The organism is Streptomyces sp. MBT65, from assembly GCF_016612545.1.
Taxonomy (GTDB): domain Bacteria; phylum Actinomycetota; class Actinomycetes; order Streptomycetales; family Streptomycetaceae; genus Streptomyces.
Genome location: NZ_JAENRY010000125.1, coordinates 1 through 56119, shown reverse-complemented (window position 1 = coordinate 56119; position 56119 = coordinate 1). Strand labels below are relative to the sequence as shown.

The 56119-nt window shown below is 70.3% G+C and carries 51 protein-coding genes and 2 pseudogenes; 27 read left to right on the top strand and 26 right to left on the bottom strand.

Going from position 1 to position 56119, the window contains the following annotated elements; genetic code table 11:
- The 3 genes from JHN63_RS26925 to JHN63_RS26915 form a co-directional block, all read right to left on the bottom strand.
- Window positions 1-1176 (bottom strand): alpha-L-fucosidase (locus JHN63_RS26925; protein WP_200685279.1); only part of this gene is annotated, 1176 nt, incomplete at its 3' end.
- A gap of 141 nt (window positions 1177-1317) precedes the next feature.
- The gene (locus tag JHN63_RS26920; protein WP_234477748.1) at window positions 1318-2532 is read right to left on the bottom strand and encodes a hypothetical protein; all 1215 of its coding nucleotides are present in this window, start codon (window positions 2530-2532) and stop codon (window positions 1318-1320) included.
- Window positions 2533-2806: 274 nt separating this feature from the next.
- Window positions 2807-3238 (bottom strand): hypothetical protein, encoded by a 432-nt coding sequence (locus JHN63_RS26915; protein ID WP_200685277.1) that lies wholly within the window; start codon window positions 3236-3238, stop codon window positions 2807-2809.
- A gap of 246 nt (window positions 3239-3484) precedes the next feature.
- Here JHN63_RS26915 and JHN63_RS26910 point away from each other — a divergent pair, with 246 nt between their 5' ends.
- Both JHN63_RS26910 and JHN63_RS26905 read left to right on the top strand, forming a co-directional pair.
- Window positions 3485-4024 (top strand): PadR family transcriptional regulator, encoded by a 540-nt coding sequence (locus JHN63_RS26910; RefSeq protein WP_200685275.1) that lies wholly within the window; start codon window positions 3485-3487, stop codon window positions 4022-4024.
- An 88-nt stretch (window positions 4025-4112) separates the two neighbouring features.
- Window positions 4113-5315 carry a DUF2306 domain-containing protein gene (locus JHN63_RS26905; RefSeq protein WP_307781990.1) on the top strand — a complete coding sequence of 401 codons (1203 nt, stop codon included), beginning with the start codon at window positions 4113-4115 and terminating at the stop codon, window positions 5313-5315.
- Here JHN63_RS26905 and JHN63_RS26900 read toward each other — a convergent pair.
- The gene (locus JHN63_RS26900; protein ID WP_200685273.1) at window positions 5254-6219 is read right to left on the bottom strand and encodes a DUF1152 domain-containing protein; all 966 of its coding nucleotides are present in this window, start codon (window positions 6217-6219) and stop codon (window positions 5254-5256) included. The two genes, JHN63_RS26905 and JHN63_RS26900, sit on opposite strands and share 62 nt — an antisense overlap.
- Before the next feature lie 29 nt (window positions 6220-6248).
- Here JHN63_RS26900 and JHN63_RS26895 point away from each other — a divergent pair.
- Both JHN63_RS26895 and JHN63_RS26890 read left to right on the top strand, forming a co-directional pair.
- Window positions 6249-7196: pseudogene (locus JHN63_RS26895) on the top strand (sigma-70 family RNA polymerase sigma factor); the annotation flags it as partial.
- Window positions 7197-7252: 56 nt separating this feature from the next.
- Window positions 7253-7810, top strand: a complete 558-nt coding sequence (locus JHN63_RS26890) for a dihydrofolate reductase family protein (RefSeq protein ID WP_200685269.1) — start codon at window positions 7253-7255, stop codon at window positions 7808-7810.
- A gap of 57 nt (window positions 7811-7867) precedes the next feature.
- On the opposite strand, the gene JHN63_RS26885 is transcribed toward JHN63_RS26890, so the two are convergent.
- Window positions 7868-9232: an FAD-dependent oxidoreductase gene (locus JHN63_RS26885; protein ID WP_200685267.1), complete on the bottom strand. Its 1365-nt coding sequence runs from the start codon at window positions 9230-9232 to the stop codon at window positions 7868-7870.
- Window positions 9233-9413: 181 nt separating this feature from the next.
- Window positions 9414-10172 (bottom strand): SDR family oxidoreductase, encoded by a 759-nt coding sequence (locus JHN63_RS26880; RefSeq protein ID WP_200685265.1) that lies wholly within the window; start codon window positions 10170-10172, stop codon window positions 9414-9416.
- 217 nt (window positions 10173-10389) lie between these two features.
- On the opposite strand from JHN63_RS26880, the gene glnT reads away from it, so the two are divergent.
- The 10 genes from glnT (at window position 10390) to JHN63_RS26830 (ending at window position 23174) form a co-directional block, all read left to right on the top strand.
- Window positions 10390-11781 (top strand): type III glutamate--ammonia ligase, encoded by a 1392-nt coding sequence (gene glnT / locus JHN63_RS26875; protein ID WP_234477747.1) that lies wholly within the window; start codon window positions 10390-10392, stop codon window positions 11779-11781.
- Between the two features lie 32 nt (window positions 11782-11813).
- On the top strand, window positions 11814-12689 hold the full coding sequence (locus tag JHN63_RS26870; RefSeq protein WP_200685262.1) for a glutamine amidotransferase: 876 nt from the start codon (window positions 11814-11816) through the stop codon (window positions 12687-12689).
- Window positions 12677-13369, top strand: a complete 693-nt coding sequence (locus JHN63_RS26865) for a glutamate synthase (RefSeq protein WP_200685260.1) — start codon at window positions 12677-12679, stop codon at window positions 13367-13369. Before JHN63_RS26870 ends, JHN63_RS26865 begins: the two co-directional genes overlap by 13 nt.
- A gap of 33 nt (window positions 13370-13402) precedes the next feature.
- Window positions 13403-14731, top strand: coding sequence for an FMN-binding glutamate synthase family protein (locus JHN63_RS26860; RefSeq protein ID WP_200685258.1), 1329 nt, complete (start codon window positions 13403-13405; stop codon window positions 14729-14731).
- On the top strand, window positions 14728-15822 hold the full coding sequence (locus JHN63_RS26855; protein ID WP_200685256.1) for an FAD-dependent oxidoreductase: 1095 nt from the start codon (window positions 14728-14730) through the stop codon (window positions 15820-15822). Before JHN63_RS26860 ends, JHN63_RS26855 begins: the two co-directional genes overlap by 4 nt.
- 53 nt (window positions 15823-15875) lie before the next feature.
- Window positions 15876-16523: an XRE family transcriptional regulator gene (locus JHN63_RS26850; protein ID WP_200685254.1), complete on the top strand. Its 648-nt coding sequence runs from the start codon at window positions 15876-15878 to the stop codon at window positions 16521-16523.
- Window positions 16524-16610: 87 nt separating this feature from the next.
- Window positions 16611-17879, top strand: coding sequence for an MFS transporter (locus JHN63_RS26845; RefSeq protein ID WP_200685252.1), 1269 nt, complete (start codon window positions 16611-16613; stop codon window positions 17877-17879).
- Entirely contained in the window at window positions 17863-20583 is a 2721-nt protein-coding gene (locus JHN63_RS26840; protein WP_200685250.1) for a glucosidase, read from the top strand. Before JHN63_RS26845 ends, JHN63_RS26840 begins: the two co-directional genes overlap by 17 nt.
- Entirely contained in the window at window positions 20580-22058 is a 1479-nt protein-coding gene (locus tag JHN63_RS26835) for an alpha-amylase family glycosyl hydrolase (RefSeq protein WP_200685248.1), read from the top strand. Before JHN63_RS26840 ends, JHN63_RS26835 begins: the two co-directional genes overlap by 4 nt.
- 198 nt (window positions 22059-22256) lie before the next feature.
- Window positions 22257-23174 (top strand): hypothetical protein, encoded by a 918-nt coding sequence (locus JHN63_RS26830; RefSeq protein ID WP_200685247.1) that lies wholly within the window; start codon window positions 22257-22259, stop codon window positions 23172-23174.
- An 87-nt stretch (window positions 23175-23261) separates the two neighbouring features.
- On the opposite strand, the gene JHN63_RS26825 is transcribed toward JHN63_RS26830, so the two are convergent.
- Window positions 23262-23717, bottom strand: coding sequence for a MarR family winged helix-turn-helix transcriptional regulator (locus JHN63_RS26825; RefSeq protein WP_200685245.1), 456 nt, complete (start codon window positions 23715-23717; stop codon window positions 23262-23264).
- Window positions 23718-23894: 177 nt separating this feature from the next.
- On the opposite strand from JHN63_RS26825, the gene JHN63_RS26820 reads away from it, so the two are divergent.
- Entirely contained in the window at window positions 23895-25352 is a 1458-nt protein-coding gene (locus tag JHN63_RS26820; protein ID WP_200685243.1) for an MFS transporter, read from the top strand.
- A gap of 190 nt (window positions 25353-25542) precedes the next feature.
- On the opposite strand, the gene JHN63_RS26815 is transcribed toward JHN63_RS26820, so the two are convergent.
- Window positions 25543-26208: a TetR/AcrR family transcriptional regulator gene (locus JHN63_RS26815; RefSeq protein ID WP_200685241.1), complete on the bottom strand. Its 666-nt coding sequence runs from the start codon at window positions 26206-26208 to the stop codon at window positions 25543-25545.
- Between the two features lie 244 nt (window positions 26209-26452).
- On the opposite strand from JHN63_RS26815, the gene JHN63_RS26810 reads away from it, so the two are divergent.
- Entirely contained in the window at window positions 26453-27721 is a 1269-nt protein-coding gene (locus JHN63_RS26810) for a cytochrome P450 (protein ID WP_200685239.1), read from the top strand.
- A gap of 178 nt (window positions 27722-27899) precedes the next feature.
- Here the strand turns inward: JHN63_RS26810 and JHN63_RS53040 are convergent, their stop codons facing one another.
- Window positions 27900-28058, bottom strand: a complete 159-nt coding sequence (locus JHN63_RS53040) for a helix-turn-helix domain-containing protein (RefSeq protein WP_234477751.1) — start codon at window positions 28056-28058, stop codon at window positions 27900-27902.
- Window positions 28059-28274: 216 nt separating this feature from the next.
- Here JHN63_RS53040 and JHN63_RS26800 point away from each other — a divergent pair.
- Window positions 28275-28502 (top strand): annotated as a pseudogene (locus JHN63_RS26800) (non-oxidative hydroxyarylic acid decarboxylases subunit D).
- 3 nt (window positions 28503-28505) lie between these two features.
- Here the strand turns inward: JHN63_RS26800 and JHN63_RS26795 are convergent.
- The 5 genes from JHN63_RS26795 to JHN63_RS26775 form a co-directional block, all read right to left on the bottom strand.
- Window positions 28506-29096: a TetR/AcrR family transcriptional regulator gene (locus tag JHN63_RS26795; RefSeq protein ID WP_200685238.1), complete on the bottom strand. Its 591-nt coding sequence runs from the start codon at window positions 29094-29096 to the stop codon at window positions 28506-28508.
- A 54-nt stretch (window positions 29097-29150) separates the two neighbouring features.
- Window positions 29151-29639, bottom strand: coding sequence for a hypothetical protein (locus tag JHN63_RS26790; RefSeq protein WP_200685236.1), 489 nt, complete (start codon window positions 29637-29639; stop codon window positions 29151-29153).
- Window positions 29629-31044, bottom strand: a complete 1416-nt coding sequence (locus tag JHN63_RS26785) for an APC family permease (RefSeq protein WP_234477746.1) — start codon at window positions 31042-31044, stop codon at window positions 29629-29631. Before JHN63_RS26785 ends, JHN63_RS26790 begins: the two co-directional genes overlap by 11 nt.
- On the bottom strand, window positions 31037-32944 hold the full coding sequence (locus JHN63_RS26780) for a primary-amine oxidase (RefSeq protein WP_200685234.1): 1908 nt from the start codon (window positions 32942-32944) through the stop codon (window positions 31037-31039). The genes JHN63_RS26785 and JHN63_RS26780 overlap by 8 nt, the downstream gene beginning before the upstream one ends.
- Window positions 32945-33057: 113 nt before the next feature.
- On the bottom strand, window positions 33058-33438 hold the full coding sequence (locus JHN63_RS26775; protein WP_200685232.1) for an ATP-binding protein: 381 nt from the start codon (window positions 33436-33438) through the stop codon (window positions 33058-33060).
- A 336-nt stretch (window positions 33439-33774) separates the two neighbouring features.
- Between JHN63_RS26775 and JHN63_RS26770 the strand changes: the two genes are divergently transcribed.
- From JHN63_RS26770 to JHN63_RS26755, 4 genes are all read left to right on the top strand, one after another.
- Window positions 33775-34872 carry a PP2C family protein-serine/threonine phosphatase gene (locus JHN63_RS26770; protein ID WP_200685230.1) on the top strand — a complete coding sequence of 366 codons (1098 nt, stop codon included), beginning with the start codon at window positions 33775-33777 and terminating at the stop codon, window positions 34870-34872.
- Between the two features lie 73 nt (window positions 34873-34945).
- Window positions 34946-35401, top strand: coding sequence for a MarR family winged helix-turn-helix transcriptional regulator (locus tag JHN63_RS26765; protein ID WP_200685228.1), 456 nt, complete (start codon window positions 34946-34948; stop codon window positions 35399-35401).
- Window positions 35402-35429: 28 nt separating this feature from the next.
- Window positions 35430-36482 carry an Atu2307/SP_0267 family LLM class monooxygenase gene (locus tag JHN63_RS26760; protein WP_200685226.1) on the top strand — a complete coding sequence of 351 codons (1053 nt, stop codon included), beginning with the start codon at window positions 35430-35432 and terminating at the stop codon, window positions 36480-36482.
- 59 nt (window positions 36483-36541) lie between these two features.
- Complete coding sequence (locus JHN63_RS26755) at window positions 36542-37504, top strand: GNAT family N-acetyltransferase (RefSeq protein ID WP_200685224.1); 963 nt, start codon at window positions 36542-36544, stop codon at window positions 37502-37504.
- 6 nt (window positions 37505-37510) lie between these two features.
- On the opposite strand, the gene JHN63_RS26750 is transcribed toward JHN63_RS26755, so the two are convergent.
- From JHN63_RS26750 to JHN63_RS53035, 3 genes are all read right to left on the bottom strand, one after another.
- Entirely contained in the window at window positions 37511-38443 is a 933-nt protein-coding gene (locus JHN63_RS26750) for a chitinase (protein WP_307781989.1), read from the bottom strand.
- 260 nt (window positions 38444-38703) lie between these two features.
- Window positions 38704-39873 (bottom strand): permease, encoded by a 1170-nt coding sequence (locus tag JHN63_RS26745; protein WP_200685220.1) that lies wholly within the window; start codon window positions 39871-39873, stop codon window positions 38704-38706.
- Between the two features lie 125 nt (window positions 39874-39998).
- Window positions 39999-40580 (bottom strand): DUF2218 domain-containing protein, encoded by a 582-nt coding sequence (locus JHN63_RS53035; protein WP_234477744.1) that lies wholly within the window; start codon window positions 40578-40580, stop codon window positions 39999-40001.
- A 137-nt stretch (window positions 40581-40717) separates the two neighbouring features.
- On the opposite strand from JHN63_RS53035, the gene JHN63_RS26735 reads away from it, so the two are divergent.
- The 4 genes from JHN63_RS26735 (at window position 40718) to JHN63_RS26720 (ending at window position 44544) form a co-directional block, all read left to right on the top strand.
- Entirely contained in the window at window positions 40718-41296 is a 579-nt protein-coding gene (locus JHN63_RS26735; protein ID WP_200685218.1) for a TetR/AcrR family transcriptional regulator, read from the top strand.
- Window positions 41297-41499: 203 nt separating this feature from the next.
- On the top strand, window positions 41500-42567 hold the full coding sequence (locus JHN63_RS26730; RefSeq protein WP_234477743.1) for an extracellular solute-binding protein: 1068 nt from the start codon (window positions 41500-41502) through the stop codon (window positions 42565-42567).
- A gap of 85 nt (window positions 42568-42652) precedes the next feature.
- Entirely contained in the window at window positions 42653-43900 is a 1248-nt protein-coding gene (locus tag JHN63_RS26725) for a sensor histidine kinase (RefSeq protein ID WP_200685206.1), read from the top strand.
- Window positions 43897-44544: a response regulator transcription factor gene (locus JHN63_RS26720; RefSeq protein WP_200685204.1), complete on the top strand. Its 648-nt coding sequence runs from the start codon at window positions 43897-43899 to the stop codon at window positions 44542-44544. Before JHN63_RS26725 ends, JHN63_RS26720 begins: the two co-directional genes overlap by 4 nt.
- Here the strand turns inward: JHN63_RS26720 and JHN63_RS26715 are convergent.
- The 4 genes from JHN63_RS26715 to JHN63_RS26700 form a co-directional block, all read right to left on the bottom strand.
- Window positions 44537-46591 carry a beta-galactosidase gene (locus JHN63_RS26715; protein WP_200685202.1) on the bottom strand — a complete coding sequence of 685 codons (2055 nt, stop codon included), beginning with the start codon at window positions 46589-46591 and terminating at the stop codon, window positions 44537-44539. The two genes, JHN63_RS26720 and JHN63_RS26715, sit on opposite strands and share 8 nt — an antisense overlap.
- Window positions 46592-46752: 161 nt before the next feature.
- Window positions 46753-48093: a sugar ABC transporter substrate-binding protein gene (locus JHN63_RS26710; RefSeq protein WP_200685200.1), complete on the bottom strand. Its 1341-nt coding sequence runs from the start codon at window positions 48091-48093 to the stop codon at window positions 46753-46755.
- Between the two features lie 46 nt (window positions 48094-48139).
- Window positions 48140-49090, bottom strand: a complete 951-nt coding sequence (locus JHN63_RS26705; RefSeq protein WP_200685198.1) for a carbohydrate ABC transporter permease — start codon at window positions 49088-49090, stop codon at window positions 48140-48142.
- A 3-nt stretch (window positions 49091-49093) separates the two neighbouring features.
- The gene (locus JHN63_RS26700; protein WP_200685196.1) at window positions 49094-50020 is read right to left on the bottom strand and encodes a carbohydrate ABC transporter permease; all 927 of its coding nucleotides are present in this window, start codon (window positions 50018-50020) and stop codon (window positions 49094-49096) included.
- 287 nt (window positions 50021-50307) lie between these two features.
- Between JHN63_RS26700 and JHN63_RS26695 the strand changes: the two genes are divergently transcribed.
- Window positions 50308-51315, top strand: coding sequence for a LacI family DNA-binding transcriptional regulator (locus tag JHN63_RS26695; RefSeq protein ID WP_200685194.1), 1008 nt, complete (start codon window positions 50308-50310; stop codon window positions 51313-51315).
- 34 nt (window positions 51316-51349) lie between these two features.
- Here the strand turns inward: JHN63_RS26695 and gndA are convergent, their stop codons facing one another.
- From gndA to JHN63_RS26680, 3 genes are all read right to left on the bottom strand, one after another.
- Window positions 51350-52819, bottom strand: a complete 1470-nt coding sequence (gene gndA / locus JHN63_RS26690) for an NADP-dependent phosphogluconate dehydrogenase (RefSeq protein WP_200685192.1) — start codon at window positions 52817-52819, stop codon at window positions 51350-51352.
- 144 nt (window positions 52820-52963) lie between these two features.
- On the bottom strand, window positions 52964-53341 hold the full coding sequence (locus JHN63_RS26685) for a hypothetical protein (RefSeq protein ID WP_234477742.1): 378 nt from the start codon (window positions 53339-53341) through the stop codon (window positions 52964-52966).
- Between the two features lie 249 nt (window positions 53342-53590).
- Window positions 53591-54172, bottom strand: coding sequence for a GtrA family protein (locus JHN63_RS26680; protein ID WP_374222949.1), 582 nt, complete (start codon window positions 54170-54172; stop codon window positions 53591-53593).
- A 188-nt stretch (window positions 54173-54360) separates the two neighbouring features.
- Between JHN63_RS26680 and JHN63_RS26675 the strand changes: the two genes are divergently transcribed.
- Window positions 54361-55221, top strand: coding sequence for an endonuclease/exonuclease/phosphatase family protein (locus JHN63_RS26675; protein WP_200685186.1), 861 nt, complete (start codon window positions 54361-54363; stop codon window positions 55219-55221).
- A gap of 1 nt (window position 55222) precedes the next feature.
- Here the strand turns inward: JHN63_RS26675 and JHN63_RS26670 are convergent, their stop codons facing one another.
- On the bottom strand, window positions 55223-55681 hold the full coding sequence (locus JHN63_RS26670; RefSeq protein ID WP_200685184.1) for a hypothetical protein: 459 nt from the start codon (window positions 55679-55681) through the stop codon (window positions 55223-55225).
- Between the two features lie 202 nt (window positions 55682-55883).
- A partial coding sequence (locus tag JHN63_RS26665; protein WP_200685181.1) for a C40 family peptidase occupies window positions 55884-56119 on the bottom strand: 236 nt, incomplete at its 5' end.

Genomic DNA, 56119 nt, shown 5'->3' with positions numbered 1-56119 from the left:
CAAACGGGTCACGGTCCTCGGCACGTCGCCCAAACCGCCGATGACGTCGTGGGCGAGTTCGGCGCCGGTGCCGAGGACCGTGACCCGTTTGACGGGCGTACGGAGGCCGCGTACCGACACCGACTCGCGTGGTGGGTCGAAGCACACCAGGTACAGGGTGCGGTGGTCGGCGGAGAGGGTGCTGGGGCCGTAGTGGTGGCCGGCGGGCAGGCCGGCGACGGTGCCGTACACCGCCTCGGAGTGCCGGGCGATCCACCCGCCGAGCCCCTCAAGTCGCTCGACCTGCGCGGGCGTTATCGTCCCGTCCTCCTTCGGGCCGACGTCGAGCAGCAGATTGCCGCCCATCCCGATCGTCTCCGTGAAGTAACGCACCAGCTGCCGCTCCGACTTGTGGTGCTCGTCCCCGTGCTGGAAACCCCACGAGTCGTTGACCGTCAGGCACAACTCCCAAGGCCCGTCCGGGGCTTGCAGCGGCACCCCCTGCTCGGGCGTCGCGTAGTCGCCGTAGCTGAGCATGCGGGCGTTGAGGACGGTGTCGGGGTTGCCCGCGAGGATCAGCTCGGCCAACTCCCGCATGCCCCACTGCTCTTCGCTGCGTTCCCACTCGCCGTCGAACCACAGCAGGTCGGGCCGGAAACGGTCGACCAACTCGCCGACCTGGCCGTCGCGGTAGGCGAGATAGCGGGCCCAGGCGGCCGGGTCCTCGTGGCCGGGCCGTGCGGAGGCGTACAGGTTGGCGCGCATGTCCGTGTCGGGCGGGTCAGGGTGCACCGTGCTGGCGTAGTCGGGGTGGTTCCAGTCGGAATGGGAGTAGTACAGGCCGACCTTGAGACCCTCCTCGCGCAGCGCCTCGGTGTACGGCCCGATCAGATCCCGGCCCGCCGGGGTCCGGCGGACCACGTCCAGGTCGCCGTGGGCCGAGTTCCACAGGGCGACTCCGTCGTGGTGACGTGCGGTCAGCACCGCGTACTTGGCACCCGCCCGCGCGAACAGCCCCGCCCACGCCCGCGGGTCATAGCGCGCGGCGGTGAACCCGTCGAGCTGGCGCATGTACTGATCGTGCGGGACCTTGCCCGTGTAGAACGACCAGGACTCCGGCACACCGTCGACGGCGTAGATCCCGTAATGGACGAAGATGCCCAACTTGGCATCGCGGAACCAGGGTTGCATCGGCATGCCGCCAAGCTAGGCCGGAGAGCGGCGGGGACGCGTGGGCGGTGATCACCACTTGTGGTTCATTTTCACCCTCGCCGCTCCGGTACCCAGGCACGCGTCACCACTGATGGTCCCGAAAGTCATCCGACCCGGGTCCGGCCGCTACCGCTCCTCGGCCGACCTACCGCCGTCACGCGGAGGATCATCGCGGTCGCTCTCGGTCGGCGGCGCGGCGCGCAGCCCCTTCGTCGCGTCCCTCAGTCGACCGAACGTCCGTTGCAACGGCGACGACCCGGCGGACTGCGGAGGCAACCCGGACGCGGCACCGGCGGACTCGCGCAGCGCGGCCAGCGCCTCGTTGGCCCGGTCCGCGGACTCCCGGTACAGGTCGCGGGACTTGGTCATCGCCTCCAGCGCCTCGGCGTACATCGTCACGAGCCTGCGCTCCCGGGCCAGTTCCTCCGCCGGCGTCATCAGGCTCCACCGCTCCCGCAGCGCGGTGACCGCCTCCTCGCCGCCCTCAGGCAGTGGACGCGCGGAAGCGGCGTAGCGGCAGAGCACGTCCACGAGGTCGGTGGGCTCGGAGCCGTCGAGGAAGACGCTGCGCACGGAGAAGTCGCTCACGTCGTAGGAGGGAGCCACGGGACTGGTGGGCAGCACCACCGCACCCCCGCGCGGCACCTGGAAGTCGAACTCGCGCAGCAACGCGTAGTTGACGGAGCGTAGTTGGTCGGGCGTGGCCCGGTGCTCCACCACACAGTGCCGAAGACTCGCGGGCAGCAGCCGTGCCAGGGGCAGCCGGCCGTGCGCGTCCGGGGTCATGGCCTCGTGCACGACGACATGGATGCCCCAGCCGTCCTGCGCGCAGCTCCGGAACAGCCGCCGTAGATCCTTCTCGTCGGAAGGCAGCGGATTGACCCGCCGGAAGCGCAGCCCCGGAACCGTCGCATGGTCCCAGTCGGCGTCGGCGTTCCCGGGGTCTTCCGGGTCCTCGGGCCAGAACATGGTCGCGGGGGAGGGCCACCGGGGATCCCAGACCCGCTCGGCCTCCGCGACCAGGATCCACTCCTGCCCCTCGGGCGCGGAGGACGCCGACGAGGCGGAGGGTGAATCCGGCTCCGGGGCGGACGGCAGCGTCAACCGGGCCCGTACGGTCACCGTCCCCTCGACCCGCCACCGCGCCTCGAACACCCGCTCAGGAGCGGGTGGATCGTCGTCCGCGTCCGGCTCCAGGTGGTCGTCGACGACCTCGCGGTCCTTGAGCCGTTGCAGCTGTCGCCGTACGACCTCCCCGGCGTCGTCGGACCCGATGTGGCGGCCGCGAGCCAGCCACACCGTGTGGGGGATCGTGGGCGGAGCTGTGGAGGAGTTCGACATAGGCCAATCTGCGGGCGGGTGCGGTGCTGACCCACCAGTATCCCCGTGGGAGATCTTGGCGGGTCAAGCGGGGGGTCGAGCAGGGGTCGTACCGTCTCGTATGCCCGATTTTCCTGGGACACCGCGTGAGCTTACGCGCGGGGTGTGATCCGTTCACTCCGGGAGGACGGGTTTCACGCGTGCATTTGACATGGCCCGGTCCTCAGAATGGTGGGGCGGACGGGACCCGCCCACCATCCGCTCGGGGCGGGTCCCGTCCGTGTGCCATCGGACCTCACCGCCCCCGGCGCCTGTTCGCGTGGCTCGGCCGGGACGGGGCGCCCGGATCGGGCGCGGGCGCGCTGAACCCGGCCGGAACCGGACGCGCGCTCGTCGCGGACGGCACCTCCAGGGGTACGACCGTCTCCGTGCGCGGCGGCCGGGTGCGCGGCACCGGCTTGCCGACGACGCGGGTGTGCGTCATCAGCGAGGCGCAGGCCGCGCAGACCTCGGCGAGGGTCCACACCTGGCCGACCGCGGGATCGTGGCGCAGCACGAGCAGCACCGAGCCCGAGCAGTCGACCCGGGTCCCCTCGTGCGCCGCGCACCGCTGGCGACGGCAGCCGCAGGCCGCGTCGGGGCGTACGGTCGCCGCTCTGACGTGGGCCGCCGCATGGGCTTCGGCGAAGCGGCGCAGGGCCGCGAGGTCGCGCGACCGCGCCGGCATGCCGCACTCGGAGGAGCAGCTCACCGAGGCGGTGCGGTCGCGGTGACCGGTGATGCGAATAGTCCAGGTACGCCCGGGTCGACGGGCTGACGGGGCGTCAGGGTACGCGAGAGCCAAGACCACAGTTCCTTTGCGGTGGAGGTGTTCACGCGGAAGAGGCGCTGAGTTAAGAACTACCCGTCGTGGGGCAGTTCACATCATTTGCGGACCCCAAGTATTCGTTCGACACCGCGATACGGTCGACGCATGTCTGACGTGCGGCTGACCACCTCCTCGTTCTTCGTCCTCGGCATCATCGACAAACTGGGCGAGGCGAGCCCGTACGACGTGAAGACGGAGGCCGCGCGTACCGTCGCGCCGTTCTGGTCGATGCCGCACGCACAGGTGTACGCGCAGTGCGACCGGCTGCTGGAAGGCGGGCTGCTGTCCCAGGTACGGCGCGAAAGCGGCCGTAACCGACGGGTGTTGACCCTCACCGGCCAGGGCCTGGCCGTCCTGCGGGGCTGGCTCGACGACCCGGAGTTCGTGCCGGTCGAGGCCAGGGAGCGCGGCATTCTCAAGCTCTGGTTCGGCGGCCGGCCCGATGTCCTCGCCCCGGCCCAGCTCGGCGAGCACGAGAAGACCCTGCGCGGCTACGAGGAACTCGTCGGCGGGGTAGGTGAGTTAGGCGAGTTACTGGCCCCGGGACAGCGCGAGGCGCTGGAGTTCGGCATCCGGTACGAGCGGATGATGATCGACTTCTGGGAGTGGGCGCGGCACCGCGACGAACGCACGCAGGACCGTTGACCACGGCGGTGGCCGCCTCTACCGTCTCGATGGTCCAGACGAGACCATCGAGGGCCGGGTCGAGGCCGTGAGCCAGCAGGGGGCCGCCGTGCGTCGTCCGACGAACAGCACCTGGCGCCGCGCCGCGATGATCGCGGTGACGGTCATGTGCCTGGCCTACGCGCCGATCGCGATGACCGAACTGTGGCCCTACGCCCGCCCCGGCGCCCCCGCCCTCGGCGAGTGGGTCATGGGCCGCGTCGTCTCCCCGCACTACGTCACCGACGCCCTCTCCAACCGGATCGCGCCCTACCGCCACAGCCTCGTGCCGATGATCGTGCACTCGGTCCTCGGCGGCGCCCTCATGCTGCTCGGCCCCGCCCAACTCCTGACCGCCGCCCGCCGCCGCACCCGGTTGCACCGCACGCTGGGCGTGGTCTTCGCGGTCACGGTGTACGTCTCGATGGCCGGCGCCGGGATCTACCTCGCGCGCACGGCCCCCGAGGACGCGTTCAGCGGCCCCGCGTTCTGGATCGTGCTCGCCACCCTCCTGGTCGGCACCGTCATGAGCGTGACCTTCGGCATGCTCGCCGCGGTCCGCGGACTCCTCGACCTGCACCAGCGCTGGATGCTCCTCTGTTACGCGTTCCTCCTCACCGCACCGCTGCTGCGCCTCGAATGGGGCTTCCTGCCAAGGCTGTTGCCCGGTCTGACCATGGAGCAGATCAACCAGGTGGCGATCATGCACCTGGGCGCGGTGGTCACGCTCGGCGCGCTGATCGCCGCACGCGCACGGGACCGCCGTACGACGGTCGAGGGCGTGTCGGGGTCCTGGGCGCCGCTGCCCGTGCTCGTCGTGGCCCAACTCGCCGGTGCGGCCGCCCTGTTGTGGATCGCCTGGTCCTGTCTCGACTTCGGCGCGACCGGACGGCGACTGCTGTGGGCCTATCTCCTTCCCTACGCGGCGAGTTGGGCCGTGATGGCGATCGGCGCCCGCCGCGCCGGGCATCAGGGGCGGCCCTGGGCGCGGGAAGAGTGGCGGCTGCATCTGACCGCCCTGTGCCTGGCCCCGGTGCTGTCGGTCGGCGCGGCTCCGGTCTTCCGACACACCCTGGACCTCGACCGGTTGACGGCCCTGTCCGCCGGTGTCGCCGTCGGCTGCGGCATGCTCGCGTTCGCCGCGACGACCGTCGTGAGCCTGCGTGTCATGAACGGCCGCCGCGAACCCACGACAGCGGTGAGCCCGTCGGTCAGTGGGGATACGCGCGCGGTGGCCGCTGCCGGGGCAGTTCGTCGCGGAACTCCTCGATGAGCGAGCTGACTTGGCGGATGAGCGCGGTCTTCTCCAGCCGGTCGAGGTAGAGGTTGCGGCGGGCGAGCCCCGGCGCGTCCACGCAGAAGTACAGCGCCATCAGGGGGTTGACGAACAGCTCGCTGCCACGCGTGCGTTCGGTGAAACGGACATCGCCGAAGTCCCCGCGTACGGCCGCCGCCACCGAACCGTTGACGATGCTCGGATGCTCCGGCGTGGACTCCTGGGCGTGGGCCACAGCTTCGAGATACAGCTGCCCCTCGCGGCTCTCGCGCGGCAGGGAGAACGCGCCGAGATAGGCACCCTCGCGTTCAAGCGCGGCCAGATTCTCCAGCACCAGCGCGTGGTTGACCCCGTGATACGCGTCGATGCCGAAGCCGAGGCACGCCACCAGCCGCACCGGCACCTCGTCGAGCCCGTTCACCGCCGCGAGGCTGACCATGTCCTCCTCCGGCGTACCCAGCCCGTGCTCGTCACCCCGCATCAGGATGTCGGTGCCGCCGTCCACCAGCACGACGGCGTCGACCCCGCCGAGATGCCCGATCAGCGTGCGGTACGCGTCCCGCAGTGGCCGCACACCGGTCAGCGGGAACGCGTACACCGTGGACGGCATGTCGTGCAGGTCGAGCCACCGGGCGAGGGACCGCTCGGGGAAGTAGTCGCCCCGCGCCCGTGTGCCGGGGCCGATGGCGGCGACATCCGGGTCCACCCACACGTCCTGGTCCAGGCCGTACAGGTCGGCGAAGGACAGGTTGGCGAGGTGCACCTCCTTGCCGGCCGAGCGCAGCGCGAGGGCCAGCGGCAGCCCGGCGTAGACGTCGAAGCCGCCGCCCGCACCGGCGACGAGGATCCGGCGCGCGTCGCGCAGCCGGGAGAGGAACGGGGGTTCGAGAAGGGAGAACACCGGAGGACGTTAACAGCCCCGTACGCCATGATGGACGGGTGGACTTCGAGCCGTACCGGGGCGAGTTGGTGGCGTACTGCTACCGCATGCTGGGCTCGTTCCACGAGGCCGAGGACCTGGTGCAGGAGACGATGCTGCGCGCGTGGAAGGCCCGCGAGCGCTACGACCCCAGCCGTGCGTCCGTCCGGACGTGGCTGTACCGCATCGCCACCAACGTCTGCCTCACCGCTCTCGAAGGGCGGGCCCGCCGCCCCCTCCCGTCCGGCCTCGGCGCGCCGGGCGAGGACCCCGGGACCCCGCTCACCCCGGCCACCGACATCCCCTGGCTCCAGCCTTTCCCCGACGCGCGCCACGACATGGAGGCGCGGACGGACATGCGGCTCGCCCTGGTCGTGGCCCTGCAACGGCTTCCGGCGCGACAGCGGGCCGTGCTCGTGCTCCGCGAGGTGCTCCAGTTCAGCGCCGCCGAGGTCGCCGACCAGCTCGACACCACCGTCCCGGCCGTCAACAGCACGCTTCAGCGGGCCCGCGCCGCCCTCACGGACATCGGCGACGACCACACGGTCGCCGAACCGGACGACCGGGAGGCGCGCGAGGTGATCGACCGCTACCTGCGGGCCTTCGAGGCGGCCGATGTCCCCGCTCTCGTACGGCTGTTGGCCGACGCGGTCGTCCTGGAGATGCCGCCGGTCCCGCTCTGGTTCCGGGGCACCGAGCACTACGGCGCGTTCATGCGCAGGGTCTTCGAACTGCGGGGCACGGACTGGGCGTTGAGGCCGATCGCGGCCAACTCGCAGCCCGCGCTCGCCGCGTACGCGACGGACCCCGACGGAGGCCGGTGGCTGCACAGCGTCCAGGTGTTCACGGTCACCGGCGGCCGTGTCACCCGCAATGTCGTGTTCACCGAGCCGCAGGTCCTGGCGTCCTTCGGCCTGCCGTCGCGGATTTCTCCGGATCGACCGCTCCCGCCGCGATGAGTTCGGCCGCTGCCGCCGGTACGTACCGGTGAGCATCGACCGAAAGGACATGGATCATGAGCGTCACCGTCATTCAGTTCATCACCCTGGACGGGGTCGTCTCCGACCCCGACGGGTCCGACGGCACCCCGTACGGCGGCTGGCTCTTCCGCTACGGCCGCGAGGAGATCGAGGGCGACAGGTTCCGGCTGGCCGACACCCTGGGCGACGGGGTGCTGCTGCTCGGCCGTGGCACGTGGGAGGCGTTCGCGCGGCTGTGGCCGGGCCGCGACGACCCGTTCTCCGCCCGCATGAACGCCGCTTCGAAACTGGTCGCCTCCCGCACCCTGACCGATGCCTCGGCGTGGGCGAACTCGACCGTCCTCGACGGCGATCTCGTCGACACCGTGAAACGCGAGGAGCGCGAGGTGATCGTCATGGGCAGCCTGAGCGTCGTCCACACGCTGATGGCGGAGGACCTGGTCGACGAGTACCGGCTCATCACCTTCCCGACCGTCGTCGGCACCGGCGAGCGGCTCTTCGCCGCGGACGGTCCGCCCGCGCACCTGGAGTGCCTGGAGGTGGAGAAGCCGGGGTACACCGTGTTCGCCCGGTACGGGAGGGCCGTGCGCTGATGTACGAAGGGCCCGGCGGTACGCCCGCCGGGCCCTTCGACGCCAACCGGCCGACGCCTACGCGCCGCTCTCCCGGAGCATGTCCTCACGCTCGACGATCTTCACGCGTGCGCGGCCCTGCGGCTCGCCCAGCGCCTTCTCGGCGGCGTCCAGCTTGTACCAGCCGTCCCAGGTGGTGAAGCGGACGTCCCGCTCGGCGAAGAACGCCTCCACGGCCTCCGGGTCGGGCGAAGCGGGCGTGTGCAGACGGCCGTTGGCGTGGTCGTCGAGCAGGTTCGCGACCGTCTCGTTGGCATCGCCCTTGGTGTGGCCGATCAGGCCGACCGGGCCGCGCCGGATCCAGCCGGTCACGTACGTCGACTGCAGGTGCTCGCCGGTCTCCTGGATGACCCGGCCGCCCTCGTCCGGGACCGTGCCCGAGTCGATGTCCCAGGGGAGCTTGGGGAGCTTGTCGGAGAGGTAGCCGACCGCACGGTAGATCCCGGTGACGTCCCAGTCCCTGAACTCGCCGGTGCCCTTGACGTTGCCGGTGCCGTCGAGCGCGGTGCGCTCGGTGCGCAGGCCGACGACCTTGCCGTCCTCGCCGAGGATCTCCGACGGGGACTCGAAGAAGTGCAGGAACAGCTTGTGCGGGCGGTCGCCGACATCGCGGATCGCCCAGTTCTCCAGGGTCTTGGCGACCATGTCGGCCTGCTTGTTGCTCCGACGGGTGGTGATCGAGCCCTCGTCGTAGTCGATGTCCTCGGGGTCGACGATGACCTCGATGTTCGGGGAGTGGTCCAGCTCCCGCAGCTCCATCGGGGAGAACTTCGCCTGCGCCGGGCCGCGGCGGCCGAAGACGTGGACCTCCAGCGCCTTGTTGGCCTTCAGGCCCTCGTGGACGTTCGCCGGGATCTCGGTCGGCAGCAGCTCGTCGCCGGTCTTGGCGAGGATGCGGGCCACGTCGAGAGCCACGTTTCCGACACCGAGAACGGCGACCTTCTCCGCCTCCAGCGGCCAGGTGCGCGGGACGTCGGGGTGGCCGTCGTACCAGGAGACGAAGTCGGCGGCGCCGTAGGAACCGTCGAGCTCGATGCCGGGTATGGACATGTCGCGGTCGGCCGTGGCGCCGGTGGAGAAGACCACCGCGTCGTAGAAGCTGCGCAGGTCGTCCAGGCTGATGTCGGTCGGGTAGTCGACGTTGCCGAAGAGACGGATCTGCGGCTTGTCCAGGACCTGGTGCAGGGCGGTGATGATGCCCTTGATGCGCGGGTGGTCGGGGGCGACGCCGTACCGGATCAGGCCGAAGGGCGCGGGCATCCGCTCGAAGAGGTCGATGGACACACCGGGTTCGGCGGCCACCTCGGACTTGAGCAGGGCGTCGGCGGCGTAGATCCCGGCGGGGCCGGCTCCGACGATGGCTACCCGCAGGGGGCGCGGCATGATCAGGTTCCCTTCGAGCGATGACAAGCGACTCGACGGGAAGCCTAAGCTAAGGCAAGCCTAAGTCGGTATGCGGGTCCGGTCTATGACCTCATAAGGCCGGCTTATGGGGTGCCCAAGGCGGGTGTATGGCCCGTGCGTGGCCGGTGTAAGGACTGTCTGGGGTTCCCGTGGGTGTTCCTCAGCCCGCCGGGCGGATGTGCACCACGTCCTGGACGACCTCGGGCGGTGTGCCGAGCAACTGGACCATCACCCGGGCGACGGTCGCGGAAGGCAGCGGTTTCATCGCTCCCACCCTGGTCAGATAGCCGTCGGCCTCCCACACCGGCGCGGCGCGCTGCCGGTCCTCGCCGGGGAAGTTCTCGACGAAGGCGCTGTCCGAGATCGAGCCCAGGATCACCAGGGCGACCCGGATCCCGTCGCCGCGCAGTTCCTTGTGCATCGCGGCGGTGAAGCCGTTCAACCCGTGTTTGCTCGCCGCGTACATCGCCATCAACGGCATGTGGTCCAGGGTGATCTCGGAGGAGATGTTGAGAATGTCACCACCTCCAGCCGCCCGCAGCAGCGGCACCGCCGAGCGGATCGTGTGGATCGGGCCCAGGAGATTGGTGCCGACGCAGGCGTGGATGTCCTCGTCGGTCGTCTCCTCGATAGTGCGGATCCGGGCGACGCCGGCGCTGTTCACCAGAATGTCGACCTGCCCGAACCGCTCCTCGACCTGAGCGAACGCCGCACGGACGCTCTCCCCGCTGCTGACATCGGTCGGGATCGTCAGCACCGACCCCGTCATCTCCCGCGCCGCCGTCTCCAGCCGGTCGGCACGGCGGGCGAGCAGCACCACCCGCGCTCCGTTCTCCGCGAGCAGCGACCCGACGGCACGCCCCACACCGGTCGAACCTCCGCTGATCACGGCGACCTTGCCCTGCATCGTGCCTGCCATGACGGCCTCCCCGGCGAGACGGAACGAGCTGTGGCGATCGAATGAGAGGCTACCTCTCGATAATTGAGAACGCCATATTCATCACCGGAGATCGCTCCTGCGTCCCGGGCGTCCCCGCCCGGCAGTTGGCAACAGGCTGCTTCCGCGCGGGAAACGGCTCGGTAATGCCCGCACGGTTTCCTCGGGAGAAATCGAGATTCACTCCAGGAAACCCCGGATGCTGGGAGCCCCCATGGTGATGGACACCGCAGCGGAACGGCCCACGACCACCGACCCGGCATCGACGAGCGAGCCCACTCCCGACCTGGCCGCCCAAGTCCGCGCGGACGGCATCGAGTTCGTCCTGGCCGTCTTCGTCGACCTCGCGGGCAAGCCCTGCGCCAAACTCGTCCCCGTCGAGGCGGTCGAGGAACTCCAGTCCAACGGCGTCGGATTCGCGGGCTACGCCGCCGGCGCGCTCGGCCAGCAGCCCAGCGACCCCGACGTCATCGCGCTCCCGGACGCCGCCTCCTACACCCCGTTGCCCTTCGTACGCCCCGGACTCGCCCTCGTGCACTGCGACCCGCACGTCGAGGGCAAGCCCTGGCCGTACGCGCCCCGCGTCATCCTGCGCGCCGTACTGGCCCGCGCCGCCGAACGCGGACTGTCCCTCGCGGTCGGCGCCGAGATCGAGTACTTCCTCGTGAACCGCGACGAACACGGCACACTCACCGTCGCCGACAGCCGCGACACCGCCGCCCAACCCTGTTACGACGCCCGGGGGTTGACCCGGATGTACGACCACCTCACCGCCGTCTCCAAGGCGATGAACTCCCTCGGCTGGGGCAACTACGCCAACGACCACGAGGACGGCAACGGCCAGTTCGAGCAGAACTTCGCCTACGCCGACGCCCTCACCACCGCCGACCGGGTCATCACCATGCGGTACCTGGTGTCGGTGCTGGCCGAACAGCGGGGCATGACGGCCACGTTCATGCCGAAGCCGTTCACCGACCGCACCGGTTCCGGGATGCACATGCACCTGTCGCTGTGGCGGGGGAGCGAACCCGCCTTCCCCGACGCCTCCGACCCCCGGGGCCTCGGACTGTCCCCGCTCGCCTACTCCTTCGTCGGCGGCATCCTCGACCACGCCCGTGCCCTCCAGGCCGTCATCGCGCCCACCGTCAACTCGTACAAGCGGACCGGCGCGGTCTCGACCCGCTCGGGCGCCACCTGGTCACCCCGCAGGGCGGGTTACGGCGGCAACGACCGCACCCACTTCGTCCGCGTCCCCGACGGCGACCGCGTCGAACTGCGCGGCGGCGACGGCTCCGCCAACCCCTACCTCGCGGCGGCCGCGGCCCTGGCCGCCGGACTCGACGGCATCGAGCGCGCCCTCGACCCAGGCGAACCGGGCGACGCGGCGGCCACCGCGGCCCGCCCCGAACTGCCCCCGACCCTGCTGCACGCCGTGGAGGCACTGGCCGCCGACCCGGTGATCGGCGGCGCCCTCGACGCGGCCGGACCCGGCGTCAGCGCGTACTTCGGCGAGGTCAAGCGCCAGGAGTTCTTCGACTGGCACGGCACGGTCGGCGCCTGGGAGTTGGACCGCTACCTCACCGCCTTCTGACCCGTCCCCGCCCCTCACGAGAGGAGAGCCGCATGTGCGGAATCGTCGGGCTCCATCTGCGGGAGCCCGCCTTCGAACCCCGGCTCGGCGAACTGCTCACCGCCATGCTGGGCCAGGCCGTGGAACGCGGCCCGGACTCGGCGGGCGTCGCGGTCTACGGCGACCCGCGTCTGTCACCACCCGGGCGTGCCGTCGTCTCCTTGCTGGGAGTCACCCCGCAGGAGGCGTCAACCGCCTTGCCGAGCGCGGTGGTTGTCGCGGCCGACGCGACGACCGTGGTCCACGCGGACACCTCCGTCGCCGAGTTGCTCGCCACTGTGGCGACCGCGCTGCCGCAGGCCACCGTCATCGGCTCGGGGGAGCGGTTCGCCGTCCTCAAGGGCACCGGACATCCGGTCGAGTTGGCCGACTCGTTCGGGCTCGCGGGCGTGACCGGCCACCAGGGCGTCGGCCACACCCGGATGGCGACGGAGTCGGCCGTCACCCCCGAAGGCGCGCACCCCTTCTCCGTCGGCCCCGGTCAATGTCTGGTCCACAACGGGTCGTTCGCCAACCACGCGACCATCCGGCGCGAACTCCGCGCCCAGGGAGTGCAGTTCGACAGTGAGAACGACTCCGAGGTCGGCGCCCGCTTCGTCGCCCACCAACTCGCCCAGGGCGCCGACCTGGAGAAGGCGCTGCGGCTGCTGTGCGAGCGCTTCGACGGCTTCTACACGCTGCTGGTCTCCACGGCCGACACCTTCGCGGTCGTCCGCGACGCCATCGCCTGCAAGCCCGCCCTGGTCGCCGAGACCGACGCCTGGGTGGCGATGGCCTCCGAGTACCGCGCCCTGGACGTCCTGCCGGGCATCGAGCACGCCCGTATCTTCGAACCCGAGCCGGAAGAGGTGTACGTATGGCGACGCTGACCGAGGCCACGGTGGTGGACCTCGCGGCCTCCACCGTGCGCGATCTCAACCAGGCGCTGCACGCCCCGCAACCGGCGCCGTCCTGGCGGGTGTTGAACCCCAGGGGCGCGCACAGCGTCGCCTGCGGTCTCAAGGACGAGGTGACCGTCGACATCGAGGGCCACGTCGGCTACTACTGCGCCGGAATGAACCAGCACGCCACGGTCACCGTGCACGGCAACGTCGGAGTCGGGGTCGCCGAGAACATGATGTCCGGCACGGTCCGGGTGCGCGGCGACGCCTCCCAGTCCGCCGGGGCCACCGCACACGGCGGCCTGCTGGTGATCGAGGGCAACGCGGCCGCCCGGTGCGGGATCTCGATGAAGGGCGTGGACCTCGTCGTCGGCGGGAACGTCGGCCACATGAGCGCGTTCATGGGACAGGCGGGACGGCTGGTCGTCTGCGGCGACGCGGGTGACGCCCTCGGCGACTCCCTCTACGAGGCCCGCCTCTACGTCAAGGGGACGGTCAAGTCCCTCGGCGCGGACTGCGTGGAGAAGGAGCTGCGGGACGAACACCTCGTAGAACTCGCCGAGTTGCTGAAGGCGGCGGACTTCGACGAGGACCCCGCCGACTTCCGCCGCTACGGCTCGGCCCGGCGGCTGTACCACTTCAAGTTCGACAACTCGACGGCGTACTGAAGGAGTTGGTCCCCTATGGAGATGGATATGGGTATGGATTTCGCATCCCGCGGCCTGCGCGAGTCGGCCACCTTCGACCGTGCCACCATCCACGCCATCCAACGGGCCGCCGCGACCGGCGTCTACGACATCCGCGGCTGGGGCGCCAAACGCCCGCTCCCGCACTTCGACGACCTGCTCTTCCTCGGCGCCAGCATGTCCCGCTACCCCCTGGAGGGCTACCGCGAGCGCTGCGACACCGACGTCGTCCTCGGCACCCGCAACGCCAAGTACCCGCTGCACCTGGACATCCCGGTCACCATCGCCGGTATGAGCTTCGGCGCCCTGTCCGCCAACGCCAAGGAAGCGCTCGGGCGCGGAGCGACCGCGGCCGGCACCTCCACCACCACCGGCGACGGCGGCATGACCTCGGAGGAGCGCGGCCAGTCCAAGCACCTCGTGTACCAGTACCTGCCGTCCCGCTACGGCATGAACCCCGACGACCTCCGCAAGGCCGACGCCATCGAAGTGGTCCTCGGCCAGGGCGCCAAGCCCGGCGGCGGAGGCATGCTGCTCGGCCAGAAGATCACCGACCGCGTGGCCGGGATGCGCACCCTGCCCGTCGGCGTCGACCAGCGCAGCGCCTGCCGTCACCCCGACTGGACCGGCCCCGACGACCTCACCATCAAGATCGGCGAACTCCGCGAGATCACCGACTGGGAGAAGCCGATCTACGTCAAGGTCGGCGCCACACGCACCTATTACGACGTGAAACTCGCCGTCCACGCAGGCGCCGACGTCGTGGTCGTCGACGGCATGCAGGGCGGTACCGCCGCCACGCAGGAGGTGTTCATCGAGCACGTCGGCATCCCCACTCTGGCCGCGATTCCCCAGGCGGTACAGGCACTTCGGGAACTCGGCGTCCACCGCGAGGTTCAACTCATCGTCTCCGGTGGCATCCGCACCGGCGCAGACGTAGCCAAGGCGATCGCGCTCGGCGCGGACGCGGTCGCCATCGGCACCGCCGCGCTGATCGCCCTCGGCGACAACCATCCGCGCCATGACGCCGAGTACCGCCGACTCGGCTCGGCGGCAGGCTACTTCGACGACTTCCAGGACGGCCGCGACCCGGCCGGCATCTCCACCCAGGACGAGGAACTCGCCACCCGCCTCGACCCGGTCGAAGGCGGACGCAGGCTCGCCAACTACCTGCGCGTCCTCACCATGGAGGCCCAGACCCTCGCCCGAGCCTGCGGCAAGGCCCACCTCCACCATCTGGAACCCGAAGACCTGGTCGCCCTCACCATCGAGTCCGCCGCCATGGCCCGCGTCCCCCTCGCCGGCACCGACTGGATCCCCGGAACCCCCGGAGCCGTACGGTGATCGCCGTCATCGGCGCGGGCCTGATGGGCGCGGCCACGGCCTGGCAACTCGCCCGGCAGGGCCACGAGGTCACCCTCGTGGAGGCGTACGACATCGGCCACAAGTACGGCAGCTCCCACGGCAGTTCACGCATCTACCGCCGCGCCTACGCAGACCCCCTCTACGTCCGCCTGACCGGCGAGGCCCGCGAACTCTGGCAGGAACTGGAACACGACACAGGCGCCCAACTGCTGCGCATATCCGGGGGGTTGGACTTCGGCGCGAACCGTGACCCGGAAGGCATCGCCGACATCCTGGCGGCAGCCGCCGTACCGCACGACCTGCTGACCGCCGCCGAAGCGACCGACCGCTGGCCGCAGTTCCGCTTCGACGGCCCCGTGCTCCACCAACCGGACGCGGGCACGGTCGACGCCGACGCGACCGTGGCCGCCGCCGTACGACGGGCCGCCGAGCTGGGCGCCCGTGTTCTCACCGGCATCCGCGTCACCGGCGCGGACATCCGCGACGACGGCAGGGTGGAACTGCGCACGGACGGCCCAACTGTCGTAGCCGACACCGTCGTTGTCGCGTCCGGCGCCTGGCTGCCCCAACTCGCCGCCCCGCTCGGCATCCTGGATCCCCTCCCACCCCTCCAGGTCACCCAGCAGCAGGTCTTCCACTTCCGCCGCCGCGACCCCGAGGCGAGCGCCTGGCCGGTCTTCGTCCACCAGGACCGGCTCAGCCTCTACGGCCTCCCCTCCGGCAGTGATGGCGGGCCGTTCCCGGCGTACAAGGTCGCCCAGCACGACGAGGGCACCCCCACCACCGCGGACACCCGCACCGGAATCGTCGATCCCGCCTCCCGCGACAAGGTCACCGCGTGGGTGGAACGCACCGTGCCCGGCCTCGACCCCACCCCCGTGGCCGAGGCGAGCTGCCTCTACACCACCACCCCCGACGAGGACTTCGTCCTGGACCGCACCGGCCCCTTCGTCGTCGTCTCCCCGTGCTCGGGCCACGGCGCCAAGTTCACCCCGCTCATCGGCGCGATGGCCGCCGACCTCGCTCTGGGCCGCGCCGAACCCCACCCACGATTCGCGCTGGGCCGATGACCCCCGACCCTCAACTCCCGGTGGACGCACGCCCCGCAGGCAGAATGACCGCCATGGGCACCGACCACGACCATGCAGCCGCTCTGCCCGACCGGGAGATCACCCCTGATCAGGCCGACGGACCCGTGGACCTGGAAACCGCGATCGCCCGCCAGGTGCGCCGCTACCGGATCGCTGCCGGACTGTCGGTCGCGGAGATGGCGGCCCGGGTCGGCATCTCGAAAGCCATGCTCTCCAAAATCGAGAACGCCCACACCTCGTGCAGCCTCACCACTCTCGGCCGCCTCGCCACCGGCCTGAACGTCCCGGTGACGGCCCTCTTCCGCGGTGTGGACACCGAACGCGAGGCCGTCTACGTCCCCGCGGGCCACGGCGCCCAGATCATCCGCCGAGGCAGCCGCGTCGGCCACCTCTACGAACTCCTCGGCGCCCTGCGCGGCCCCCACAAACGCATGGAAGCCGTCCTGGTCACCCTCACCGAGTCCAGCGAGGTCTTCCCCCTCTTCCAGCACCCCGGCACCGAACTCCTCTACATGCTCGAAGGCGTCATGCTCTACGGCCACGGGGAGGCGGCCTACACCATGCGCCCCGGCGACGCCCTCCAGCTCGACGGCGAGGGCACGCACGGCCCCCAGGAACTGATCGAACTCCCTGTTCGCTTCCTGTCCGTCACGGCCTACGGGGACCACGGAGCGGAGTGAGCGGCTAGGCTGCGCGGCAGAATCGGGATCGTCAACGCGCCGGTGGCTGGGTAGCGCGTCTCTCCAAGCTGCTCATGGGAGACGCCGATGGCGTACCGATCCCTTCTCCGCGTTCCCGGCGCGGCCTTCTTCCCGCTGGGGTTCCTCGCCCGCCTTCCCTACGCCACCTCGTCCCTCGCGACGCTCGTCCTCGTCCGGGCCGCGTCCGGCAGTTACGCCTTCGCCGGACTCGCGGCGGCGGCCCAGGGCATCGCCAACGCGCTCGGCGGTCCGCTCTCCGGCTCGCTGGCCGACCGGCACGGCCACCGCCTCGTCGGCACGGTCACCGCGCTCGCCAACTCCACCGCCCTGACCTGTCTCATCGCGGCGAGCCACACCGGCCGCGCGAGCATGATCGTCGCGGCGGCCCTGGCCGGACTCACCCAACCCCCGGTCGGCCCCCTGGTACGGGTCCACTGGTCACGCCTGCTGCACGCCCGCGACCGGTCCGACCTCGTGCCCACCGCCCTCTCCTACGAGGCGACCGTCGAGGAGATCAGCTTCGTCGCCGGACCCGCGCTCGTCGGACTGCTCACCGCCCTCGGCCCGACAGCGCCGACCGTGGCCGCCATCGCCCTCCTCGTCCTGGCCACGCTGCCCTTCGCACTGTCCCTGACCCCGGGGATCGTCGAGCACCGACAGAGCCCGCGCGCCCCGCGAACTCCCCTGCCACGGCTGCCACTTGCGGCCATGTTCCTGGCCATGGCCGCGATGGGGGCGGTGTTCGGCGCAGCGCAGACCGGCGTCACCGCCTACGCCGACGACAGCGGACACCCGGACAGCGCCGGACTCCTCTACGCCCTCTTCGGCATCGGCAGCGCCCTGGCCGGCGCCGCCTGCGCCTGGCTCCCCGCACGCTTCACCCTCCGCCACCGGTACCTGACCTTCGCGGCGACCCTGCTGCTGGGCGCGCTCACCCTGGCCGTGGGTGACAGACTGCACGCCCTCCCTACGGCGATGGCCGTGGCCGGGGTGACGGTCGCCCCGTACCTGATCAGCCTCTACGCCCTCACCGAACGGCTCGCGCCCGCCGACCGGGCGACCGTCGCCCTGACGATCCTGTGCGCGGGCGGACCGCTGGGCACCGCGACCGGGCAGGTGCTGGCCGGGTACCTCGCCGACCGCCACGGCAGCGCCGGAGCGTTCCTCGTGCCGCCGATCGCGGCAACGGCCGCCCTGCTGCTCGCCGTTGCGGTGTTCCTGGCGGGCCCCGGCGTGCTCCGCCCGGCTGTTCGTGTTGCCGTCGGGTCCGGGACACCCGAGTCTGGGGGAATGGGTCGGGCCAAGGGGAGGACACACGATGGCGACGAGCGCTGACACACCGGATGCCGAGCGGCGACGGCTGGCCGAGGCCGACGACTCCGGGGTGCCCTGGCGCCGTTGGGGTCCCTATCTGAGCGAGCGCCAGTGGGGCACCGTACGGGAGGACTACAGCCAGAGCGGCGACGCCTGGTCGTACTTCACCCACGACCAGGCACGCTCCCGCGCCTACCGCTGGGGCGAGGACGGCATCGCCGGCGTCAGCGACGACAAACAACGCCTGTGCTTCGCGCTCGCGCTGTGGAACGGCCGCGACCCGATCCTCAAGGAGCGGATGTTCGGCCTCACCAACTCCGAGGGAAACCACGGCGAGGACGTCAAGGAGTACTACTTCTACCTCGACAGCACGCCCACCCACTCGTACATGAAGTACCTCTATAAATACCCGCAGTCGGAGTTCCCGTACGAGGACCTCAAGGCCACCAACAGGGCCCGGGGCCGCGGCGACTTCGAGTACGAACTCCTCGACACCGGCATCTTCGACGAGGACCGCTACTTCGACGTGTTCGTCGAGTACGCCAAGGCCGGCCCCGAGGACCTGCTGATCGAGATCACCGCGCACAACCGTGGCCCCGACGAAGCCCCCTTGCACCTGCTCCCGACCCTCTGGTTCCGGCACACCTGGTCCTGGGCGGGCGGCACCGACGTCCCCTCCATCCACCAGGAGGCCGCCGGCCAAGTCCGCGCCGACCACGCCGAGTTGGGCCCGCGCCGGCTGTACTGCGACGCGGACGCGCAGACCCTGTTCACCGAGAACGACACCAACAACGAGAAGATCTTCGGCAGTTCGAACACCTCCCCGTACGTCAAGGACGGCATCGACCGCTACGTGGTCCAGGGCGAGACCGGAGCCGTCAACCCCGACCGGACCGGCACCAAGGCCGCCGTCCACCACGTGCTCACCATCCCGGGCGGCCAGAGCGCGACGGTCCGGCTGCGCCTCACCGCCACTGAACTGCCTGCTTGGACAAGCGACTTCGACGCGGTCATGACCCAACGCCGCTCCGAGGCCGACGAGTTCTACGACGGCCTCACCTCCGCCGACACGTCCGTCGACGAACGACGCCTGGTCCGGCAGGCGTTGGCCGGGATGCTGTGGAGCAAGCAGTACTACTACCTCGACGTCGAACGCTGGCTGTCCGAGCACGGCGTCGACCCGCTCGCCTCCGACCCCCGGGTACGGAACAGCAACTGGTACCACATGGTCAACGACGAGATCATGTCGATGCCGGACACCTGGGAGTACCCGTGGTTCGCGGCCTGGGACCTCGCCTTCCACACCGTCGCCCTGTCGATGGTCGATCTCACCTTCGCCAAGGGCCAGTTGGACCTCCTGCTGCGCCGTCTCTACCTCCACCCCAACGGCCAGATCCCGGCGTACGAGTGGAACTTCGGCGACGTCAACCCGCCCGTGCACGCCTGGGCCACCCTGTTCCTCTACGAGTTGGAGAAGCACCGCACCGGCAAGGCCGACCGCGCCTTCCTGGAGAACGCCTTCCAGAAGCTGATGAAGAACTTCAGCTGGTGGCTCAACCGCAAGGACACCGACGGCAACAACGTCTTCCAGGGCGGCTTCCTCGGCCTCGACAACATCGGCGTCTTCGACCGCAGCGCCCCGCTCCCCACCGGCGGCCACCTGGACCAGGCGGACGGCACGGCCTGGATGGCGCTCTACTGCCAGAACCTCCTGGAGATCGCCCTGGAGTTGGCCGTCGACAACCCCGTCTACATCGAGCAGGCACAGTCCCTCTTCGAGCACTTCGCGTGGATCGCCGTCGCCATGAACCGCATCGGCGCCGACAACGCGAGCCTCTGGGACGAGGAGGACGGCTTCTTCTACGACGTGCTGCGACTGCCCGACGGCACGGCGACCCGGCTCAAGGTCCGCTCGCTCGTCGGTCTGATCCCGCTCGCGGCCACCAGCCTGGTCGGCGGCTGGGCGGACCAGCGCTTCCCCGAACTGGTCGCGGGCGCACAGGAGTTCATCGAACGCCATCCGGCCGTGGAGGCCACCATCTCCTCCCACGAGGCGCTCGGCCCGAACGCCGACGGCCGCTATCTGTTCGCCCTGTTCGGCGAGGACCGGCTGCGGCGCATCCTGTCCCGGATGCTCGACGAGGGCGAGTTCCTCGGCCCGCACGGCATCCGCTCCCTCTCCCGCCACCACGCCGAGCACCCCTACACCTTCGGGGTGCACGGAGAGACGTACGGCGTCGGCTATCTGCCCGCCGAGTCCGACTCCGGGATGTTCGGCGGCAACTCCAACTGGCGCGGCCCGGTGTGGTTCCCGGTCAACCTGCTGCTGATCCGCGCACTGCTCAACCTGCACGCCTTCCACGGCGACGAGTTCACCGTCGAGTGCCCGACCGGCTCCGGCCGACAGCTCACCCTCTACGCGGTCGCCCGCGAGATCTCCGACCGGCTCACCGCCACCTTCCTCAGCGACGCCGACGGACACCGCCCGGTGCACGGCGCCCAGGCCAAGTTCGCCAAGGACCCGCACTGGAAGGACCTGATCCTCTTCTACGAGTACTTCCACGGCGACAACGGCGCCGGCCTCGGCGCCTCCCACCAGACCGGCTGGACCGGCCTGTCGGCCGTCACCGCCACCCTCTTCCACACCCTGGGCGACGGCGAGTGGTCGGCACGCAGCCGCGAGAGCCTGCGCCCCACCGGCGACCGAGAGGAGCCGCTGTCATGACCGCCTGGCCCGAGCACCCGGTGATCTACGAGATCAACACCCTGATCTGGCTCGGGGAGTTGAGCACCCGCTACGGCCGCCCCGTCACCCTCGGCGAGGTGCCCGCGCCCGCCTGGGACGAGGTCGCCCTCCCGGGCGTCGACGCCGTCTGGCTGATGGGTGTGTGGGAACGCAGCCCGGCCGGACTGGAGATCGCGCTGAGTGACCCCTCGCTCCAGGCGTCGTTCCGCTCGGCACTGCCCGACCTCCGCCCCGAGGACGTGGCCGGCTCGCCGTACTGCGTCCGGAACTACGTCTTGGACGCCTCCCTCGGCGGCCCGGAGGGACTGGCGGAGGCTCGCGCCCAACTGGCCGCCCGTGGCGTCCGGTTGATCCTCGACCACGTCCCCAACCACGTGGCCCCCGACCACCCCTGGCTCACCGAACGCCCCGGCTGCCTGGTCCAGGGCACCCCGGACGACCTCGCCCGTGATCCCGCCGCTTTCCTGGAGGCCGGCGGCAAGGTCTTCGCCCGTGGCCGCGACCCCTACTTCGCGCCCTGGCCCGACGTCGTCCAACTCAACGCCTTCAGTGAGGAGTTGCGGACGGCGGCCGTCGACACCCTGGCCTCGATCGGCGACCAGGCGGACGGCGTGCGCTGCGACATGGCCATGCTGCTGATGACCGACGTGTTCGCGAAGACCTGGGGCGCACGCGCGGGCACGGCACCGGCCGAGGACTTCTGGCCGTACGTCATCCCGCGGGTCCGCGAACGCCACCCCGACCTCCTCTTCGTCGCCGAGGCCTACTGGGACCTCGAATGGGCCCTCCAGCAGCAGGGGTTCGACCACTGCTACGACAAACGGCTCTACGACCGGCTGCTGCACGAGAACGCGGAATCCGTGCACGGCCATCTCCAGGCCGACCTCGGCTACCAGCGCGGCCTGGTCCGCTTCCTGGAGAACCACGACGAACCCCGGGCCGCGGCCACGCTGTCACCCGAGCGGGAACGGGCGGCGGCCGTCACCATCGCGACGCTGCCCGGCGCGACCCTCTGGCACGAGGGCCAGTTCGAGGGGCGCCGGGTACGCCCACCCGTCTTCCTCGCCCGCCGGCCGGAGGAGCCCGTCGACAAGGAACTCCTCGCGTTCCACCACCAGTTGCTCGCCGCGGTCGCCGCCTCCGGTATGCGCACGGGAGGGGAGTGGCAGCTGCTCGACTGCACCGGCTGGCCGGACAACCCCACCCACGAGAACCTGGTCGCCTGGTCCTGGACCACGGATGCCGGCCGGCACCTCGTCGTCGTCAACCTCTCCGAACAGCCCGCCCAGGGCCGGGTCCGCCTCCCGTGGGCGGATCTGCGCGGCGGCCCCCGCCAACTCCGCGAACTGCTCGGTGACGTGACCTACGACCGGGACGGCGACGAGCTGCTGGACCCCGGCCTCTACGTCGAGTTGGAGGGACTGCGCTGGCACCTCGTCGCGATCGTTCCCTGATCTTGACCTGTGGCCAACTGGTGAAGGATTGACGGGAGTTGTGAAAGGTGACAAGAATTCGGCTTACTTCGCTGTGCCTTTGCTGAGCGAAGCACCTGCGAGCGGTCCGGTCGCGCACGCCCTCGATCGTCTCCCTTCGTGCGCCCGCCGCTCGCGCTCTGCCACCTCCCACACCTTTCACCATCGTCGAGGCTCACTTTGTCACGTTCGCACCACCTCCGATCCCTGTCCGCCCTCGCGGCCACCGCCTTCGTCGCCGCCGCCGGGCCCGTGCTCGCGGCCGGCCAGGCGAGCGCCACCGACTCCGCCGCCTGCCAGTCCGCCACCGTGCAGTACCGCATCGTCGGTGCCGATGGAAACGTTCTCGGCGCCGACTGGACCTCGCAGGGCGGCTTCCACCAGTGGGACACCGTCCCCGGCACCGTCGAGGTCCGGCTGGCCCCCGACCAGAGCGTCGGGGAGAGCTGCAAGTACCCCGTCTCGCTCGCCGAATACACCACCGAGGGCTCCAACTGGTACACCTCGGGCCACCAGACCATGGTCGACAAGGCCACGGTCTACCTCACCGCCAAGGACGTCGCAGGCTCGCAGGAGACCTGGCAGCAGCTGAAGGTCAAGTCGCCCGACTGCTACGGCCAGATCGACCTGTACGGCGACGACGTCACGTACGACGGCGGCACGGGCGAGGGTCATGGCCCGCTTCCGTACGAGCCCGACAACATCACGACTCCCTACCACCTCATCGCGGCCTGGAACGGCGGTGACAAGGAGTGCACTCCCAGCACGCCGGACTCGCCCACCCCGACGCCGACCCAGCCGGCCTCGGCCCCGCCCGCGACGCCGTCCACCCCGGCCGACAGCACGCCTCCCGCCGAGGAGTCGACCCCGCCGGCCAGCCCCAAGCCGTCGACGACGCCGCCCACCTCCGCGCACGTCCCGCCGCTGAAGTCGACGCCCTCCCCCTCTCCGAAGGCGACGCCGAACGGTGGCAACCAGCCGCTCGCGGAGACCGGTTCCAGCGCGCCGGTCGGCCTCATAGCGGGCGGCGCCGCCCTGGTGATCGCCCTGGGCGCCGGTGGCGTCTACGCGGCCGGCCGCGCCCGCCGCTCCTCCTGACGCAAGGCACGCCCGGCGCTTCTCCTGATACGGACGCGCCCGGCGTGAACTGACCGCCCCGTCCCGTGAGTTGTCACGGGGCGGGGCTCACGGCCGTGGCCAGGGACGCCCGCCGATCCGCTCGATGTCGGTGTTGAAGCGTCGTAGAAAAGCCGCGAAGGTGTCGATGTCCTCGTCCGACCAGTCGTCCATGATCTGGTCCAGGGACCGGACGAGACCCTCGCGTTCCTCGTCGAGCAGCCGCTCGCCCTGGTCCGTGATGCGGAACTTGCGGGCCATGCCGCCCTGCGGATCGGGGATGCGCTCCACCAGCCCGGACCGCATGGCCGCCGCCGTCTGCCGGTTGAGCGTGGACGTGTCGAGACCGAAGGCGTCGCTCAACTCGCCGATGGACATGGGCCCTTGGATGCGGATCCGGCTCAACAGGATGTAGGCGCTGCGCTCCAGCACGCCGTCCTTGCGGCGCCCGCCCTTCTGCGCGAGCAGCCCGTGCCGGCTGAGGAGCATCTGCTCGTACTCGACCTCGCGCGTGCGCCTGTCCATCGGTCCGCTGCCTCCTGCTTCCTGCCGATGCCGCCACCGGGTCCTGCGGTTCGGGACGGCCGGGCCCATCCTCGCACGACGTTATGCATCATCCCCATCACATGGCTGATACATACGATGTGTACGATGCACATTCCTTCATATCCCGACTGAACAGACATGCCGAGGAGTCCCGTCATGGACGCCCCCCAGCCCACAGCCCCCGCAGGCGGCGTGGTCGCCACGCTGGCCTTCGCGGGCACCACCGCCGCGATCATGCAGACGCTGGTCACCCCGCTCATCGCCGATCTGCCGGAGATGCTGCACACCTCGTCCTCGAACGCCGCGTGGGTGATCACGGCCACCCTGCTGGTGGCGGCGGTCTGCGTGCCGGTGGTCGGCCGCCTCGGCGACCTGCTGGGCAAGCGCCGCATGCTGCTCGCCTGCTCCGTCCCGCTGATCGTGGGTTCGGTGGTCTGCGCGCTCTCCTCCTCCGTCGTCCCGATGATCGTCGGACGCGGTCTTCAAGGCATGGGCATGGGCATGGTCCCGCTGGGCATCGCCCTGCTGCGGGACGTCGTACCGCAGGAGCGGCTCAGCCCCTCCATCGCACTCGTCAGCGCCTCCATGGGCATCGGCGGCGGCCTAGGCCTCCCGATCGCCGCGGGTATCGCCCAGTACGCCAACTGGCGTGCCCTGTTCTGGGGTTCGGCCGCGCTCGCCGTCGTCGTCGCCGCGCTGATCTGGTTCCTGATCCCGGATGTACCCGCCGCCGCCAAGGGCCAGCGCTTCGACGTCCCAGGCGCCCTCGGCCTCGCCGTCGGCCTGGTCTGCCTGCTGCTCGGCATCTCCAAGGGCGCGGACTGGGGCTGGGGTTCGGGCACGATCCTCGGCCTGTTCGCCGTCGCGATCGTGGCCTTCCTGGGCTGGGGCGTGTGGGAGCTGCGCACCGGTGACCCGCTGATCGACCTGCGCACCACGGCCCGCCCCCGGGTCCTGATCACCAACATCGCCTCGGTCTTCGTCGGTGTCGGCATGTACTCGAGCATGCTGGTGGTGCCGCAGCTGCTCCAGTTCCCCGCGGCCACCGGCTACGGCCTGGGCCAGTCGATGCTCGCCGCCGGCCTGTGGATGGCCCCCGGCGGCATCATGATGATGATCGTCTCCCCGCTCGGCGGAAAGCTCACCAACGCCCGCGGCCCGAAGTTCACCCTGATCAGCGGCGTCCTCGTCATCACCGCCGGCTACGCCCTGTCGATGGGTCTGATGGGCTCCGCCTGGGGCCTCATGGTGGTCATCATCGTCATCAACAGTGGCGTCGGCCTCGCCTACGGCGCGATGCCCGCCCTCATCATGAGCTCGGTCCCGATCGCCGAGACCGCGGCCGCCAACGGCTTCAACACCCTCATGCGCTCCCTCGGCACCTCGATCGGCGCCGCGGTGATCGGCGTCGTCCTCGCGCAGATGACCACCACGGCGGGCGGCTACACCTTCACCTCTGAGGGCGGCTTCCGCACGGGCCTCCTCATCGGCGGCGGCGTCGCCCTCCTCGCGGCCCTGGTCGCGGCGGCGATCCCGGCGGTACGCCAGGCGACGCCGAGCGAGGAACAGCCCGAGCGCACCGGCAAGTTGGAGGAGGCGGGGGTCGAGTCCTGACCTGGGGGAGCTGAACGCACGGGGGTGTGCTGCCCGGCGTCGAAGGAGCGGACGATTGCTCTCCGACGCCGGGCAGTGCGCTGTCTGCTCACCAACTCCCCGGTGGGCCCGGGCTCTTGTGGTGGGTCCGGTCCGCCGGTCGCTGTGGTCGGCGACGGACCTGGAGCGGGCACGGGCCGTGCCTTTCCGCTCAGTTCTGCGGTCCGAGGCCCTGCAACGTGTCGTTGAGCTGTGCCGCGGTGAGGACGGGGGAGGGGAGCGGGCCGGTGGCGGGTGTGGCGCGCAGGCCGTCGAGAAGGAGGGTCAGGGGGCGGCGCCAGGCGTCGGGGCCGGCGGCCGAGGTGAGGGCGGGGACGGTACGACCCAGCGCGGCGAGGGCGAACAGGACGTCCTCCGGGGTGACATCCGCACGGACCGTGCCCTGGTCGCGGCCCCGGCCCAACAGCAGTTCCACGGTGCGGCGGTTGTGGGCGTGCACGGCCTGGAGCGATTCGACGCCGTCGAGGTGGGTGGTCATGAGGTCGTTCGTGCCGCGATCGGCGGCCAGCCCGGCGAAGACGGTCTCCAGATAACCGGTCAGCCCCGCCCAGGCGTCGTCGACGGCGCGCGCCTCCTCTCCCGCTGTCATCGTGCCGGTGAGCAGGTCGTGGAAGACCGCGTCCACCAGCGCGGCGCGGGTGGGGAAGTGTCGGTACAGGGTCGCGTTGCCGATGCCGGCGCGGCGGGCGATCACATCGATCGGCGCGTGCAGCCCCTGCTCGGTGAAGACGGCGCGGGCGGCCTCGATCAGCAGTTCCCGATTGCGCCGCGCATCGCGGCGGCGAGCAGGCGTCGGCACGTCGTTCGGGCCCGTCATCTGCGTCCTCTTCATCTTCCGGGCTGGTGGGGAGTGCTCCCCGGTAGTGATGCTATCGTCGATTCATCAAGTGGGGAGTAGTCCCCATTTTATTTGGAACGGGGTGCGTCATGCGTGGCACGGCACTGGTCCCGGGAGGGGCGGTGGGCCTGTGGGCGGCGCTGGGATCGATGGCCATGACCCGACCGTCACCGCCCGGCGACCGACCGCCCCCGACCACCCGGTGACCATCGAAAGGAGTGCCGTGCCGGCACCGACCCTGCAAGATCTGGCTCCCGACGGTCATGACCTGGCCGCCGATCCCCACCTCGTCTACGCGGCCCTGCGCGAGCGGGGCCCCGTGCACCGTGTCCTGGTGCCGGGCAGCGGCGAGAGCTGGCTGGTCGTCAGTCGGGACGCGGCACGCGCCGCGCTGGCCGACACCCGTCTGCGCAACGACATCCGCCACTCCTCCACCTGGCAGGACGACGGCGGACACGCCCTCGGCCGCAACATGCTGCAGACCGACCCGCCGGACCACACGCGGCTACGGCGGCTGGTCACGGGCCACTTCACACCCGCGCGGACCACCGCCCTCTGCCCGCGCATCGTGGAGATCGCCGGCGATCTGCTCGCCGAACTGCCGGCGCACGGGACGGTGGATCTGGTGAGCCGGTACGCCCTGCCGCTGCCCGTCACGGTGATCTGCGACCTGTTCGGGGTGCCCGCCGTCGACCGTACGGTGTTCCACGCCTGGTCGGACGAACTCGTCATGCCCGCCTCGCCCGAAGCGGGTGCCTCGGCCGCCGCCGCGCTGGGCGGCTACCTGGCCGAGTTGATCCACCGCAAGCGCGGCACCGGAGAGACCGACCTGCTCGGCGACCTGGTCGCCGCGGCCCGCGAACCCGGCACCGAGTCGCCCCTCACCTCCGAGGAACTCCTCGGAATGGCCTTCCTCCTTCTCGTCGCGGGCCACGAGACGACCGTCAATCTGATCTCCGCGACCGTCCATGCCCTGCTGACCCACCCCGACCAGCTCGAACTGCTGCGCGCCGAGCCGGACTTGGCCGGTGCCGCCGTGGAGGAGTCGCTGCGTTACCACTCGCCCGTCCACGCCACCGCGTTCCGCTTCGCGGCCGAGTCCCTGGACCTCGCCGGTACCCTCATACCGGCCGGAGACGCGGTGCAGATCTCCCTGGCCGCGGCCTCCCGTGATCCCCTGCACTTCCCCGAACCCGACCGTTTCCACCTGTCGCGCCGGGGCCCCGGACATCTCGCCTTCGGCCACGGCCTCCATCACTGCCTGGGCGCACCCCTGGCCCGCACCGAGGCCGCCATCGCCGTACGCCTCCTCCTGCACCACTGCCCCGACCTCGCACTCGCCACCGACCCAGCGACACTGACGTGGCGAACGAGCACGCTGCTGCGGGGCTTGAGTGAACTGCCGGTGCGCCTCGGGCCGTTGGGAGACACGGGCGGCACCGACCAGCCCAAGGTCAGCGCGTCGGCGGACAGTTGGGGGTCCGGCCGGTGAGGCTCGGGGTGCCAGTTCCTCCAGTTGCAGTCGGCGGCCGGCTTCGGCAGGGCGCGCACCCGAGGGCAAGTGCTTCCGGGGTGTCCTTGACGACCCGGAGCGCATGACCACTCCACACCCTGCGGCGAAAGACGTCACGTCGTACGGCGGTCCCGCCCGGCTGGAGTTCCTTCACCGCTCATGTCTGCCCGCGTTCCACCGCCCGGAACTCCAGCGGCGTACGCCCGTCCCGCTTGCGGAAGAACTGCGCGAAGTCGGTCGGCTCGGCGAAACCGAGGGCGCGGGAGACGTCCGCCGTCGTCGTGTCGGTGTGGACGAGGAGGCGCTCGGCCTCCAGGAGGATGCGGGCGTCAAGTCCGCTGCCTGGGCGTGGGATTGTGCCGGGAGCAGCGGTGACTGGTCGTACGGGGGATCGGCCAGGACGAAACCGGGCTGCCGATGACGATCGTGCCCCGGGCCGTCGTCAGGTCGTCGAGGACGTACCGGTGCACCTGCGAACCCTCATCGCCGCCCGCTGACCCGATCCCCGAACTACCGTCAGGAGCAACCCGCCATGACCTGCCCCCGCTGCGCCCACGACACGGTCGACACCGTGATCACCTCACCGGTCCCCGGCGTGTGGGACGTACTCCAATGCGTCCGCTGCCTCCACATGTGACGCACCACCGAACCCGACCGCCGCACCCGGCGCGAGGCGTACCCCGTCGAGTTCCGGATGACACCGGCCGACATCGAGACCGCGCCGGAGGTGCCGGTCGTACCGCCGCTGCTCGTGAACTGAGTCCTACGGTCGCAACGAGCCCAACAGGCCGTCGAGAACCGCCTCTTGACGTCGGGGCGTGGTGGCGTGGGGCAGCAGGACCGCGTTGATCTGGAAACCCATGAGGGCCGCGAGGAGCGTGTCGACGACCTCGTCGTCGGGAGACCGTGTGCCGATGTCGCCCTGTCCACGGGCCTGTTGGAGGTAGCCGCACATCTGCTCGCGCCAGGCCGCCATGGCGTTCTCGTGGACCCCGGCCATGCGGTCGTCGTGGACGGCGCGGTCCCAGAAGGCGATGACGACCCGGGCCTCCATGAGGCGTACGTCGTCGAGCGGCATGATCTCCAGGCAGAGGAGACGCAGTGCCGCCAGGCCGGTCGCGTCGGCGATGGACTCGCGGGCGCGGACGTTGGTGCTCTCGAAGGCGTGCTGGAACGCGGCGAGCAGGATCTCGTCCTTGTTGCGGAAGTAGCCGGTCAGCGCACCGTTGGCGTATCCGGCCTCCGCGGCGAGGTCCCGCATGGTGACGGCGTCGAGCCCGCGTCTTGCGATCAGGGCCCATACGGCTTCGATGATCTCGCGGCGCCGCGCGTCATGATCGACGATTTTGGGCATGCCCCGACCTTAATCCAGCCGCTGTTCTCCGCTCCGACACCGGTCCGGCCCCGGTCAGCTCAGCATGCCGGCCATCCCCAGGGCCATCATCGCCCCGCCGATCCCGCCGATCCCGCCGATCCCGCCGATCCCGCCGATCCCGCCGGTCGGGTCGGCGCGCGGCGCACCGGGACGCAGCGCCCGATGCATGACGACGCCCGCCCGGGCCAGCAGCCACAGCACCACCGCCAGCGCGAACAGCCCGTGGCCGTCGGTGTGTTGGTCGTGCGGTCCCTGTGGAAGGCGGGCCATGGCCGCCGTGACCACGGCCATCACCGCGAGATCGACGGCGACCGACCCGCGGGTGAAGAGACACATGCCCGCCGTCACGCCCGCGCTCACGAGCAGCGCGTACGGCCCCGGGCTCCCCACCACCATCACCAGCGTCACCGCGAGCACGACGGCGTGCGGAGCCCAGCGTCGTACGGGCCCCGGCACATGCCCCGCGAGGCAGAGACCGGAGCCCGTCAGTGCGACGGCGGCCGGGAGGACGTCATGCATCACGGCGGCGCCGGATCGCGGCCGAGACCGCCCCGGCCGCGAAGAACAGCACGACGATCCCCTCGAAGAGCCGCGCGAGGGAGGCCGAACCACCGATCAGGGTCGTGAAGTTGGCCAGCACCATGTACGTGATCCAGCACAGCCCCAGCGCGCCGAGCGCCGGCGCGAACCGGGTGTGCCACAGCCGGGTGTCCGTCCCGGTGCGGGCGAAGAAGGTGATGATCGCGACCCCGACGAGGATCATCAGCACCAGCACCCCGAGCGTGGCCAGCCCGCTCATCCAGGTGAACAGCTCCAGGACCGGATCGGATCCGGCGAGGACGAACGCCCCCACGACCACGGCGGCCGAGACGCTCTGCACCAGCGAACCGGCGTGCGGCGAACCGTGCTTGGCGTGACTGCGGCCCAGGATCGCGGGCGCGTCGCCCTGGCGGCCGAGGGAGAACAGATAGCGGGAGATCGCGTTGTGGAAGGCGAGCAGCGCCGCGAACAGGCTGGTCAGCAGCAGGACTTCCATCGTGTCGGAGGCGGCCGAACCGACGTACTGCCCGGCCACGGCGAACACCAGCCCGCTCGTGTTCTTCGCCGCCGCACCCCGCACCTCGTCCGTGCCGACCGCGAGCACGACCGCCCAACTGGACAGCGCGTAGAAGCCGCCGATGGCGACGACCGCGAGGTAAGTCGCCCTGGGCACACTGCGCTTGGGGTCCCTCGCCTCCTCGCTGTAGATCGCGGTCGCCTCGAAGCCGACGAAGGACGCGACCGCGAACATCACCCCGATGCCCGCCGACCCCGTACTGAAGGCACCCGGCGTGAAGGAGTCGAAGTCGATGCCGTGCGCGCCTCCTTGGGCGAGGATCGCCACCGTCATCACCGTGACGATGCCGACCTCCAGGACCAGCAGCACCGACAGCACCTTCGTGCCGACCTCGATGTTGCGGAAGCCCAGCACCGAGACCAGTCCCCACAGCACACCGGCCCACAGCCACCAACTCAGGTCCGGGCCGCCGTACTTCACGACCAGCCCTTCCAGGGTGACGCCGGAGAGGCCGTAGATCCCGGCCTGGATCGTGCTGTACGTCAGCAGCGCCAGGCCGGCGGCGCCGGTGCCGGTGATGCGGCCGAGCCCGGCGGTGACGTACGAGTAGAAGGCGCCGGTGTCGACGACATGTCGGCTCATCGCGGCGTAGCCGACGCTGAACAGCAACAGGACGACGGCGACCAGCAGATACGCGGCCGGTACGCCGGGGCCGTTGCCGATGGCCAGCATCACCGGCAGGGCGCCGCCGATGGCGGTGAGCGGGGCGGCTGCCGCGACGACCATGAACACGATGCCGCCGACTCCGATGGAACCACGGAGTTTTGAGGGAGCGTCAACTGTGCTGCCGCTGATGGTCTGTTCAGACATGACAGCCTCCCGTGCCTGTTGTCCCGCAGTGGCCGGAGGTGGTCGGCGGCACGTCGAGGGTGGGGTTGCGGTCGAAGAAGCCGACCGGCTTGAGCGTGAAGCCCGTGGTGTCGACCGGCATGATCGGCCAGTCCTCGGGACGCGGGGCGTGGGTCAGTCCGAAGGTGTGCCAGACGACGAGGTCCTGTCCGTCGAGGTCCCGGTCGGCGGCGGCGTACGCGGGCAGGCCAGCCCCGCCGGGATGCTGGTTGACGAAGTCGCCCGCCGGGTAGCGCTCGGCAGGGTCGTAGGCGGTGACCCAGAGGTGCTTCGTGGCGAAGGCCGCGCGGGCCGCCACCGAGGACTCGGGATCGGCGAGCAGGGCGGGCTTGCCCTCCGGGTGCAGGGCGTAGGCGACCGGTCGCCCCAGCCGGTTCAGGGACTCGGGGTTGGAGATGTGCCACACGCGGTCCACACCCGCGTCGGCCATCCGCTGGGCCTCGCTCTCCCGCGTCAGTGGGGTGCGCTTGAGGGCGAAGGCGTTGCCGCGCAGGTTGTCCGGCCCCATCGGTACCCGGACCGTCTCGACCTCCTCGACGCGGTTCACCGGCCCGTCCACCGCCATGTCCAGCCGCGCGCTGAACAGGTGCTGGTGGTAGGGGGCGCCGAGGCCGGGGGCGAGTTCGGTGGCGTACGGATAGTCGCCGCCGGGGTGGGCGGAGGTGAAGACGACGCCGGTGGCCTTGGCCTCGAACTCGATCGTGCCGTCGAGGTACAGGTACCAGTAGAAGCCGTAGTCGTAGTTCCCGACCGTGGTGAAGAAGGAGAGCACCATGCGGCGTTGGCGCCGGGTCTCGACGGAGCCCGCCCAGAGGTCGGTGTGCTTCCAGAGGATGCCGTAGTCCTCCTCGTGCAGACAGACGGCGTTGGTGAGGGTCTGCGGTGTGCCGGTCTCGTCGGCGATCACCGCGTCGAGGTAGGTGATGTCGCCGAGACAGTCGCAGCCGAGCTGGAGCGCGTTGGCGTAGCGGCCGATGAGGTACTCGCCGGTGTCGAAGTAGTTCTGCCAGGACCGCACTGGGGAGGGGTCGGCGTACGGCACGACCATCTCGGCGATCGACGCGCGATGGATCACCGGGCGCCCCGCGAAGGCGAGTTGATGGAGTATCAGGCCCTCGCGGGCGTCGAAGCCGATGCGGAGAGTCCAGTTCTCCCACGTCAGCGCATTGCCGTCGAGGTCGAAACTGGGGCCTTGCGGCTGGGTGATCTCGATGGGCTTGAGGGTCGTGCGCGGCGGGCCGGTGACGGCCGGGTCGTCGAAGTTCCCCGACTCCGCGGGCACCGGTACCGGACCGAGGTCGATGACCTGGTCCACGGTCCGGTTCAGGACGTCCACGTAGGCGACGAGTCCGTCGACGGGATGCGCCCACGCGTGGTCCTTCGCGTGTTCCTGCACGAAGGCCAGCCCGCGCAGGATGCGGCGGCCCCGCTCCTGCGGGTACTCGGCGTCGTACACACCCGCCGACAGCGGGGCGACGCGCACCGAGTCGAGGTCCAGGCCGCGCGCGACCAGGGCGTCCAGCCAGCGCGGGTCCTTGGCGAGGATCTGCTCGACGAGCGCGAACTCCTCGTCCAGGACCGGGAGTTGTCCTTCGCTCGCGGCATCGATCGACCGGTGCGACACGACCCGCGCGTCCGTCAGGGAGACCGTCGCGTCGCGGGAGGGACCGCCGGCGGTGTCGAGCAGCAGGACCCGCAGCCGCCGATCCCCTTGCTCCGGGGCGGACTTGGGCGGGTCGAGGAGTCCGAGGTAGGCGAAGCGGGTGGCCTCCGTGACCAGCCCGGCCGCCACAAGAAGCTCGCGGGAAGCGGTGATCTCGTCCGGGGTGAGCGGGTCGAGGGCATGAGGAGCGGCAGCCATACGGGCCTCCGGGGGATTTTTTCTCTACGTCCGTAGAGCAAAAAATCGCGCGGCCACGTTTCGCTCGGCAGTACGCCCGCGTTGCCTTGCTGTTAAGTCACTGGGAAGTCCGGTCAGATGGCCAGGATCGCGCGCACCCGCTTGCCGCCTCCGGTGAGCGGGGTGACGTCGAGGCGGTGGGCCAGACAGCGGACCATGGCCAGACCTCGTCCGCTCTCGCCCTCGGCCGTCAGCGGCCGTACACGCGGCGGGGCCGGATTGTCGTCGTAGACCTCTACCGTGACGCGCTCGTCGGACAGTTGGAGGCGTAGTCGGCACTCGCCGCGACCGTGCTCGGTCGCGTTGGCGACGAGTTCGGACACGATGAGCGTCGCGTCGTCGATCTGCTCCGCGTCCACCCGGGTCATCCGGGGGCGGGAGCGCGCGAGGAACTCCGAGGTCAGCCTCCGTGCCTGACCGGCCGACGCGGCCTCGTCCGGCAGCAGGTACTCCACGCGTACAGAACGCCTATGGGTACGCCGATGCGTACGCATGGCGAATCACTTCCCCTCCTAGGACAACCCGGTATCCCCGCGGCGGCGCCGCACCGGGGCCTCCGCACGTCGTGCGCGGCCGGTCCTCCACAGTTCATGTGCCCGGAGTCCGTGATCGGCAACCAGGCGGCGGCAGTTGGTTGTCGTCGATCAGGAAATGTCCGCTCTCGGCCTCAATTGGGTAAAGGGCCGGGCGCGCCGAGGGGATAGCCTGGCAACCTTGCGATGTCCAAAGGCGGGGGAGGGGCCCCTGCGGAAGGCGGGCTCCCAGAAGCCGCGACGCCCTTGGAGTGGACCATGGCCGCAGCGAAGCCACAGCGCAGTCTCTCCGTGCTGACCTGGCTGCCCGCCGCGGTGATGGCGGTGGTCGCCGTCGGCGACCTCGTCACCGGCCCCGGCCTCGGATTCCTGCCACTGGCCTCCCTCGGTCCGGCCTTCGCCGGACTGGTCGGCGGCTGGCGCCGTACCGCCTGGTTCGGCGCGGCGGCACTCGCTCTGTGCGTCGGACTCGGCCTCTACGACGGCCTGTTCCAGGAACGCAGAGGGTTCCTGGCGATGGTGTCGGTGGTGGGCGTGACCGGCGCGGGCATCGCCGCCGCTGTGATGCGCGGCCGGCGTGAGGCCGAACTCGCCAGCGTGCGCTCCATCGCGGAGGTCGCGCAACGCGTGCTGCTGCGGCCGGTGCCGCTGACCGCGGGCCCGCTCCAGGCGGCGGTGTCGTACACCTCGGCGGTCGCGGAGGCCCGGATCGGCGGCGATCTCTACGAGGTGGTCGCCTCCCCGCACGGCGTGCGGGTGATCGTCGGCGATGTGCAGGGCAAGGGGCTCGCCGCGGTCGAGACGGCCGCCGTGGTCCTCGGCGCGTTCCGCGAGGCCGCGCACGACGAAGCCGACCTGGTCGGACTCGGCGAACGCCTGGAGCGCAGCGTCTCCCGCGTGCTGTCCGACGAGAAGTTCGTGACCGCCGTCCTCGCCGAGATCGGCACGGACCACGAGGTGCTCTTCCTCAACTACGGCCACCCGCCCCCGATGGTCGTACGCCGCAACGGCACCGCCGACTTCCCCACACCTCCCGCCTACGCCCCGCCGCTCGGCCTGGGCGGCACCGAGGGCGGCGAGACCCCGAAACCGTTCCCCGTGCGCTTCGCCCCGGGCGAGCAGCTGCTGCTGTACACCGACGGCGTCACCGAGGCCCGCGACGACCACGGCACCTTCTATCCGCTGGGCGAACGCGCCCACCTGCTGAAGGAGCACGACGCGCAGAGCGCGTTGGACTCCCTCCGCGAGGACCTGGTCCGCCACACGGCGGGGCCGCTCCACGACGACGCCGCGATGCTCCTGCTGCGCTACCACGGCCACGCGACCACGACCGGCGAGGCCTCGACCGACAACTGAGCCCCGGAGGCCCGTACCGGCGTACCCGTTGATCGCCCACTTGCTTGTTTCGTCAATCAAGTAAACTGGTGGCATGACCACGCCCGAACAGCCACTGCGACCCATGAGCGCGCACGAGGAAGAGCTGGTGCGCGAGCTCGCCCGGGTGATGCTCGTGCTGCCCCGGGCCGTCGACGCCGACATGATGCGGGAGCAGCGCCTGCCGCTGTCCGAGTACACGACCCTCATGCATCTGTCCGAGGCCACGGACCGACGGATGCGGATGAGCGAGCTGGCCTCCGTCTGCAACCTCTCGCTCAGCGGCATGACCCGGATCGTGACCCGCCTGGAGACGCAGGGCCTGGTCGGACGGGAGCGCTGCGCCGAGGACGCCCGCGGCTGGAACGCCGTCCTCACCGACCAGGGCCTCGCCCGCCTCCAGGAGGCCTGGCCCGCCCATCTCTCCAGTGTCCGGCGCCACGTCCTGGACCACGTCGACGCCGCCGACCTGCCCCGGCTCCTCGGCGTGATCCGCCGGATAGCCACCTGACCCACCGAGCAGACCCCAGGAGTACGAGATGACCACCCCGACCACCCCCTTCGGCATCACGCTCGGACTGGACACCTTCGGTGACGTCACGAACGACGCCGAGGGCGCGCCGCTCACCCACGGCCAGGCGATCCGCCGCTTGGTGGAGGAGGGCGTTCTCGCCGACCAGGTCGGCGTCGACCACTTCGGCGTCGGCGAGCACCACACCGAGGCGATGCCGCTGTCGGCCGCCGACGTCGTCCTGGCGGCCATCGCCGCGCGCACCGCGAACATCCACCTCAGCTCGGCCGTCACCGTGATCAGCTCCGACGACCCCGTCCGCGTCTACCAGCGCTACGCCACCCTCGACGCCGTCTCCGCGGGTCGCGCCGAGGTCATCCTCGGCAGGGGATCGAGCACCGAGTCCTTCCCGCTCTTCGGCTACGACCTCGGCGATTACGAGGAGCTGTTCGAGGAGAAGGTCGCCCTCTTCGCCGAGCTCCTCAAGGAGAAGCCCGTCACCTGGCACGGCAACACCCGCCCCGCCCTCGACGGCCTCTCCGTCTACCCGCACAGCGAGACGGGCGCGATCCCCACCTGGATCGGCGTCGGCGGCAGCCCTCAGTCGGTCGTCCGCACCGCCCAGTACGGGTTCTCCCTGATGCTGGCGATCATCGGCGGGGACATCGCCCGCTTCGCCCCGTTCTCCGAGCTGTACCGGCGGGCGCTCGCGGAGTTCGGCCACCCCGCGCGGCCGATCGGCGTGCACGCGCCCGGCCATGTCGCCGCCACCGACGAACAGGCGGTGGAGGAATTCGTGCCGGCCTTCCAGGAACTGATCCGCAGCGTCGCGCGCGACCGCGGCTTCCGCACCCCGACCCGCGAGAGCCTCATGCGGGACGTCGGCCCCGGCGGCGCCCTGCACGTCGGATCGCCCGAGACGGTGGCCCGCAAGATCGCCGCCACCCTCAAGACCCTCGACGCGACCCGCTTCAACCTGAAGTACGGCATCACCGGAATGCCCCACGACACCCTCATGACCAACATCGAGCTCTACGGCACGAAGGTGGCGCCCCTGGTGCGCGAGCTGATGGCGGCCTGACCGTACCGGCACCCGGAAACTCTGTTGCGGGCCGGGAGCGGTCACCCGACAGTGGGTCCATGACCGCTCCCACCTCGGCGCCGCCCGGCCTGAGCGTCCGTCCGGCGACCCCGGACGACGCGTCGGCGGTGTGTGCGCTGCTCAACGAGATCGACGTCCTGGAGATCGGCCGCCCGGACACCGAACTGGCCGAGATCCAGGCGGACTTGAAGCACCCCGAGGTGGACCTGGAGCGCGACTCCTGGCTGCTCTTCGAGGGCGCCCGGCTGATCGGCTACGGCCTCCTGTGGGACGACTCGGGCGGCGAGCGGATCGACATCGACCACTACATCGTGCCCGGCCGACTGCCGGGCGCCCTGCACCTGTTCGACCTGATGGAGACCCGGGCCGCGGAGCGCGCCACCGCCAACGGAGCATCCCGAGCGGTGGTCCACCTGCACCTCACCCTGAAGCCCACCATGGACGTGGACGCGCTGCGCGGACGGGGCTGGCGACCGGTCCGCCGCTACAACGTGATGACCCGTCAACTGTCACCCGCGGCAGACCCGTTGCCACCCTCCCCGCCCGGTGTGACCCTGCGCCCCTGCCTGGAGGAGGCGGACCGCCGACGCGCCCACGCCCTGCTCCAGGAGTCCATGACCGAGCACTTCGACTTCCAGTACCGCACCTACGCGCAGTGGCTGGACGACATCCACGCCGAGCGCGTCGACTGGTCACTGATCTGGCTCGCCCATGTCGACGGCCTCGGGGACGCCGGACTGCTGCGCACCCACAACGACCGCGCCACCATGGCCTGGATCGCCAACCTCGCCGTCCTGCGCCAGGCCCGCGGCCGGGGCCTGGGCAGCCACCTCCTGCGCCACGCCTTCGGCCACTACGCGGCGCTGGGCCGCGACCGCATCGGCCTGGGCGTGGACACCGACAACACCAGCAACGCGCTCGCACTGTACGAACGGCACGGCATGACCCTCGACTACGGCGTCGACACCTGGGAGTCGATCCTCCCCGTCACCTCCGGATGATCCCCGTCACCGCCGGGTGAACGACTTGAAGGTGTGGCTGAAGTACCAGGTGTCCTGGGCGATCCCGGAGCAGTTGTTGGCACCGCCGGTGCCCACGCAGCCGCCGTTGTCGCGCTGAAGCGCCCAGAACGAGAGCGTGTTGATGCCCCGGGCGACGGCCCACTTCTTCACGGTGACCGCGTTCTGCGTGGTGAAGGTCTCCGCCGGGCCGAAGTCGTCGATGCCGGGCATCTCGGTGACGCCGATCCGCTTCCACAGCTTCGCCGGGTTCGTCTTCGGATAGAGCGCGGCGAGTTGGGAGTGCAGGCCGGTCGCGGCGGTCTTGGTGTCCTCCGCCATGTCGTGGGTGGCGTTGTCGTAGTAGTCGAACGTCATGATGTTCACGACGTCGACGCGCGCGCCGTTGTCGACCGCGTTCTGGAGCAGGGCCACGCCGTTGGGCGCGAGACCGGTGGTGGTGGTCGGCAGCGTGTAGGAGAACTCCACGCTGCGGCCGGTGCGTTGGGCCCAGCGCTGCACCTTGGCGATCGCCTTGTTGCGGCGGTCGATGCCGGCGGTGTTGTTGATGGAGTCGGCCTCGATGTCGAGGTCGATCCGGCTCACGCCGTAGGTCGTGACCAGGCTCTCGTAGACCTTGGCGATGGCGTCGACATCCGTGCAGCTGTCGGCCAGTTCGGTGTTGGTGGTGTCCGCGCTGTAGCCGCCGAAGGACGGGATGACATTGCCGCCGCGCGCCTGGATCGTGGCGATGTCCTTGCCGAACGTGGACTTGGAGATCGGCTGGGCGGGCAGGCCGTTCCAGTACGCGGTACACGAACCGGCCGCCTCGGTCTGCAGAAAGGCCATCGTGAGGTACTTGTTGCCGGACGCCGCGGCGAGCGCGGCCGGGCTCTCACCGGTCCACGCCTCGAAGTACGGCGCCGCCACATGGTCCGGCATGGGCCGCGCGCGATGGTCAGCGCTCGCGGCACCCCCACCGAGAGCGACAAGCCCCGTGGACAAGGCGGTTACGGCCGCGCAGGACATCGACGCGCGAAGAAGCCCAGGTCGTCTCATTGACACTCCCGTGTTCAAAGGAGAGAAGCCGTCCCTGACCGGGACGAACAGCGACCATATTTGGACTAGACCAATCGTCTGTCAAGGTTCTTTACAGTGAACTGAACACACCGGTGCCGGAATTCGGTGCGAGGCGTCCCGGGCTAGTGGTGGTGCTCGTGCGCGTGGTCGTCCTCGCCGTGCTCCGGCGAACCGCCCATCATCCGCAGCATCGCCGGGCCGCCACTGCGCAGGAACCTTACGACCAGACTCGCGGCCAGCAGCAGGAAGGCGATGTTCAGCCAGGTCGTGTAGTTCCAGGTGATCCCGTCGTCGGGGATCGTGGCGTCGGCCTGGTCTGGGACCAACCCCAGCCCGCCGAAGGCGAATTCGACGACGTAGCCGGCGACGGCCATCGCCGCGAAGAAGGTCACCAGCAGGAAGCCGGCCATCCGGGCGCCGTAGTACTTCCGGTAGATGTTCAGGATCGGCAGGATCAGCAGATCGGCGTAGATGAAGGCGATCACCCCGCCGAAACTGATGCCGCCCTTCCAGAGCACCACCGCCAGCGGCACGTTCCCGATCGAGCAGACGAAGGTCGCGACGGCCACCAGCGGGCCGACGAGCGGTCCGACCAGCTTCGCGGCGAGGGGGTGGTCCGCGAGGAAGAACGTGTGCCAGAAGCTGTCCGGCACCCAGGCGGCGATCGCGCCCGCGATCAGCAGCCCGGCCACCAGGTCGCGCAGGATCGCGGCCCACTCCATCACGAAGATGTGCGCGACGGACGTGAACCCCTCCCGCGAGAACAGTCGCCGGACGAAGCTCCCTTCGCCCCCGATCGACATGTCCATCGCCGCGTGCCCCTCCATGGACCCGGCCAGCCCTCGATCCGCTTGCTCCTCCGCCTGGCGCAGCAGACGCTGGCGCAGGAAGAGCCGGAACAGCACGGCGAGGACGACGATCATGATCGGCCCGCCGACGAACTCCGCGGCCGTGAACTGCCAGCCCATCAACAGGGCCAGGATCACGCCGAGTTCGACGACCAGGTTGGTGGAGGCGATCTCGAAGGCCATGGCCGCCGTGAAGTTCGCACCCTTGCGGAACAGGGAACGGGCGAGCGCGACCGCCGCGTACGAACAGGACGACGAAGCCGCGCCGAGCCCGGCGGCCAGCGCGAGCGTGCGCGGCCGGTCGTCGCCGAGCAGCCGTACGACCGTCGACCGACGCACCACCGCCTGCACGACGGCGGACAGTGTGAACCCGAGGATCAGCGCCCAGGTGACCTCCCATGTCATCGACCCGGCAATGGACAACGCGTGCCCGATCGCTCCCATGAACCCGCCCCTCTCCGGTGTACGCCTGGCAGGACTATACCCCTAGGGGGTATGGATTGGGCGTGCTGAGGCGTGTCCGGCGCGGCCTGTCGGGTCCGGCCCGTCCGATGGGCCTATGTGGCCGCCTATCCGATACGGCTCCTGTGGCGGTGCAGGGCGAGACCACCCACCAGGGCCGCCTTCACCGCGACGACCGTCACCAGAAACCCCACGACCCGGCCGGTCCACGGCGAGTGGGCCAGGACGGTTCCGCCGAGTGCGAGATGCAGGGCTACGACGGCGGCTGCCACGCCGACGACGACGAACCTGGTCCGTCCGCCGGGCCGTTGATGCGGTGGAGTTGCCGCTTTGCCGGGGGAGTCGCCGGACGGCTGCCACTCCACCCGCAACGGATCGCGCCTGCTGAACCTGGCGATGTGCGAGCTGACGAGTTCCCGCAGTCGCTCCAGGTTCTCGTGGTCGTCGGCCTCGACGCGCACCCGCAGTGCGCCGGGAACGGCCTGCAAGGTGCACCACCCCCACGGCAGTCGCAGCGTCCCGTCGCTGTCCGTCCACTCGACCTGGATCTGGTCGGGCCGAAGGTCCGGGAGCGTGTGGGTGCGCGGCCGATGGCTCAGATGGCGGCCCTTGTTGGCGAAGTGCTTGCAGAGTTGCACGAGGTAGCGGCTGGGGCGGTCGGTGGCGATGTGCGCTTCGGCGGTGAGCATGGGTTCGGTTCCTCGGTTCCTCGGTTTCTTGGTTCCTCGGTTCGGTCGGGCCGGGGGTGGCGCTGAAAGCTTTATCGATACACTCTGTCGCTGTCAATGCACCTTGTATCGATGGCGGCGAGACGTATGCTGAGGTCGTGCCGAAGCTCTGGAACGAGACCATCGAGGAGCACCGTCGCGCCGTACGCGACACGGTGTTGGAGACCACGGCGGTGCTGGTCACCGAGCGTGGGCTGCGCTCGGTGACGATGTCGAAGATCGCCGAGGAGAGCGGGATCGGCCGGGCCACGCTGTACAAGTACTTCCCGGACGTCGAGTCGATCATGACGGCCTGGCACGAGCAGCAGATCGCCGGGCACCTCCGCGAACTCGGCGAACTCCGGGACGGCTCGGGCAGCGCGGGTGAGCGACTCGGAGCGGTACTGGAGGCGTACGCCTTCATTCAGCAGCGGCGGCACGGCCATGGACCCGAACTCGGCGCGCTGCTGCACCAGGGCGCACACGTCGTCGGCGCCGAGCAGCACCTCCACCGCTTCCTCCGCGAACTCCTGGCCGAGGGCGCGCAGGCCGGCGGCATCCGCGACGACGTCTCCCCGGACGAACTCGCGACCTACTGCCTCCACGCCCTCGCCGCGGCAGGCGTCCTGCCCTCCAAGGCGGCCGTACGACGACTCGTCACGGTCACGGTCGCGGGGCTGCGCCCGGCGCGGGACTGACGGGAACGGCATCCTCCCGTTCAACCGATCGGTTGAACGCGACTTCAACCTCGCGCGTGCGCCTCGCTCCGTACGGGCGACGCGAAAGGCCCCTGAGCGGCTGAAGAATCGGCCTCACACCCCCCTCAGAGAGGCCCCGCAGAGTGTCCAGTTTTCTCAGCAGACGACGTGTACTCGCCGGTGGAGCCGGTGCCGCCCTCGCCATGAGCGCACTCGGTGCCACGGCCGGTCCCGCCGGCGCTGCCCCGCTCCGGTCCTCCCGCGAGGAGACCAGGACGCTCGACGAGCTGTACCGGGCCGCTCTGGCGGACGGCGGCAAGCTGGTGATCTACGCCGGCGGTGACACGCCGACCCAGCAGGACGCCACCAAGGCGGCCTTCCGGAAGCGGTTCCCCGGGATCGACCTCACCCTGATCGTCGACTACAGCAAGTACCACGACGTGCGCGTGGACAACCAGTTCGCGACCGACACCCTGGTGCCCGACGTCGTACAGCTCCAGACCCTCCAGGACTTCACGCGCTGGAAGGAGCAGGGCCGCCTGCTGCCGTACCGGCCGGCCGGGTTCTCGAAGGTCTACGACAAGTTCAAGGACCCGCAGGGCACTTGGGTCGCCATCGGCGCGATCGGCTTCAGCTTCCTGTACGACGTCGCCGCGGTCGGTTCCGACGCTCCCAGGACGCCGCTCGACCTGATCGACCCCAAGTGGAAGGGGAAGATCGCCTCCTCCTACCCGCACGACGACGACGCGGCCCTCTACCTCTACACGCTGTACGCGCAGCGGTACGGCTGGGAGTGGGTCGCCGCGCTCGCCGGGCAGGACGTGCGGTTCGCCCGGGGCAGCAACTCCCCGGGCGACGCGGTCTTCGGCGGGCAGAAGGCGATCGGCGTCGGCACGGCCGGCGCGCCTGCTTCTACGTCCCCCGTGAAGTGGGTCGTTCCCGACGGCCATCCCTTCATGGCCTGGGGTCAGCGCGCCGCGATCCTCAAGCAGGCCAAGAACCCGACGGCGGCCAAGCTCTACCTCAACTGGCAACTGTCCACCGCCCAGCAGCAGGCGTCCTTCAACGGCTGGTCGGTACGCACCGACATCACGCCCCCGGCGGGGCTGAAGCCGATCTGGGAGTACCCGAACGCGAACATCGACGGCTTCCCCCGCTTCATGGCCGACCGCGCGCAGGTCGAACGCTGGAAGCAGACCTTCGCCCTCTACTTCGGCGAGGTCAAGGGCGACCCCTCGCCGGGCTGGCTGGGGCTGCACCCGGGCGCGTGACGGACCCCACTGTTCACACTGTTCATACAGGTGGTCGATAGACTCGGACGCCCTGTCCTGATCATGTGGCCCAAGGGGATCTGCCGTGTCCGCTCGCACTCCGTTGACCGTTCGCGGCAGTCGGCACACCCTGGAGCACGTCTCCCATCTCGCGCTGTTCCTCGTCGTCGGGGCGGGCTTCGTCCGGCTCGCCCTGATCGACATCCCGTTGTGCTGGTACATCGTGAGCCTCAGCGGAGCGCTGGCCCTCGTGTACGCGGCCGGGCTGACGTGGTGGGACCGGCTCGGGCCGCTCGGCAGGCGTACGTGGGTCCCCGTACTACTCCTGCTGTGGATCGCGCTGACGTTCCTGACCCCAACGCCGCTCACAACTGCCTATGTGTGGTGCGCCGTTCCGCTCGCCTGCGTCGCCCTGCGGGTGCTCGGCCGGCGCGCCGCCGTGGTGACCGTGGCCGCGATCACCGTCGTGCTCGTCGGGTCGCTCGTCCGGTCCACGGGCCGGTTCGATCCCGAGGTCGCGCTGGTCCCCGTCGCGGCGGTGTGGGCGACCGTCGCCCTGTACCGGACCCAGCAGCGGGACGCGGCCGTCCGGCAGCGGCTCGTGGAGGAACTGCGGGACACCCGCGACACCCTCGCCGAGCAGCAGCGTCGGGCCGGAGTGCTCGCGGAGCGCACCCGGATCGCCCGCGACCTGCACGACACCCTGGCCCAGGAACTCGCGGGCAGCGTCATGATGTTGCAGGTCGCCGAGCGCGACTGGGACGAGCGGCCTGACGTGGCACGCACCAGGGTCCGAGCCGTGGCCGACGGACTGGGCGCCAACCTCGCGGAGACCCGGAGGATCATCCGCGACCTCACTCCCACCGCCGTCGCCGAGGCGGGCCTGGAGGACGCGCTGCGTCTGCTGTGCGCCCGCTCGCGGACGGAAGGCGCCGGAGCCAGGGTCCGGTTCCGCACGGTGGGCGCGGATCAACCGATACTGGACGACCACACGGCCACCACCCTCTTCCGCGTGGCGCAGAGCACGCTGGCGAACGTACGCGAACACGCCCGCGCGGGAAGCGTGTTGGTCACCTACCGGCGGCACCGGGACCGGGTGGAACTCGAAGTGAGCGACGACGGGCTGGGCTTCGACCCGGCCGCGGCCTTCGCGGCCGGTGCCCGCGCGGACCGCGGCTTCGGACTGCCCGCGGCCCGGGCGCGGTTGCGCGAGTGCGGCGGCGACCTCGACGTGAGCAGCATGCCGGGCCGGGGGACCAGAGTCCGCGCCACGGTGGCCGCCCCGCCCCGCAGCCGACCGGTCGCACCGCTCACCGCGGCGAGCACCGCATGACCGGCGGACCGCTCCGCCTCCTGGTCGCGGACGACCACACCGTCGTACGGGCCGGACTGCGCGCCCTGCTCGACGGCGAACCGGACCTCGATGTGATCGCGGAGGCCGGCAGTGGCGAGGAAGCCGTACGCCTGGCAGCGCAGTTGACGCCCGACGTCGCGCTGATGGATCTGCGGTTCGCCGGGCCGGGGAGCGGGATCGACGGCGTCGAGGCCGTCCGCCGGCTCGCCGCGCGGGCGCCGGGCGTGGCGGTGGTCATGCTGACCAGCTATGCCGGACGGGCCGATGTCGTACGGGCGTTGGAGGCGGGCGCCCGTGGCTATGTGCTCAAGGCGGGGCCGCCGGAGGAACTGTTCCAGGCGGTCCGTACGGCCGCCGCCGGGTCGGTCGGGCTCGCGGCGGACGTCGTCGGCGAACTCGTCGGCCAAGTGGTCAACCCCGCCCAGGAGTTGACCCATCGTGAGGTCGAGGTCGTCCGGCTGATGGCCGAGGGCAACAGCAACCGGGCCATCGCCGAGGCGTTGTTCCTCAGCGAGGCCACGGTCAAGACCCATCTCGTGCGGATCTACCGCAAGTTCAAGGTCGACAACCGGGCGGCGGCCGTGTCGGAGGCCGTCCGCCGGGGGCTGCTCGAACTCAGCTGACGGGCTGCCGCACCACGGCGACCTCTCGGGGGGAGAGCACGGGGAAGCCGTCGTCGCCCGCCTCGCCGACCAGGAGGTCACCGGACAGTCCGGTCAACGGCACTGTTTTGTCAGTCCGGTTGACCAGGAACAGGTAGCGGCTGTCGGCGTTCCGGCGCACGGTCAGTTCGACATCTCCCCTTACGGCGTCCGGGAGTTCCCTGCCGACACCGGCGGGCGCGAGCAACTCGGGGAGCAGCGATGCGAGTCCGTCGCGGCCCAGTCGCGTGGAGACGTACGCGGCCGAACCCCCGCCCACCGTGCGGCGGGTGACGGCGGGGCGCCCGGTGTACGTGCCGCTGCGGTAGTGGGCCAGTACCTCCACCTCGGAGTCCGTCACCGCGATCCGGTCGGTCCACAGGGAGCCCGTGGTGGCGTCGGCGAGGTCCAGCTCGACCGTGTCGCCGTCGAGCAGCGGGCCGAACTCCTCGATGCGGATGCCCAACAGGTCGCGCAGGGCGCCCGGGTAGCCGCCGAGCCAGATGTGGTCGTTCTCGTCGACGACACCGGAGAAGTACGTGGAGACGAGGTGGCCGCCCTGCTCGACGTAGCGCGTCAGTTCCTTGGACAGGGCCGCCGGGATCATGTGCAGCACCGGCGTGATCACCACGTCGTAGCGGTCGAGGGCGGTCTGCGCGGTGACGACGTCGGCCCGGACACCGAGGTCGAGGAGGGCGGAGTACCAGTCCAGCGCCTCCTGCCGGTAGTCGAGCCGGTCGGTGGGGTGCGAGTCCTGCTCGCTGGCCCACCAGGACTCCCAGTCGAAGACGATGCCGACCCGGGCCGTCTCCCGGTCCGACCCCGCGATCGGGGCCAACGTCCGCAGGGTGCGGCCGAGTTCGGCCACCGCGCGGAACACCTCGCTGTCGGCACCGGCGTGCGGCACCATCGCGGAGTGGTACTTCTCGGCGCCCGCCGCTGACTGCCGCCACTGGAAGTAGCAGACGGCGTCGGCGCCGTGCGCGACGTGCAGCAGCGAGTCGCGGGCCAGGTCGCCGGGCCGCTTGGCCACGTTGACCGGCTGCCAGTTGACGGCGCTGGTGGAGTGCTCCATCAGGAACCACGGCTTGCCGGCGGAGATGCCGCTGACGAGGTTCGCGGAGAAGGACAGCTCGTCGCGGTCCTGCGAACCGGGCAGGACGTAGTGGTCGTTGGAGACGAAGTCGATCTCGGCGGCCCAGTCCGCGTAGTTCATGCCCTTGGTGTTGCCCATCACCATGAAGTTGGTGGTGACCGGGACACTGGGCGTGATCTCGCGCAACAGGTCGCGCTCCGCGCGCAGATGGTCCTTGAGCGCGTCCGAGGAGAAGCGCTTGAAGTCGAGTTGCTGGGTGGGGTTCGGGAAGGACGCGGCCAGCCGGGGCGGGAGTATCTGCTCCCAGTCGCTGTACCGCTGGGACCAGAACGCCGTGCCCCAGGCCTGGTTGAGCGTGTCGATCGTGGTGTAGCGGGCGCGCAGCCAGTCGCGGAAGGCGCGGGCCGCGTCGTCGGAGTAGTCGTAGACGTTGTGGCAGCCCAGCTCGTTCGAGACGTGCCAGGCGACCAGCGCGGGGTGGTCGGCGTAGCGTTCGGCCAACTTCCGTACCAGGCGCAGCGCGTGCTCGCGGAAGACGGGCGAGGTGGGACGCCAGTGCTGGCGGCCGCCCGGCCAGAGCGTCTCGCCGGCGGCGGTCACCGGGAGGATCTCCGGGTGCTCCGTGCTCAGCCACGGCGGCGGGGACGCGGTCGCGGTGGCGAGGTCGACGCCGATGCCGCCCGCGTGCAGCAGGTCCATGATCTCGTCGAGCCAGCCGAAGTCCCAGGCGTCGCGCGCCGGTTGGATACGGGCCCAGGAGAAGATCCCCACGGAGACGACGTTGACGCCGGCCTCGCGCATCAGCCGGATGTCCTCGTCCCACACCTCGCGCGGCCACTGCTCCGGGTTGTAGTCGGCGCCGTAGGCGAGACGGGGGGTGGAGGCGTCACCGTCCGGCCCGTGCCGCAACTGGGACAGGAGGGTGGAGATCATGGTGGTCCTTCCGGTTACCGCAGAGGCGGTGGGCGATGCGTGATGCGGGGTGGGTTCCGGGCGGCCGCCGCCGAGCGAACTGCTGCTCGGCGGCGGCTCCCGAGGAGGTGCCGTTACTTCTTCGTGCCGGTCACTTCCGCGAGCCGGTCACTTCGAGCGGGTCACTTGTTGACCGTGAAGCCCTGCTCGTTGCCGTACTTGACGGAGGCGTCCTGCCAGCTCTTCAGACCCTGAGCCAGCGTGGTGCCCGAGATGTAGGCCTTGCCGACGGTGTCGTTGAAGATCGAGTTGGCGTACTGCTGGAAGGGCAGGTACGACCAGTCGGAAGCGACCTCGGCCGCGGACTCGGCGAAGATCTTGTTGGCCTGCTGGCCGCCGAAGTACGGGAACGCCTTGTTCTGGAACGCCGCGGACTGCTGCTCGGCCTTGGTCGCCGGGAAGGCGCCCTGGTCGACACGGGTCTGGACACCGGCGCCGGCGTTGGCGTACTCGACGAACGCGTAGGCGAGTTCCTTGTTCTTGCCGAGGGTCGGCAGGGCGAGGGACGAACCGCCGTTCTCCGCGCTGGCCTTGTCACCCGCGGTCCACTGCGGCATCGGGGCCGCACGCCAGTCGCCGGAGGCACCGGCGACACCGCTGACGAAGTTGGCGGGCATCCAGGCGCCGGTGGTCAGGGTGGCGATGGTGCCGTCACCGAGGCCCTTGTACCAGTCGTCGGTCCAGCCGTTGATCGGCGAGAGGAGCTTCTGGTCGATCAGCTTCTGCCAGGTCTCCGTGTACTTCTTGGCGCCCGCGTCCTCGAAGTTGACCGTCACCTTGGTGCCGTCGACCTTGTAGGGGCGCGAACCGGCCTGCCACAGCATGCTGGTGGTGAAGCCCGCGTCACCGGCGTCGTTGGCGATGTACGCCTTCGGGTCGGCCTTGTGCAGCTTGGCGGCCGCTGTGACGTACTCGTCCCACGTGGTCGGGACGGCGATCTTGTACTTGTCGAAGACCTTCTTGTTGTAGAACATCGCCATCGGGCCCGAGTCCATCGGCAGGCCGTAGACCTTGTCGCCGTCGCTCACCGCGTTCCACGGACCGGCCGTGTACTTGGAGGCCAGCTTGTCGGCGCCGTAGGGCGTCAGGTTGGTGAGGCCCTTGGTGAGGGAGTACTGGCTGAGCGCGAAGTACTCGACCTGGGCGACGTCCGGGACGCCCTTGCCGGCCGCGATCGCGTTCGACAGCGCGGTGTAGTGCTTGTCACCGGAGCGGTCGCTGACCAGGTTGATCTTGACCTTCGGGTACTTCTTCTCGAAGTCGGCGGCGACCGTCTTCAGCGTGGGCTCCCAGGCCCAGACGGTGACCGAGCCACCCTTCTTCAGGGCTGCCTGGATGTCCGAGGCGGAGACCGCCTTGGTGCTGGAGCTGTCGTCGTCCGAGCTGCCGCACGCCGTCGCCCCCAGGGAGAGGACGGAGAGGAGGGCGAAGCCGCGCAGCAGGCGGCTGGTGGTTCTGCGCATGGAGGTGCTTCCACTTCTTCGTGGGTGGGACTTCTTGAGGGTTGGGTTATTCCTTGACGCTTCCGGCGGCGAGTCCGGACTGCCAGTACTTCTGCAGCAGCAGGAACGCGGCGATCAGCGGCACGATGGTGAGCAGCGAACCCGTGATCACCAGGTTGAAGATGACGTCACCACCGATCGTCTGGGCCTGGGAGTTCCAGGCGTCCAGTCCCAGGGTCAGGGGGTACCAGTCCGGGTTCTTGATCATGATCAGCGGAAGGAAGTAGTTGTTCCAGGTCGCGACCGTGGTGAACAGCAGCACGGTCACGACACCGGGAGCGAGCAGCGGCAGGGAGACCTGGAAGAAGGTGCGGATCTCGCCCGCCCCGTCGATCCGGGCGGCCTCCAGTAGTTCGACCGGGATGGCCTCGGTGGCGAACACCCACATCAGGTACAGGCCGAACGGCGAGACCAGCGAGGGGATGATCACCGCCCACGGGGTGTCCGTCAGGCCCATCTTGCTGAACATCAGGAAGGTCGGCACCGCGAGGGCTGTACCCGGCACGGCGACCGCGCCGATGACCACGGCGAAGATGCCGCGCTTGCCGGGGAAGTCGAACTTCGCCAGCGCGTAGCCGCCGAGGATCGACAGGAAGGTGGCACCGCCGGCGCCGAGCACGACGTACAGCAGGGTGTTCAGCAGCCAGCGGACGAAGATGCCGTCGTGGTAGGTGAACGTGTCGTGGATGTTCGACCAGAGGGCGAAGTGCTTGGCGAACCACAGGCCGTTGGAGTCGGCGAGTCCCGCCTGGGTCTTGGTCGCGTTGATGACCAGCCACAGCAGGGGTACGACCGTGTAGACCAGGATCAGACCGGTGAGCACGGTCAGCAGGATGCTGCGCTTGGGGCGCCCGGGGGAGTGCTTCTTGCGCGGGGTGCGCAGGCGGGGCGCGCCCTTGTGGCCTCCGCCGGACGGCGTGGACGCGGAAGGGGAGGCTGTGGTGACGGGGGTGCTCATGGCTCAGGCTCCCTTGCGCATGCCGCGGAGCTGCACGACGTAGGCGATGATCATGGTGATCAGCCCCATGATGATGGCGACCGCCGCGGAGTAGTTGTGCTGCTGTCCGTTGAAGGACAGCGAGTACGTGTAGAAGTTCGGCGTGTAGTCCGTCGTGATGGCGTTGCGCGCCAGCGGCCGCAGGATGCTCGGCTCGTTGAAGAGCTGGAAGCTGCCGATGATCGAGAAGATCGTGGCGATGACCAGGGCGCCCCGGATCGCGGGGAGCTTGATGGCCGTGATGACGCGGAACTGACCGGCACCGTCGATCTCCGCCGCCTCGTACAGCGAGGTCGGGATGACCCGCAGCGCGGAGTAGAAGATCAGCATGTTGTAGCCGACGAACTCCCAGGTCACGATGTTGCCGATCGAGGCCAGCACCAGGTGCGCGGAGAGCGGGTCGGGCAGCGTCACGTCGAACGCGCTGTTGATGTCACCCACCAGACCGAACTGGGTGCCGTACATGAAGCCCCACATCAGGGTGGCCACCACGGCGGGCACGGCGTACGGCAGGAAGATCGAGATCCGGAAGAAGTCCCGGCCGAAGAGCCGGCCGCTGTCCAGGGCGAGCGCCACGAACAGGGCGATGCCGAGCATGATCGGCACCTGGATCACCAGGAACAGGGAGACCCGCTCCAGGGAGGACCAGAACTGGTCGTCCTGGAAGGCCTGCTTGTAGTTGTCCAGGCCGACGAAGTGGTTTCCGCCGATGAGCTGGTCGCGGAAGAGGCTGAGATAGATCGAGTACGCGATCGGAGCCAGGAAGACGAAGGCGAAGACCACCGCGAAGGGTCCGATGAAACCCCACCCTGTCCAGGAGCGCCGGTCCCGTTTCGCCGACGGCCTGTTGGGGGGCCGAGTCGCGGCCGCAGGGGGTTGAAGCGTCGTCATGTAGTTCCTCGCTCGTCCATCTCGGAACCGGCGTCACACGCCGTCGCGATGTTGCGTAAACAGGACGGTCCACAACGGCCCCGGGCTGTTATGTTTACGTAAACATCTGATGGCGGCATGTCTACACTGCCCCAATGTCGGTGGTCAAGGGTCGTTTGGTGAAACACGGCCGAGGCGATCGGATCGATATGTGAGGGATACAGGTGGACACAGTGGACGGTGCCTCGGGCGGTACGGACAAGCCACGCAGACGCAAACGAACGTCCAGACGTGCCCCCAGCGCGTCCATGGCGGATGTCGCACGCGTCGCCGGCGTGTCGTCGCAGACCGTCTCCCGGGTGTCGAACGGCTACGCGGGCGTCAACGAGGAGACCAGACAGCAAGTCCTCGCCGCCATGAAGGAGTTGGGCTACCGGCCCAACAGCGCAGCCCGCGCGCTCAAACGCGGTGAGTTCCGCACCATCGGCGTGATCACCTTCAACCTGTCCACCACCGGCAACATGCGCACCCTGGAGGCGATCGCCACCTCCGCCGCGCACGAGGGCTACGCCGTGACGCTCCTGCCGGTCGCCGTGCCCACCCAGGACGAGGTGCGCGGAGCCTTCTCCCGCCTCGGCGAACTCGCCGTCGACGCGGTCATCGCGATCATGGAGGTCCACCTCCTCGACGCGGCCACCATCTCGCTGCCGCCCCATGTCCAGGTCGTCGTCGCCGACTCCGACGCGGGCGACCGCTACAGCGTGGTCGACACCGACCAGAACGGCGGCGCGCGGGCCGCCGTACGCCATCTCCTCGACCTCGGCCATCGCACGGTCTGGCACCTGGCAGGACCCCAGGAGTCCTTCGCGGCCCAGCGCCGCGCCGACGCCTGGAGCGCCGAACTCACCGACGCGGGACGGCCCGTGCCACCCGTCGTACGCGGCGACTGGTCGGCGGAGTCCGGCTACCGCACGGGACTGGAACTGGCCCAACAGGCCGACTGTACGGCCGTGTTCGCGGCCAACGACCAGATGGCACTGGGCCTGCTGCGGGCCCTGCACGAGCGCGGCCGGCGCATCCCCGAGGACGTCAGCGTGATCGGCTTCGACGACATCCCCGAGGCCGGCTCCTTCCTGCCGCCCCTGACCACCGTCCACCAGGACTTCGCCGAGGTGGGCCGCCTGTGCGTGGAGGGCGTCCTGCGGCGGATGCGGCAGCGCGGCGACGAGCACGGCACCACGCTGGTACCCACGCAGCTCGTCATACGCGACAGCACGGCACCGCCCACCGCACACACACCCGGCCCCCCTGCCTGAGCAGGAGGGCCGGGATACCTCAGGTCCGTACGGCTCAGGCCGTCGTCTCCGGGCGGCCGGGCCGCGACCAGTGCGTGTGGAACGCGCCGGTGCGGTCCGTACGGCCGTAGGTGTGGGCGCCGAAGAAGTCGCGCTGGCCCTGGAGCAGGGCCGCCGGCAGCCGGTCGGCGCGCAGCGTGTCGTAGTGCGACAGCGCGGCGGAGAACGCCGGGACGGGGATGCCGCGGCGGGCCGCCGAGGCGACCACCTCGCGCCAGGGGACCTGCGCGTCGCCGATCTCCCGCGCGAAGGTCTCCTCGCCGAGCAGGCTCACCAGACCCGGGTCCGTCGTGTACGCGGCCCGGATGCGGTCGAGGAAGGAGGCGCGGATGATGCAGCCGCCGCGCCAGATCCCGGCGACCGCGGCGAGGTCGATCGACCAGTCGAACTCGGTCGCCGCGTCCTGGATCATCTTCCAGCCCTGGTCGTAGGCGATGACCTTCGAGGCGTACAGCGCCTGTTCCACCTGGGCGGTGAACCGGTCGGCCTCGGTGCGGCTCAGCGGGGGAGTGGTGCCGCCGGGCAGTCCGCGGTAGGCGGCGCGCAGGTCGCCCTGGCTGGAGGAGGCGCGGGCGAAGGTGGCCTGCGCGATCGCGGTGACCGGCGAACCCAGCTCCAGCGCGGTCTGCACGGTCCAGCGGCCGGTGCCCTTCTGCCCGGCCGCGTCGGTGACGATGTCGACGAACGCCTTACCGGTCTCCGCGTCGGTGTGGGCGAGGACCTCGGCGGTGATCTCGATCAGGTAGGAGCCGAGTCGGCCCTCGTTCCAGCGGCGGAAGACGTCCGCGATCTCGGCGGGGGTGTAGCCGCCGACCTGGCGCAGCAGGTCGTACGCCTCGGCGATGAGCTGCATGTCGGCGTACTCGATGCCGTTGTGCACCATCTTCACGAAGTGCCCGGCGCCGTCGGTCCCGATGTGCGTGGAGCAGGGCTCCCCGTCGACCTTCGCGCTGACGGACTCGAACATCGGACCCAGCACGGCGTACGACTCCGCCGAACCGCCGGGCATGATCGACGGGCCGTTCAGCGCGCCCTCCTCGCCGCCGGAGACCCCGGCGCCGACGAAGTGGAGGCCCTTCTCGCGCAGGGCCGCCTCGCGGCGGCGGGTGTCGGCGAAGTGCGCGTTGCCACCGTCGATGATCATGTCGCCGGGCTCCATCAGCGCGGCGAACTCGTCGATCACGGCGTCGGTGGCCGGACCGGCCTGCACCATGATCATCAGGCGACGGGGCTTCTCGAGCGCGGCGACGAACTCCTGTGCCGTCTCGGCCGGGACGAAGGCGCCCTCGTCGCCGTACTCCTTCATCAACTCATGGGTGCGGTGCGGCGATCGGTTGTGGACGGCGACCGTGTAGCCGTTGCGGGCGAAGTTGCGGGCCAGATTGCGGCCCATCACACCCAGGCCGGTGACGCCGATCTGCGCGGTGGCGTCGGCGGCTGGGCTGTTCGGTGCGGATGCGTTCATGGGGTGCCTGTTCTCCGAGTCGGTGACGTGGCTGGTCGGCGCTGGGCGCCCATGTCCGCAGGTACGTGTGTGATCACGAATTGACTCGAAGTACGGGAGCCCGATTCGTAATTCGTTCCGGCGGCGCGTCGTCGGCCCGCGCTCTCAGCAGCCCGTACCGGTCGGGGTGAACTCCACGCGCGCGTGCTCGTCCGCCGTGCGTGCCTCGTCGTAGGCGGCGCGGGTGACCTGGTACCAGACGTCGTCCTTGGCGGTGTTGCCGCCCACGTCGTCCAGGCTCACGCACCACCGCTCCCTGCGGACGATCCTGGTGTACGTCTCGGTTCCCCTGCGTACCTTCGCGCACTTCCGGTGCGTCTCCGTGGTGTACCAGGTGCGGGTCTTCTTCTTGCTGCCCGATCCCGAACCGGACGTGTGCCGGACCTTCTCGGTGGCGGACGTGCACTTCGTGACGGTGTGCGGCCGAGTGCCCTTCGCCGTCCGCTTGGCGAGATGGCGGACGGAGTCGCGGAGTCCGGTCACGGTGTCGGGGGTCGGCTGAGCCTGCTGCGCGGTGCTCGTGCTGCTCCGACCGGGATCGGAGGCGGATCGCGTGCCGGCGTTGTCCCCACCCCCGCCCCCGCATGCGCTGAGCGCTCCGATCAGAAGTGCCGCCAGTCCGCCCGTTGTCAGTCGCTTTCCGAACATGCCCCCGCCGCCTCCGATGTCGAAACGGTCAGCGTAGCCGGTCATCGCGGGAGGCCGACCGGAGCCGGGGACGTACGTCCGCCGCTACGAGGCGCCTACGGGGGCAAGGTCGCGGCGCCGGAGTTCCCACGCCCCGTACACCGCTGTGGACGTCCTCGCGGGGAGCGGAATGCTCGTCCGTACCGGGACCGCCACCGGCCGGGACACCGTCCCGCTCGCCCGCTGCTCCGGCACGGTCGTCCGGTCGCGGCCGGTGGCGAAGACGTACAGGCGCAGCAGCAGGAAGCGGGCGAGGCCGGCCAGCCCCGAGGCGCCGAGGTAGACGAACTGCTCGGTCAGCATCCCGGGCGACGACTGCACCAGGTGCAGAACGAGCATCGCGGCGCAGGTCACGACGTAGGCCGCCGCGGCCGAGCCCGCCGACTGCCAGTGCTCGCGCCATCCGGCGGACCGGCCCGATCCGAAGGTGAAGCGGGCGTGCAGTTCCGTGCACAGGAGGGTGGAGACGACGGTGATCAGCGCGTTCGCCAGCGCCCAGGGCAGCCGGTCGGCCAGCAGGGCCACGGCCCCACTGGAGAGGATCCCGATGCCGCCGCCCAGCGCCACGAACCGGGCGAAGGAGGCGAGCGGACCGGGGGCGGCCGGGGTCCGGGGCGCGTCGTCCATGGCGGTCTCCATCCGCTCCGTACGCTGCGCCTCTGTGATGCGGCCGCGTAAGTTTGCTTGACTTACTCAACTATAGCGGATTGCTTGAGTTACGCAAGTACATTTTCGGGACGGGGAGCCCCACTGTCCGAACGGGGAGCCCCACGAAGCCCCTCCCACAGGCGGGCTACGTACAATGCGCGCTGATCATGGGTGACTTACTGGTGAGATGCGCGACGTTCAACGTGCTGCACGGTCGGGAGATCCAGCCGGACGGCCGCCCGAGGCCCGCTGCCCCCGGCGACCCCTCGGCGCCCCTCGCCGAAGCCGTCGCGTCCCTGGACGCCGATGTGGTGGCGCTCCAGGAGATCGACTGTCTCCAGGAACGGTCGGGCGGAGTGGATCAGGCCGCGGTCGCCGCCGGTGCGATGGGCGCCCGCGACTGGCGCTACGCGACGGCGCTGCACTGCCGTTCCGTACCGGGCCGGGGCTGGGTCCTGGACCCGGCCGAACCCGGGATGCGCGTCTACGGCCCCGGGGCCGGGCGGCCCGAAGTCCCTTCGCACGGGCTGGCGTTGCTGTCCCGGCTCCCGGTCCACGAGTGGCGGGCGCTACGGCTCCCGGCGGCGCCCTTCGGCATGCCGTTGCGGGTCGCCGGGCGGGCCGCTCCGGTGCTGGCCCGGGATCAGGCCCGGGCCGCCCTGGCGGCCGTACTGGAAGGTCCGCAGGGCCCGTTCACCGTCGTGGCCGTGCATCTGTCGTTCGTGCCGGGCTGGAACGTCGGCCAACTCCGCACCGTGCGCCGCTGGATCGCCGATCTGCCCCAACCCCGGGTGCTGATGGGCGACTTCAACCTCTTCGGCGTGCTGCCCCGGCTCACCCTGAACGCCACCGCGCCGCGCGGCTGGCGGAGTTCGGCCCGGCGGCCGACCTTCCCGTCGCACCGGCCGCTCGTCCAGCTCGACCACATCATGACGACGGGGCTCGGCGAGGACGCCGTGGGGACGCTGGCCGCGCCGCGGACGGGGATCTCCGATCACCGGCCGCTGGTGGTGGAGTTGACGCTCTGAGTCAGTTCCACAGGGGGTAGGTCACGGTGTGCTGGAACCTGTCCGGCCGCGCGCCGGTGTACGTCAGGGTGATCTCGCCGTACTGCCGCACCTGCGGATGCCGCTTCCAGGTCTGCGTGGAGTCGAGCCGGACGGTCACCGGGAACGAGTGGAACTTGCCCACCGCGCAATAGGGTTTGCAGTCGTTCACCACGTTGAAGCCCGTGGCCGTCGCGGAGTTGGCGTTCCACTCCGTCCAACGCAGCGACGTCAGGCGGCTGTTGCCGTCGCCACAGGCGAGCATGAAGTCGGTAGGGCGCACCTCGGGATGCCACAGGCAGTCGACCAGCACGGGGTCCTGGAGCTGCCGGTGGGCGGTCGCGGGTGCCGTGGCAGGGGCCGCCGACGAGGTGGCGACGGCCGGCCCGAGCAGGGCGGCGGCACAGAGGGTGACAACGCCCACCATGGTGTGTTTGTACATGTCCGCTCCCGGCCGCCTGTTCGTCCTCGTCGCCCCGCATCCGCACCGGCGGTGGCCCGCCTGCCGGGGCGCGGTCGTCGTGTCTCTCTCGACGCTACGACCGTGCCCCAGGATGCACCACTCGTACGGGCCGACGACGCGGTTGGCCGGGAGTGTCCCGAGGTGTGCGGCAGGGGCCGGGAAATGCCCGGCCCCGATCGGATCAGGCGGGCCGTACGGCGCCCCTGATGGCGGCGGCGCCCGCGTAGAAGATCGACTCCTCGCGGATCGGCGTGCCCGGGCTCGGCGCGTGGATCATCAGGCCGTTGCCGGTGTAGAGGCCGACGTGGTCGATGCTGTCGTAGAAGAAGATCAGGTCGCCGGGGCGGATGTCCGTGAGCGGGACGAGCGCGCCCGCACCGGACTGTTCCTGGGCGGTGCGGGCGCGCTCGTCCCGCT

Coding starts and splice junctions, on each gene's coding strand:
- JHN63_RS26920 (WP_234477748.1), bottom strand. CDS start 2,532: ATGTCGAACTCCTCCACAGCTCCGCCCACGATCCCCCACACGGTGTGG.
- JHN63_RS26915 (WP_200685277.1), bottom strand. CDS start 3,238: ATGCCGGCGCGGTCGCGCGACCTCGCGGCCCTGCGCCGCTTCGCCGAA.
- JHN63_RS26910 (WP_200685275.1), top strand. CDS start 3,485: ATGTCTGACGTGCGGCTGACCACCTCCTCGTTCTTCGTCCTCGGCATC.
- JHN63_RS26890 (WP_200685269.1), top strand. CDS start 7,253: ATGAGCGTCACCGTCATTCAGTTCATCACCCTGGACGGGGTCGTCTCC.
- JHN63_RS26885 (WP_200685267.1), bottom strand. CDS start 9,232: ATGCCGCGCCCCCTGCGGGTAGCCATCGTCGGAGCCGGCCCCGCCGGG.
- JHN63_RS26880 (WP_200685265.1), bottom strand. CDS start 10,172: ATGGCAGGCACGATGCAGGGCAAGGTCGCCGTGATCAGCGGAGGTTCG.
- glnT (WP_234477747.1), top strand. CDS start 10,390: ATGCTGGGAGCCCCCATGGTGATGGACACCGCAGCGGAACGGCCCACG.
- JHN63_RS26870 (WP_200685262.1), top strand. CDS start 11,814: ATGTGCGGAATCGTCGGGCTCCATCTGCGGGAGCCCGCCTTCGAACCC.
- JHN63_RS26865 (WP_200685260.1), top strand. CDS start 12,677: ATGGCGACGCTGACCGAGGCCACGGTGGTGGACCTCGCGGCCTCCACC.
- JHN63_RS26860 (WP_200685258.1), top strand. CDS start 13,403: ATGGATTTCGCATCCCGCGGCCTGCGCGAGTCGGCCACCTTCGACCGT.
- JHN63_RS26850 (WP_200685254.1), top strand. CDS start 15,876: ATGGGCACCGACCACGACCATGCAGCCGCTCTGCCCGACCGGGAGATC.
- JHN63_RS26845 (WP_200685252.1), top strand. CDS start 16,611: ATGGCGTACCGATCCCTTCTCCGCGTTCCCGGCGCGGCCTTCTTCCCG.
- JHN63_RS26840 (WP_200685250.1), top strand. CDS start 17,863: ATGGCGACGAGCGCTGACACACCGGATGCCGAGCGGCGACGGCTGGCC.
- JHN63_RS26835 (WP_200685248.1), top strand. CDS start 20,580: ATGACCGCCTGGCCCGAGCACCCGGTGATCTACGAGATCAACACCCTG.
- JHN63_RS26825 (WP_200685245.1), bottom strand. CDS start 23,717: ATGGACAGGCGCACGCGCGAGGTCGAGTACGAGCAGATGCTCCTCAGC.
- JHN63_RS26820 (WP_200685243.1), top strand. CDS start 23,895: ATGGACGCCCCCCAGCCCACAGCCCCCGCAGGCGGCGTGGTCGCCACG.
- JHN63_RS26815 (WP_200685241.1), bottom strand. CDS start 26,208: ATGACGGGCCCGAACGACGTGCCGACGCCTGCTCGCCGCCGCGATGCG.
- JHN63_RS26795 (WP_200685238.1), bottom strand. CDS start 29,096: ATGCCCAAAATCGTCGATCATGACGCGCGGCGCCGCGAGATCATCGAA.
- JHN63_RS26785 (WP_234477746.1), bottom strand. CDS start 31,044: ATGTCTGAACAGACCATCAGCGGCAGCACAGTTGACGCTCCCTCAAAA.
- JHN63_RS26780 (WP_200685234.1), bottom strand. CDS start 32,944: ATGGCTGCCGCTCCTCATGCCCTCGACCCGCTCACCCCGGACGAGATC.
- JHN63_RS26770 (WP_200685230.1), top strand. CDS start 33,775: ATGGCCGCAGCGAAGCCACAGCGCAGTCTCTCCGTGCTGACCTGGCTG.
- JHN63_RS26765 (WP_200685228.1), top strand. CDS start 34,946: ATGACCACGCCCGAACAGCCACTGCGACCCATGAGCGCGCACGAGGAA.
- JHN63_RS26760 (WP_200685226.1), top strand. CDS start 35,430: ATGACCACCCCGACCACCCCCTTCGGCATCACGCTCGGACTGGACACC.
- JHN63_RS26755 (WP_200685224.1), top strand. CDS start 36,542: ATGACCGCTCCCACCTCGGCGCCGCCCGGCCTGAGCGTCCGTCCGGCG.
- JHN63_RS26750 (WP_307781989.1), bottom strand. CDS start 38,443: ATGCCGGACCATGTGGCGGCGCCGTACTTCGAGGCGTGGACCGGTGAG.
- JHN63_RS26745 (WP_200685220.1), bottom strand. CDS start 39,873: ATGGGAGCGATCGGGCACGCGTTGTCCATTGCCGGGTCGATGACATGG.
- JHN63_RS53035 (WP_234477744.1), bottom strand. CDS start 40,580: ATGCTCACCGCCGAAGCGCACATCGCCACCGACCGCCCCAGCCGCTAC.
- JHN63_RS26730 (WP_234477743.1), top strand. CDS start 41,500: ATGAGCGCACTCGGTGCCACGGCCGGTCCCGCCGGCGCTGCCCCGCTC.
- JHN63_RS26720 (WP_200685204.1), top strand. CDS start 43,897: ATGACCGGCGGACCGCTCCGCCTCCTGGTCGCGGACGACCACACCGTC.
- JHN63_RS26715 (WP_200685202.1), bottom strand. CDS start 46,591: ATGATCTCCACCCTCCTGTCCCAGTTGCGGCACGGGCCGGACGGTGAC.
- JHN63_RS26710 (WP_200685200.1), bottom strand. CDS start 48,093: ATGCGCAGAACCACCAGCCGCCTGCTGCGCGGCTTCGCCCTCCTCTCC.
- JHN63_RS26705 (WP_200685198.1), bottom strand. CDS start 49,090: ATGAGCACCCCCGTCACCACAGCCTCCCCTTCCGCGTCCACGCCGTCC.
- JHN63_RS26700 (WP_200685196.1), bottom strand. CDS start 50,020: ATGACGACGCTTCAACCCCCTGCGGCCGCGACTCGGCCCCCCAACAGG.
- JHN63_RS26695 (WP_200685194.1), top strand. CDS start 50,308: ATGGCGGATGTCGCACGCGTCGCCGGCGTGTCGTCGCAGACCGTCTCC.
- gndA (WP_200685192.1), bottom strand. CDS start 52,819: ATGAACGCATCCGCACCGAACAGCCCAGCCGCCGACGCCACCGCGCAG.
- JHN63_RS26680 (WP_374222949.1), bottom strand. CDS start 54,172: ATGGACGACGCGCCCCGGACCCCGGCCGCCCCCGGTCCGCTCGCCTCC.
- JHN63_RS26675 (WP_200685186.1), top strand. CDS start 54,361: ATGGGTGACTTACTGGTGAGATGCGCGACGTTCAACGTGCTGCACGGT.
- JHN63_RS26670 (WP_200685184.1), bottom strand. CDS start 55,681: ATGTACAAACACACCATGGTGGGCGTTGTCACCCTCTGTGCCGCCGCC.